Annotated in this window: 44 protein-coding genes and 11 pseudogenes (2 of these 55 cut by a window edge); 24 read left to right on the top strand and 31 right to left on the bottom strand. The window is 65.2% G+C overall.

Features of this window, described 5'->3' with window-relative positions; all coding sequences use genetic code 11:
- Positions 1–1560, bottom strand: a pseudogene (gene hutU / locus LN139_RS03685) (urocanate hydratase); its annotated part reaches 99 nt to the left of the window's first position; the annotation flags it as partial.
- Between the two features lie 189 nt (positions 1561–1749).
- Between hutU and LN139_RS03690 the strand changes: the two are divergent.
- The 8 genes and pseudogenes from LN139_RS03690 (at position 1750) to LN139_RS03725 (ending at position 10986) form a co-directional block, all read left to right on the top strand.
- Positions 1750–3875: pseudogene (locus LN139_RS03690) on the top strand (methyl-accepting chemotaxis protein).
- A gap of 186 nt (positions 3876–4061) precedes the next feature.
- Positions 4062–5506, top strand: a pseudogene (locus LN139_RS03695) (APC family permease).
- Positions 5507–5848: 342 nt separating this feature from the next.
- Positions 5849–6789, top strand: a pseudogene (locus LN139_RS03700) (helix-turn-helix domain-containing protein).
- Positions 6790–6978: 189 nt separating this feature from the next.
- Positions 6979–8118, top strand: coding sequence for a tyramine oxidase subunit B (locus tag LN139_RS03705; RefSeq protein ID WP_236358764.1), 1140 nt, complete (start codon positions 6979–6981; stop codon positions 8116–8118).
- 31 nt (positions 8119–8149) lie between these two features.
- Positions 8150–8572, top strand: a complete 423-nt coding sequence (locus LN139_RS03710; protein ID WP_236358766.1) for a RidA family protein — start codon at positions 8150–8152, stop codon at positions 8570–8572.
- Between the two features lie 54 nt (positions 8573–8626).
- Entirely contained in the window at positions 8627–9922 is a 1296-nt protein-coding gene (locus LN139_RS03715) for an NAD(P)/FAD-dependent oxidoreductase (protein ID WP_236358768.1), read from the top strand.
- Positions 9923–10192: 270 nt separating this feature from the next.
- Positions 10193–10525, top strand: coding sequence for a hypothetical protein (locus LN139_RS03720; RefSeq protein WP_236358770.1), 333 nt, complete (start codon positions 10193–10195; stop codon positions 10523–10525).
- Positions 10526–10609: 84 nt separating this feature from the next.
- Positions 10610–10986 (top strand): annotated as a pseudogene (locus LN139_RS03725) (hypothetical protein).
- A 74-nt stretch (positions 10987–11060) separates the two neighbouring features.
- Here the strand turns inward: LN139_RS03725 and LN139_RS03730 are convergent.
- Positions 11061–12020, bottom strand: a complete 960-nt coding sequence (locus tag LN139_RS03730; protein WP_236358772.1) for a LysR family transcriptional regulator — start codon at positions 12018–12020, stop codon at positions 11061–11063.
- 35 nt (positions 12021–12055) lie between these two features.
- On the opposite strand from LN139_RS03730, the gene LN139_RS03735 reads away from it, so the two are divergent.
- Positions 12056–13069: an NADP-dependent oxidoreductase gene (locus tag LN139_RS03735; RefSeq protein WP_236358774.1), complete on the top strand. Its 1014-nt coding sequence runs from the start codon at positions 12056–12058 to the stop codon at positions 13067–13069.
- Between the two features lie 49 nt (positions 13070–13118).
- Here the strand turns inward: LN139_RS03735 and LN139_RS03740 are convergent, their stop codons facing one another.
- The 12 genes from LN139_RS03740 to LN139_RS03795 all read right to left on the bottom strand — a co-directional run bounded on the left by LN139_RS03740 (position 13119) and on the right by LN139_RS03795 (position 22357).
- A complete protein-coding gene (locus LN139_RS03740; RefSeq protein WP_236358777.1) occupies positions 13119–13967 on the bottom strand; it encodes a DUF4198 domain-containing protein in 849 nt (282 codons plus the stop codon).
- Positions 13951–14274, bottom strand: a complete 324-nt coding sequence (locus tag LN139_RS03745; protein ID WP_236358779.1) for a hypothetical protein — start codon at positions 14272–14274, stop codon at positions 13951–13953. Before LN139_RS03745 ends, LN139_RS03740 begins: the two co-directional genes overlap by 17 nt.
- Positions 14271–15284: a metal ABC transporter solute-binding protein, Zn/Mn family gene (locus LN139_RS03750; protein WP_236358781.1), complete on the bottom strand. Its 1014-nt coding sequence runs from the start codon at positions 15282–15284 to the stop codon at positions 14271–14273. Before LN139_RS03750 ends, LN139_RS03745 begins: the two co-directional genes overlap by 4 nt.
- Entirely contained in the window at positions 15281–16186 is a 906-nt protein-coding gene (locus LN139_RS03755; RefSeq protein ID WP_236358783.1) for a metal ABC transporter permease, read from the bottom strand. The genes LN139_RS03750 and LN139_RS03755 overlap by 4 nt, the downstream gene beginning before the upstream one ends.
- A complete protein-coding gene (locus LN139_RS03760; protein WP_236358785.1) occupies positions 16183–16881 on the bottom strand; it encodes a metal ABC transporter ATP-binding protein in 699 nt (232 codons plus the stop codon). Before LN139_RS03760 ends, LN139_RS03755 begins: the two co-directional genes overlap by 4 nt.
- Positions 16878–17813, bottom strand: coding sequence for a metal ABC transporter solute-binding protein, Zn/Mn family (locus tag LN139_RS03765; RefSeq protein WP_236358787.1), 936 nt, complete (start codon positions 17811–17813; stop codon positions 16878–16880). The genes LN139_RS03760 and LN139_RS03765 overlap by 4 nt, the downstream gene beginning before the upstream one ends.
- Positions 17810–18529 (bottom strand): DUF6162 family protein, encoded by a 720-nt coding sequence (locus LN139_RS03770; protein ID WP_236358789.1) that lies wholly within the window; start codon positions 18527–18529, stop codon positions 17810–17812. Before LN139_RS03770 ends, LN139_RS03765 begins: the two co-directional genes overlap by 4 nt.
- Positions 18529–19017 carry a DUF6644 family protein gene (locus tag LN139_RS03775; RefSeq protein WP_236358791.1) on the bottom strand — a complete coding sequence of 163 codons (489 nt, stop codon included), beginning with the start codon at positions 19015–19017 and terminating at the stop codon, positions 18529–18531. Before LN139_RS03775 ends, LN139_RS03770 begins: the two co-directional genes overlap by 1 nt.
- A gap of 33 nt (positions 19018–19050) precedes the next feature.
- Positions 19051–19539, bottom strand: coding sequence for a DUF6644 family protein (locus tag LN139_RS03780; protein ID WP_236358793.1), 489 nt, complete (start codon positions 19537–19539; stop codon positions 19051–19053).
- 21 nt (positions 19540–19560) lie between these two features.
- Complete coding sequence (locus LN139_RS03785; RefSeq protein WP_236358795.1) at positions 19561–21075, bottom strand: alpha/beta hydrolase domain-containing protein; 1515 nt, start codon at positions 21073–21075, stop codon at positions 19561–19563.
- Positions 21076–21110: 35 nt separating this feature from the next.
- A complete protein-coding gene (locus LN139_RS03790; RefSeq protein WP_236358797.1) occupies positions 21111–21893 on the bottom strand; it encodes a hypothetical protein in 783 nt (260 codons plus the stop codon).
- Between the two features lie 71 nt (positions 21894–21964).
- Complete coding sequence (locus LN139_RS03795; protein ID WP_236358799.1) at positions 21965–22357, bottom strand: DUF6152 family protein; 393 nt, start codon at positions 22355–22357, stop codon at positions 21965–21967.
- A gap of 231 nt (positions 22358–22588) precedes the next feature.
- Here LN139_RS03795 and LN139_RS03800 point away from each other — a divergent pair, with 231 nt between their 5' ends.
- Entirely contained in the window at positions 22589–23929 is a 1341-nt protein-coding gene (locus LN139_RS03800) for an alginate export family protein (RefSeq protein ID WP_236358801.1), read from the top strand.
- A gap of 55 nt (positions 23930–23984) precedes the next feature.
- Here LN139_RS03800 and LN139_RS03805 read toward each other — a convergent pair whose 3' ends face one another.
- From LN139_RS03805 to LN139_RS03815, 3 genes and pseudogenes are all read right to left on the bottom strand, one after another.
- Positions 23985–24548, bottom strand: coding sequence for a cytochrome b (locus LN139_RS03805; RefSeq protein WP_236358803.1), 564 nt, complete (start codon positions 24546–24548; stop codon positions 23985–23987).
- A 97-nt stretch (positions 24549–24645) separates the two neighbouring features.
- Positions 24646–26099 (bottom strand): annotated as a pseudogene (locus LN139_RS03810) (aldehyde dehydrogenase family protein).
- Between the two features lie 42 nt (positions 26100–26141).
- Positions 26142–27518 carry an aspartate aminotransferase family protein gene (locus LN139_RS03815; RefSeq protein WP_236358805.1) on the bottom strand — a complete coding sequence of 459 codons (1377 nt, stop codon included), beginning with the start codon at positions 27516–27518 and terminating at the stop codon, positions 26142–26144.
- 211 nt (positions 27519–27729) lie between these two features.
- Here LN139_RS03815 and LN139_RS03820 point away from each other — a divergent pair, with 211 nt between their 5' ends.
- Positions 27730–28704: a helix-turn-helix domain-containing protein gene (locus LN139_RS03820; RefSeq protein ID WP_236358807.1), complete on the top strand. Its 975-nt coding sequence runs from the start codon at positions 27730–27732 to the stop codon at positions 28702–28704.
- 125 nt (positions 28705–28829) lie between these two features.
- On the opposite strand, the gene LN139_RS03825 is transcribed toward LN139_RS03820, so the two are convergent.
- Positions 28830–29633, bottom strand: coding sequence for an IclR family transcriptional regulator (locus LN139_RS03825; RefSeq protein ID WP_236358809.1), 804 nt, complete (start codon positions 29631–29633; stop codon positions 28830–28832).
- Between the two features lie 232 nt (positions 29634–29865).
- Here LN139_RS03825 and LN139_RS03830 point away from each other — a divergent pair, with 232 nt between their 5' ends.
- From LN139_RS03830 to LN139_RS03870, 9 genes are read left to right on the top strand one after another with little or no spacing between them, the layout of a single operon-like run.
- Positions 29866–31407 carry an acetolactate synthase large subunit gene (locus LN139_RS03830; RefSeq protein WP_236358811.1) on the top strand — a complete coding sequence of 514 codons (1542 nt, stop codon included), beginning with the start codon at positions 29866–29868 and terminating at the stop codon, positions 31405–31407.
- A gap of 10 nt (positions 31408–31417) precedes the next feature.
- Positions 31418–32908 (top strand): aldehyde dehydrogenase family protein, encoded by a 1491-nt coding sequence (locus LN139_RS03835; RefSeq protein WP_236358813.1) that lies wholly within the window; start codon positions 31418–31420, stop codon positions 32906–32908.
- Between the two features lie 26 nt (positions 32909–32934).
- Entirely contained in the window at positions 32935–33729 is a 795-nt protein-coding gene (locus LN139_RS03840; protein WP_236358815.1) for an SDR family NAD(P)-dependent oxidoreductase, read from the top strand.
- Positions 33730–33741: 12 nt separating this feature from the next.
- Positions 33742–34776 carry a WD40/YVTN/BNR-like repeat-containing protein gene (locus LN139_RS03845; RefSeq protein WP_236358817.1) on the top strand — a complete coding sequence of 345 codons (1035 nt, stop codon included), beginning with the start codon at positions 33742–33744 and terminating at the stop codon, positions 34774–34776.
- Positions 34777–34792: 16 nt separating this feature from the next.
- The gene (locus tag LN139_RS03850; protein WP_236358819.1) at positions 34793–35242 is read left to right on the top strand and encodes a VOC family protein; all 450 of its coding nucleotides are present in this window, start codon (positions 34793–34795) and stop codon (positions 35240–35242) included.
- Between the two features lie 11 nt (positions 35243–35253).
- A complete protein-coding gene (locus LN139_RS03855; protein WP_236358821.1) occupies positions 35254–35856 on the top strand; it encodes an amino acid synthesis family protein in 603 nt (200 codons plus the stop codon).
- Positions 35857–35884: 28 nt separating this feature from the next.
- The gene (locus tag LN139_RS03860) at positions 35885–36736 is read left to right on the top strand and encodes an alpha/beta fold hydrolase (protein ID WP_236358823.1); all 852 of its coding nucleotides are present in this window, start codon (positions 35885–35887) and stop codon (positions 36734–36736) included.
- 12 nt (positions 36737–36748) lie between these two features.
- On the top strand, positions 36749–38356 hold the full coding sequence (locus LN139_RS03865; RefSeq protein WP_236358825.1) for a bifunctional 3-(3-hydroxy-phenyl)propionate/3-hydroxycinnamic acid hydroxylase: 1608 nt from the start codon (positions 36749–36751) through the stop codon (positions 38354–38356).
- Entirely contained in the window at positions 38353–39129 is a 777-nt protein-coding gene (locus LN139_RS03870) for a 2-keto-4-pentenoate hydratase (RefSeq protein WP_236358827.1), read from the top strand. The genes LN139_RS03865 and LN139_RS03870 overlap by 4 nt, the downstream gene beginning before the upstream one ends.
- A 215-nt stretch (positions 39130–39344) precedes the next feature.
- On the opposite strand, the gene LN139_RS25375 is transcribed toward LN139_RS03870, so the two are convergent.
- From LN139_RS25375 to yiaY, 3 genes and pseudogenes are all read right to left on the bottom strand, one after another.
- Entirely contained in the window at positions 39345–40100 is a 756-nt protein-coding gene (locus LN139_RS25375) for a methyl-accepting chemotaxis protein (protein ID WP_442964409.1), read from the bottom strand.
- A 102-nt stretch (positions 40101–40202) separates the two neighbouring features.
- A pseudogene (locus LN139_RS25380) lies at positions 40203–41399 on the bottom strand (PDC sensor domain-containing protein); the annotation flags it as partial.
- Positions 41400–41643: 244 nt separating this feature from the next.
- Positions 41644–42792 (bottom strand): L-threonine dehydrogenase, encoded by a 1149-nt coding sequence (gene yiaY / locus LN139_RS03880; RefSeq protein WP_236358831.1) that lies wholly within the window; start codon positions 42790–42792, stop codon positions 41644–41646.
- A gap of 293 nt (positions 42793–43085) precedes the next feature.
- Between yiaY and LN139_RS03885 the strand changes: the two genes are divergently transcribed.
- The 3 genes from LN139_RS03885 to LN139_RS03895 are packed head-to-tail and all read left to right on the top strand — an operon-like array spanning position 43086 to position 45659.
- A complete protein-coding gene (locus LN139_RS03885) occupies positions 43086–43922 on the top strand; it encodes a MetQ/NlpA family ABC transporter substrate-binding protein (RefSeq protein WP_236358834.1) in 837 nt (278 codons plus the stop codon).
- Positions 43919–45013: a methionine ABC transporter ATP-binding protein gene (locus LN139_RS03890; protein ID WP_236358836.1), complete on the top strand. Its 1095-nt coding sequence runs from the start codon at positions 43919–43921 to the stop codon at positions 45011–45013. The genes LN139_RS03885 and LN139_RS03890 overlap by 4 nt, the downstream gene beginning before the upstream one ends.
- Complete coding sequence (locus LN139_RS03895; protein WP_236358838.1) at positions 45006–45659, top strand: methionine ABC transporter permease; 654 nt, start codon at positions 45006–45008, stop codon at positions 45657–45659. The genes LN139_RS03890 and LN139_RS03895 overlap by 8 nt, the downstream gene beginning before the upstream one ends.
- On the opposite strand, the gene LN139_RS03900 is transcribed toward LN139_RS03895, so the two are convergent.
- From LN139_RS03900 to LN139_RS25085, 8 genes and pseudogenes are all read right to left on the bottom strand, one after another.
- Complete coding sequence (locus LN139_RS03900) at positions 45646–46221, bottom strand: TetR/AcrR family transcriptional regulator (protein ID WP_236358840.1); 576 nt, start codon at positions 46219–46221, stop codon at positions 45646–45648. The genes LN139_RS03895 and LN139_RS03900 overlap by 14 nt on opposite strands.
- A gap of 384 nt (positions 46222–46605) precedes the next feature.
- Positions 46606–47157, bottom strand: a complete 552-nt coding sequence (locus LN139_RS03905; protein WP_236358842.1) for a sarcosine oxidase — start codon at positions 47155–47157, stop codon at positions 46606–46608.
- 2 nt (positions 47158–47159) lie between these two features.
- On the bottom strand, positions 47160–50057 hold the full coding sequence (locus tag LN139_RS03910; RefSeq protein ID WP_236358844.1) for a 2Fe-2S iron-sulfur cluster-binding protein: 2898 nt from the start codon (positions 50055–50057) through the stop codon (positions 47160–47162).
- Entirely contained in the window at positions 50054–50353 is a 300-nt protein-coding gene (locus LN139_RS03915; RefSeq protein WP_236358845.1) for a sarcosine oxidase subunit delta, read from the bottom strand. Before LN139_RS03915 ends, LN139_RS03910 begins: the two co-directional genes overlap by 4 nt.
- A 13-nt stretch (positions 50354–50366) precedes the next feature.
- Positions 50367–51604 (bottom strand): annotated as a pseudogene (locus LN139_RS03920) (FAD-dependent oxidoreductase).
- A complete protein-coding gene (folD, locus tag LN139_RS03925; protein WP_236358847.1) occupies positions 51586–52479 on the bottom strand; it encodes a bifunctional methylenetetrahydrofolate dehydrogenase/methenyltetrahydrofolate cyclohydrolase FolD in 894 nt (297 codons plus the stop codon). Before folD ends, LN139_RS03920 begins: the two are co-directional and overlap by 19 nt.
- Positions 52476–53343: pseudogene (purU, locus tag LN139_RS03930) on the bottom strand (formyltetrahydrofolate deformylase). The gene folD and the pseudogene purU overlap by 4 nt, the downstream one beginning before the upstream one ends.
- 106 nt (positions 53344–53449) lie before the next feature.
- Positions 53450–53863 carry a DUF465 domain-containing protein gene (locus LN139_RS25085; RefSeq protein WP_329611006.1) on the bottom strand — a complete coding sequence of 138 codons (414 nt, stop codon included), beginning with the start codon at positions 53861–53863 and terminating at the stop codon, positions 53450–53452.
- A gap of 153 nt (positions 53864–54016) precedes the next feature.
- Between LN139_RS25085 and LN139_RS03940 the strand changes: the two genes are divergently transcribed.
- Entirely contained in the window at positions 54017–54382 is a 366-nt protein-coding gene (locus LN139_RS03940; protein ID WP_236358849.1) for a 5-carboxymethyl-2-hydroxymuconate Delta-isomerase, read from the top strand.
- Positions 54383–54976: 594 nt separating this feature from the next.
- On the opposite strand, the pseudogene cobF reads toward LN139_RS03940, so the two are convergent.
- Both cobF and vapC read right to left on the bottom strand, forming a co-directional pair.
- Positions 54977–55707: pseudogene (cobF, locus tag LN139_RS25385) on the bottom strand (precorrin-6A synthase (deacetylating)); the annotation flags it as partial.
- A 231-nt stretch (positions 55708–55938) separates the two neighbouring features.
- A pseudogene (gene vapC, locus LN139_RS03950) lies at positions 55939–55999 on the bottom strand (type II toxin-antitoxin system tRNA(fMet)-specific endonuclease VapC) (it continues 352 nt past the right edge of the window).

Consider the following 55999-nt stretch of genomic DNA (forward strand, 5'->3'; position numbering starts at 1 on the left):
GCGGGCGATACGCTCGGCCGCCTCGTCGGAGCCGTCGCACACGATCACCATGCCTGAGTGCTGCGAGAAGCCCATGCCCACCCCGCCACCGTGGTGCAGCGACACCCAGGTCGCACCGCTGGCGGTGTTGAGCAGGGCGTTGAGCAGCGGCCAGTCGGACACCGCATCGGAGCCATCGCGCATGGCCTCGGTTTCGCGGTTGGGGCTGGCCACGGAGCCCGAATCCAGGTGGTCACGGCCAATCACGATCGGCGCGCTCAGCTCGCCGGTGCGCACCATCTCGTTGAACGCCAGGCCCAGCTTGGCGCGCAGGCCCAGGCCTACCCAGCAGATACGCGCCGGCAGGCCCTGGAAGGCGATGCGTTCGCGGGCCATGTCGAGCCAGTTGTGCAGGTGCGCGTCGTCTGGGATGAGCTCCTTGACCTTGGCGTCGGTGCGATAGATGTCCTCGGCCTCGCCAGAGAGTGCCGCCCAGCGGAACGGCCCGATGCCACGGCAGAACAGCGGCCGGATGTAGGCTGGCACAAAGCCCGGGAAGGCGAAGGCATCGGTCACGCCTTCTTCCTTGGCCATCTGGCGGATGTTGTTGCCGTAGTCGAAGGTGGGCACACCCTGGCGCTGGAAGTCGAGCATGGCGCGTACGTGCTCGGCCATCGACGCCTTGGCCGCCTTCACCACAACCGCCGGCTCGGTGAGCGCGCGGGCGCGGTATTCCTCCCAGCTCCAGCCCGCCGGCAGGTAGCCATTGAGGGGGTCGTGGGCGCTGGTCTGGTCGGTGACCATGTCCGGGCGCACGCCACGGCGCACCAGCTCCGGCAGCACCTGCGCAGCGTTGCCCAGCAGGGCGATGGACACCGCGCGGCCCTCGGCGGTGTATTTGTCGAGGCGGGCGAGGGCGTCGTCGAGGTCCTTGGCCTGCTCGTCGACGTAGCGGGTTTTCAGGCGGAAATCGATGCGGCTTTGCTGGCATTCGATGTTCAGCGAGCATGCACCGGCCAGGGTCGCGGCCAGCGGTTGCGCGCCGCCCATGCCGCCCAGGCCTGCGGTCAGCACCCAACGCCCGCGCAGGTTGCCTTCAAAGTGCTGGCGGCCTGCTTCGACGAAGGTTTCGTAGGTACCCTGGACGATGCCCTGGCTGCCGATGTAGATCCAGCTGCCGGCAGTCATCTGGCCGTACATGGCCAGGCCTTTGGCGTCCAGCTCGTTGAAATGCTCCCAGGTGGCCCAGTGAGGCACCAGGTTGGAGTTGGCGATCAGCACGCGGGGCGCGTTGCTGTGGGTTTTGAACACACCCACCGGCTTGCCCGACTGCACCAGCAGCGTTTCGTCGTCTCCCAGTGCCTTGAGGCTGGCGACGATGGCGTCGTAGCACTCCCAGTTGCGCGCAGCCCGGCCGATGCCGCCATAGACCACCAGCGCCTCGGGGTTTTCCGCGACTTCCGGGTCCAGGTTGTTCATCAGCATGCGCAGCGGCGCTTCGGTGAACCAGCTGCGGGCGTTGAGCTGCGTGCCACGGGGCGCGCGGATGGTGATCGAGCGATGGCGAGTGGAGTCGGTCATGGTGGATCCTGCGGGCAAGGGTGGTATGACGAAGCATGTATATACAAGTATAGATAGAAACACCACACCAGCAACAACAAAAAATGCGCAGCCAGCACTGAAAGCGTCGCATCCAGAACGTACCGTCGCTCACGGGAACGCAGTTATGGCCGATAGCCTTCATTACTCAATTTGTTGGAGCATGACCCGATGTCCATGCGTTCAGTCCGTACGACCATTACGCTGCTTGCAGGCAGCTGCATCCTGGCGATCATCGTCGCGCTTGTGGGTTATGCGCTGTTTGCCGGCATGCGCACCCAGGTATTGGTCGATGCGCACACCACTGAGCTGGCGGGAAAGGCAGCGCAGGCACGCCTGGATGCGCAGGCCCAGGCCATCGCCGGCACCCTGAAGCAGAAACTGGAATTGCCGCTGACCCTCGCCCGCGGCATAGCCCAGCTCAATGCCCAAAGCGATGCGTCGGCGCAGCGGCACGTGCCTCTGGACCGCGAAGCGATCTCCAACCTGCTCCAGCAGGTGCTGCTGGACAATCCCGGTTTGCTCGACGTCTATGCCGGCTGGGAACCCAATGCCTTCGACGGCCAGGACGCTCGATACGCCGGCCGCACGGAGGAAGGCTACGATGCCAGCGGCCGCTTCATGCCGTGGTGGTACCGCAAGCCCGAAGGGGGCCTGAAAGTCGAGCCGCTCGGCCCGACCATGGAAAGCCAGGCCATCCTGCCCACCGGCGTGCGCGAGGGGAATACTACCTGTGCCCTCGGCAGCGCCTTAAGCCCTGCGTCGTCGACCCCGCGCCTTACGACATGAATGGCGAAAAAGTGCTGATGTCCTCGTTCAACGTGCCGATCCTGGTGGACGGCGCGTTCAAGGGTGTGGTCGGTGCCGACATCTCCCTGGCGTTCATCCAGGCGCAACTGCAACAGGCCAACGCGCAGCTTTACCAGGGCGCCGGCAGCATGGCGCTGGTCGCAAGCCAAGGCACACTGGTGGCCTACACCCGCGACGCGGCCGTGCTGGGCAAGCCGGCCGCCCAGGTGCTCGGCGCTGCGGTCGACCGCCTGGCCAGCCTCGGTGACGGCGTGACCCGCCGCTTCGATGAGCAGCGCGGGCTCTATCAGGTCTACCTGCCGTTGCGCATCGGTGACGACGCCACCACCTGGACGCTGGTCATCCAATTGCCTCAGGCCGCAGTACTGAGCGACCTGCACAAGTTGCAAAGCGCCCTGGGCGAGCGGCGGCGTGCCGATGTCTTCGGCATGGTGTTGGTGGCCCTGGTGGTCGCCGGTGGCGGCCTGCTGCTGTTGTGGGCGTGAGCCTGCGCATCGCCCGGCCGTTGCGGCAAATGGTGGCGATGCTCGATGACATCGCCAAGGGTGACGGCGACCTGACCCAGCGCCTGGCCATCGACCGCCGTGACGAACTGGGCGCCATCGCCACAGGCTTCAATGCGTTCCTGGCGTCCCTGCAGGGCTTGATCGGCCAACTGGTGAACTCGGTGCGCGAGGTGAACGTTGCCTCCACCCACACCTCACCAGATCGCCCAGCGCACACGCGACGGAGTGCAGCACCAGTTGCAGGAGATCGACCAGGTGGCGACCGCCATGCAGGAGATGACCGCCACCGCCCAGGACGTTGCCGGCAATGCCGGCCGCGCAGCCCAGGCAGCGACCCAGGCTGACACCGCCGTCGAGCACGGCCAGCGCGTCGTGCAGCAGAACGTGCAGGGTTGCACCACGCTTGCCGAGGAAATCGAACGCGCGGTCGAGCAGGTGCGCTCGGTCGCCGAAGACAGCGAAAACATCGGCTCCATCCTCACCACCATCAACAGCATTGCCGGGCAAACCAACCTGCTGGCCCTCGATGCCGCCATCGAGGCGGCGAGGGCGGGTGAACAGGGCCGCGGTTTTGCCGTGGTTGCCGATGAGGTGAGGAGCCTGGCGATGAAGACGCAGGTTGCCACCGGCGAGATCCAGACCATGATCCAGCGCCTGCAGAACGGCACCCGCCAGACCGTCGAGCTGATGCACGACAGCCGCGCGCAGACCGCCAATCAGGTCGAGCAGACCCAGGCCGCCAGCCACGCGCTGGAGGCGATCTCCAGGGCTGTTGAGGAAATCACCGAGATGAACTTGCAGATCGCCAGCGCTGCCGAGGAGCAGAGCGCCGTTGCCGAGGACATCAATCGCAATGTCGTGAACATCGGCCAGGCGGCTCACGCTGTGCATGGCCAGGCCGATCAGGCATCTCAGGCCGGCCACCAGTTGAGCGAGCTGGCCGAGCGGCAGCGCCAGCTGGCAGCACGTTTCAAAGTGTAGGGGCCACCAGAGCGTAGCGACCGCGCCTCTCTGCTCGCTCTCTTCTCGACCATGCCGTTTTGGGCTAACGGCAAAACGATTGCGACGTCTAGCATCGTTTCGTACCGAATCATAAAAACAACAGCGTGCAGTGGCGCGATGCGCCACTTCAGACAACAGCCTGCCTCATACAACAAGGTCAAGAAGATGAGCGTTTCTCTCCCTGCGGATGGTTCCCCAGGGCTCAGGCGCGGCGCCCTGGGTCTGGGTTTCATCATTTTTTCGTGGTGTCGGCGGCCAGCCCGCTCAGCGTGATCGCCGGGGGTTTCCATCGGCATCATGCTGGGCAACGGTGCAGGCACCCGGCGCTGCTGGTGCTGACACTGGCGGTGCTGCTGATCTTCTCGGTGGGCTACACCACCATGTCGCGCTACGTCACCAACGCCGGCGGCTTTTATGCCTTCTCCTGCCGCGGGCTGGGTGGGCTGGCCGGTGGTGCCGCCGGGGTGCTGGCGATGTTCGCCTACAACATCCTGCAGGTGGGCCTGTACGGCATGTTCGGCGGCGTGGTGGCCGGTACCATGAACGCCATGGTGGGCGTGGACTGGCCCTGGTGGGTCTACTCGCTGCTGGCCATGGCCAGTGTTGCGATCCTTGGCTACCGCAACATCGACCTCTCTGCGCGGGTGCTGTCGTTCGTGGTGGTCGCCGAGTACCTGGCCATCCTGATCCTGGATGTGGCCATCCTCATCAACGGCGGTGACAGCGGCATCAACTTCTCCTCCTTCGAGGCGCGGCACGTCACCAGCGGCGCGCCGTCCATCGGCCTGCTGTTCTGCTTCGCCGCCTTCATCGGTTTCGAAGCCACCACTATCTACGGCGAAGAGGCCAAAGACCCTCAGCGCACCATCCCCATCGCCACCTACGCCTCGGTGCTGTTGATCGGCCTGTTCTACACGCTGTCGATCTGGGCGATGGTGGTGGGCGTGGGCGCCGACAAGATCGTGCCGACCCTGCAGGCACTGGCCGACCCCACCACGTTCATCTACGGCATGTCCGACCACTTCGTCGGGCCGCACCTGACCCAGGTGATTCGTGTGCTGTTCATGGTCAGCATCTACGCCGGGCTGCTGGCGTTTCACAACGCCGCAGCGCGTTATTTCTACGCCATCGCCCGTGACGGGCTGCTGCCTCGCCAGCTGGGCACCACCCACCGCGTGCACCAGAGCCCACACATGGGCTCGGCGTTGCAGAGCCTGATCGCTGCTGTGGTGGTGCTGATGTTCGCCGCCCTCGACGCTGACCCGATCCTGCAGCTGTTCGCCTGGTTCTCAAGCCTCGCCACGCTGTGCGTGATCCTGCTGATGGCGATGACGTCAGCCGCCGTGCTGATGTACTTCCATCGCCAGCCGCACCTGCCGCTCGGATTTCTTCGCAGGCGCCTGCTGCCCAGCATTGCCTGTGTTGCCCTGCTGTTCGTGCTGGGGCTGGCGGTGCTTCACTTCGACATCCTCACCGGTGCCAGCAAGGCACTTTCCTACGGCCTGTGCGCAGTGATCCCCGCCGCCTTGATCGCCGGTGTGGCGCTTGCCGCGCGGCTGCGCCGCAGCGCCCCTCAGCGCTACCAGGAACTGGGTAGCCACAAGCTCTGAAAGCTCCAAGCTCCAAGCTCCAAGCTCGGAGCTCGAGGCCCGGTGGTGCATTTGCACTGCCGGGCCTTGTTGTGTGCGCTGGGTTGTCCTAGGCGATGCTTGCGGTGAGCGTGCAGGCTTTGTGCTGTGATCGGCTGGTTCGTGGGGTGAGAAAATGAGCTTTGTGAGAGTGTTGCTGAATGTAAATAAATTGATATATTCTCGATATATGAGCTTTATGTAATTTATTTGCTGGCGCGTGGTGATCCGTTAGGTGATTTTCTCACTCCGGCTGCCCGCCCAGGTCGTGCTTCGGCAAGCGCTCACTAAAAGAAAAAGCCCATTGCTCAAAGGGATACCACCATGTTCAGCGAAACCCGATCGTTCAGCGACTCGCAACAGCACGCAGGTTCCATCCTGGGCTGGGACCAGGTCTACGACCAGCTTGGCCGAGGCGCGTTGTCCAGTGAGCTGGCGCAGGTGTGCGGGTCGCGCTTCCAGATCTTCTGCGAGGTGCTGGACAAGCGCGTGGTGCAGAACGGTTGTGCGCCCAAAGGCCGGTTGTGCATCGCCATCCCGCTGATGGCGCCGCGCCCGCCGGTGATGCAGGGGCATGAGGTGGCCTCCGGTGGCGTTGCCTTGCTGCGTGATGGCGAAGAGTTCGTGTTGCACGCCCCGGAACGCATGCAGTTTCTGGCCGCCAATCTCGACATCGTGAGCTTTGCCCGGCACGCGGCGGTGGAACTCAGCGAGCGGCAGTTGAAGCGGCTGAAAAGCGCCTCGCAAGTGCTGGTGGGCAGCGACGCACTGATGCAGCTGCGCACACGAGTTGTGCCGTTGGTACGGATGGGTGCGCAGGCCGGCACGGCGATCCCGGAGCAGTGTCTTGAAAGCGCGCTGCTGGAGGCCTTTCTCGACCTGTTCCTGGCTGCTGAAGACGAAGTGCGTTCGCGGCGCGGCAATCTGTCGGTGAGTGCTTATCTGGTCAAGCGCAGGCCAGGAGCTGCTCTTGCAGCAACCCGAGCAGCCGTTGAGCGTGCTCGACCTGTGTGGGCAATCTGCGCGTCAGCCGCCGCACCCTGCAATACAGCTTCCAGCAGATCACCGGCATGCGCCCGGTCGAATACCTGCGCACCGTGCGCCTCAACGCCGTGCGACGCGCCTTGCTGGAAAGCAGCGTGGAGGAATGCAACGTCAGCGAAGTGGCCGCGCGGTCGGGTTTTTTTCACCTGAGCCATTTCGCCGCCAATTACCGCGAACTGTTCGGCGAGGCCCCTTCGGCCACCCGGCGCAAGGCGCATTGAGGGCGCGCGCGCCAGCGGTGGATCCTCTGCGATTCGGGATAACCGCAGGCCTTGCGGCCCTTCTATGCTCCCTCTTGCCAGCCATCCCTTGGCGCACTGCAGGCAGGTGCGTTCGAGGTTCGAAGATTCGAGGGCGAAGACGCGGCCAAAGCGTCTCTGTTCTCCTGACCTTACGTAGCCAGGTTCATCATGACCCACAATACCAAGATCGACTTCATCTACCTGTCCGAACCCGACATGATCCGCGCGGGTGTGACCGACATGCTCGCCTGCGTCAACACCATGGAGGAGATGTTCGGCCTGCTGTACACCGGCGACTACCGGATGGCCGGGCCGAACAACAACTCCCACGGCGCGGCGGTCACTTTCCCGGAAAACCCGACGTTCCCCAACATGCCCCGGCACAGCGCCGACCGCCGCATGATGGCGATGCCGGCCTACCTGGGCGGGCGCTTCTGCACCGCCGGCGTGAAATGGTACGGCTCCAACATCGCCAACCGCGACAAAGGCCTGCCGCGCTCGATCCTGATGTTCACCTTGAACGACCCGGACACCGGCGCACCGCTGGCGCACATGTCGGCCAACCTGCTTTCGGCCTACCGCACCGGCGCCATCCCCGGCGTCGGCGCCCGCTACCTGGCGCGCAAGGATTCGAAAGTGGTCGGCATCCTCGGCCCAGGCGTGATGGGCAAGACCACCCTGGCCGCGTTCATGGCCGTGTGCCCGCAGATCGACACCCTGAAACTCAAAGGCCGTGGCGCCAAGAGCCTGGAAGACTTCCTCGGTTGGGTAAAAACCACCTACCCGCAGATCACCACCGTCGAAGTGGTCGACAGCGTTGAGGCCGTAGTACGCGGCTCGGACCTGGTCACCTACTGCAATTCCTGCCAGACCGGCGACGTCAGCGTTTACCCGCTGGTGGAGCGCGAGTGGATCAAGCCCGGCGCCTTCCTGGCGATGCCGGCGGCCTGCCGCATGGACGCTGCGATGGAGCAGGGCGACGTGCGCAAGGTAGTCGACAACACCGGCCTGTACCTGGCCTGGCACGAAGAGCTGCCCAAGCCTGCGCACCAGCACGTGCCGCTGCTCGGCGTGCGTTTCATGGACATGGTCGATGAAGGGACGATGACGCTGGAGCAGATCGAGGACCTGGGCAAGATCATCGCCGGCGACGCGCCGGGCCGCCAGAACGACGAGGAAATCATCGTGATGTCGGTCGGCGGCATGCCGGTCGAGGACGTCGCCTGGGGCACCGTGGTGTACCGCAACGCCGTGGAACGCAACATCGGCGTGAAACTGAACCTGTGGGAAGCGCCCGAGCTGAGCTGAGCCACCCAACTTTCAAAAAGGCATCAAGCACATGACCAACATCGTCAAAGTCAAAACCGGTTCCAAGTACGAAGAGATGGGCAGCTACTCGCGGCTGGTCGCGGTAGACAACTGGATTCACGTCTCCAACACCGCTGGCCGGCACCCGGTCACCAAGGAAATCTCCAGCGACCTGGTCGAGCAGACCCACCAGGTGTTCGCCAACATCGAAGCGGCCCTGGCCGCCGTGCAGGCCTCGCTGGCCGACGTGGTGTGTTCGCGGGTGTTCATCCAGAACCCGGCAGACGTACCCACCGTGATGGGCGTGGTCGGTGAGAAGTTTCGCGGCATCGACCCGGCCAGCACCGTCACCTGCCCGCCGCTGGGCTCGACGGTGTACCTGGTGGAACTGGAAGTCACGGCCTACCGCGGGGCCTCCAGCGCAGCGGTCACCCACATCAAGATCGGTGAGTGACTGCGCCAGGGCGGCGCCAGTGGTGCCGCCTTCATCCAACCCTGAGTGCCTGAAATGTCCCCAACCATCGACCCCGTAACCACAACTCAAACAATGCCCTCGCAAACGTCGGTGGTGATCATCGGCGGCGGCATCATCGGGCTCACGGCAGCCCTGGCCCTGAGCGAGCGCAACATTCCGGTGGTGGTGCTGGAGAAGGGCCGCATTGCGGCCGAGCAGTCTTCGCGCAACCTGGGCTGGGTACGCAAGACCAACCGCCACCTGTTCGACATTCCCCTGGCCCAGGCCGCCGACCGGCTGTGGGCCGAGATGCCCGAGCGGGTCGGTGCCGACGTCGGCTACCGCCAGGCCGGGATCATGTTCGTCGGCCGTAACGAGGCGCAGATGGCCATGCATGAAAGCTGGATCAATAGCGTGCAGGGTCTTGATCTGAACAGCCGCCTGCTCAGCCGGCGCGAAATCGAACAGATGGTGCCGGGCGGGCAAGAGGCCTGGGCGGGCGGGATCTTCACCGCCTCCGACGGCCGCGCCGAGCCGACCCTGGCCTCCAGCGCCATCGCCCGCGCGGCCATGGCCAAGGGCGCGGTCATTATCGAGAACTGCGCGGTGCGCACGCTGGTGCGTACCGGCGGCAAGGTCAGCGGCGTGTTGACCGAGCAGGGTGAAATCCGCTGCGACCAGGTGCTGCTGGCCGGTGGCTTGTGGTCGCGGCGCTTCCTGGGCAACGAAGGTGTTTCACTGCCGACGCTGCCGCTGATCTGCTCGGTGATGCGCACCCGGCCGATGGAAGGGCCCACCGAAATCGCCGTCGGCGCACCGGACTTTTCGTTTCGCAAGCATCACGATGGTGGCTTCATCGTAACCCAGCGCGGCGCACTGGATGCCTGCATCACCTGGGACCACGTGCTTCTGTCACGCCAGTACCTGCCGGCGATTCGTGCGCAACGGCACGTGATGCGGCTGTCCATCGGCAAGGAATTCTTCTCCGACCTGGCGCTGGCGCGGCGCTGGAAGCCAGGCGCGGTAACCCCGTTCGAGAAAGACCGCATCCGCGACCCGCAGGCCAACCCCAACCTCAACGAAGAGGCCCTGCGCAACCTGCGTGCAGCGTGGCCAGTATTCCAGCAAGCGCAGATCGCGCAGGCCTGGGCTGGCACCATCGACATCACCCCGGACTCCAACCCGGTCATCGGCCCTATCGCGCAGATCCCCGGCCTGACCGTGGCCACCGGCTTCTCCGGGCACGGCTTCGGCACCTCGCCAGCGGCGGGGCAACTGGCGGCCGACCTGCTGACCGGCAGCACGCCGATCGTTGACCCTGCGCCTTACAGCTTCAAGCGGTTCGCCTGATACAGGCACAGGCCCGGCCGGCACCTTCGGGTGTCGGCTTGTCCGATTACAACCACTTCCCCTCTCAGCCGGTATCCGAGCAATCAACCGGCCCTGCGATGAACATCACTCGCCGAGATCTCTATCTATGCCTTGCGCAGCCTGTAGAGGGCGGCGAACCACAGCGGGCCAAATGATGGTTATCGCTCGGCATCCCTCGTCAGGCTCTGTATGAAACTGACAGCCTGATAGAATCGGGCGAGTGATAAGTTATTCCTCCCGAGACATCGTATGAATCCAGATTTGCTTGAAGCAGAAATGCGCCGCGCGCTTTTTGGTGACACCGAGCCCGCACCGCAGGCTGCTACTGCCCCTATACCGGAACCGGTTCCTGAAGTGGTGATGGTGAAACCAGCGGTGCCGGCAGCCAAGAGAAAAGCTTCAAAGGCGTTCACTCCAAGACTGAGAGTAACGCTCCGAGTGAGCAACGAGTTTGAAGGCAAAACGTTTGAGCTGGTTCATGAAGCGGACACGCTCAGCAAGCTTTTGGCAGAGCAGGAAGCAGCGAAGATGGCCAGGGCGAAATTTCGGTACGTTGAAGTTGTTTCCGTTACTTCCATGTAGCTTACGGTTTCAGCTCGCTCATGTACCGGGCCTCATGCGTAGGCACGCTTCACAAGTCAACCGTCGTTCTCGTAAGGAATAGCAATGGAGTCGACGCTGGAAACAGTCGCTCTTTTTTGCCTCAAGCTCGCCTATGAAGCTGAGGATCAAAGCCCAATTTTGAGAGATGATCCGATGATGGGCAATTACCAACGCGATGTGTTCGAACTGTTGGTCAAACGAAGGGACGTTGAGGCGATTCAGCAGAAGGTGAACGAGTGCCTGGTCCTCGCGCTCGATGCAATGGGGGAGCTCACAAACCACTTGGGCGTGAGCTTGAGCTGCTATCGGCAGGCTTCAATGCCGCTCAAACCGTCGGCTCGATGAGCGTCCCGCTGAGTATGATCAAGGGCTATCTGCGGGAAGTGTTATCAGAGCAGTCATTGCAACCGAAGGCCGCCAATTGCCTGAAAAGACGTTGAGGTCTTGGGCTGAGGTTGTGCGCAACGTTGGAGGTAAAAGCGCCACGAGCGAAGGCTAACGATGTGCGGTGGCTTCAGAGCGTTTCGATCAACACTTCCATGAATGCACGCACAGCCGGGTTGGCACGACGACTCGCTGGCCAGATGGCGGTGATGTTGTGCCGGTCTACCGCAAAGTCGCACAGGATAGGCACTAACTCATTGCGTTCGACCCATGGAGCAACCATAAAGCTTGCTGCCATTCCAATGCCTGCGCCCGCCGCCATCGACACCAGCACGGCCTCGCTGGCGTCGACGATCAATGGTGATGAGGGCACTATCTCGATCTCTTTGTCTGCGATCCGAAACGGCCAGCGAAACAGTTGCCCCGTGCTTTGATAACGCAGATTTACCGTTTCGTGGGCCACGAGTTCATCAGGGTGACTGGGGGTTCCGCACCTTTCCAGATAGTTCGGCGAGGCATAGCAGCAGAGCCGGTAAGGCGCGAGTGGGCGGGACAGGAAGGATGAATCTGCAAGATCACCAATCCTTATCGCAAGATCGACGCCTTCTTCGACCAGGCCTATGAAATGATCGCTCAGCGTCAAGTCAACCATCATCTTCGGATGACGTTTGCGAAACTCGGTGATGGCTGGGACGATCATGTGCAGGCCAATGGGCAGTGAGGCCGCGATACGTAACGTTCCCGCCGGTTCGGAACGTGCTGACTTGGCGACCTGCTCGATTTCCTCTGCGTGACGCAGCAACTGCAGCGCGCGCTCGTGTAGTTCTCGACCTTCGGCTGTCAATGTCAGCGAACGCGTGGTGCGCGTGAAGAGCGATACGCCGAAATGATGCTCCAGCCGCCGCACACTTTTGCTTATTGCAGATGGCGACACCGCCAGCGAGCGCGCTGCGGCGGTGAAGCTGCCCAGTGAACCCGCACGGGCGAATGCGACCAAGCCTGTCAGGCTCTCGAGACCTATTTGTGACGTCATGGCAACATTGAAACGAATCGGCGCACTATTATCAACCTGTTCGAGCCCCCTTAACATTGGTCATCCCAATGACTCTCTTGAGCGAGATCGTGATGACCGACCTGATGAAAGCGGTGCAGCTGCACGAGTTCGGCGGCCCCGAAGTCCTGATCTATGAAGATGTTCCTCGGCCGGTGGCAGCGCCTGGCGAAGTTCTGGTTCGCGTAAAAGCAGCAAGTCTCAACCCGCCAGACCTTTATCTGCGAGATGGCTTTCGCTCGCTACCGCCGGAATGGCAACCGGATCCGGTTTTTCCGTTGACCCTTGGAACCGATATATCGGGTGTGGTTGCCGAAGTAGGTGATGGGGTAGTCGGGCTCAGGGTCGGTGATGAAGTGTATGCAATGGTGCGCTTCCCGGAAGAACTGATGAAGGGCAGTGGCGCTTACGCCGAATACGTCCACGTCGCTGTAGCCGAGCTGACCTTGAAACCCGGTGCCATAGATCACGTACAGGCTGCCGGCGCGCCGATGTCGGTGCTCACTGCGTGGCAGTTTCTGATAGATCCGGGTCATGACTTGCCTAATCCGTTCCAGTCGTTCCGACACTCGCCTGTCTCGCTGGAAGGCAAAACTGTTCTGGTAAATGGCGCTGGAGGTGGCGTTGGCCATCTGGCCGTACAGATTGCCAAATGGAAAGGTGCGCGTGTCATCGCAGTCGCTTCAGGGAAGCATGAAGCACTTCTTGGCGACTTGGGGGCCGACGAGTTTATCGACTATACCCAGGTTGCTGCCGAAACAGTTGCAAGCGATGTGGATGTCGTTATCGACGCCGTCGGTGGCCAGAACATGGAGCGATTTCTGAGCGTTATCAAACGGGATGGCGCGCTGTATCTGGTCAACCCACTGGGCTTCTCAGGACATGATGAAGCAGCGCGTTCGGGGATCACCGTCTCCTCGACGCAGGTGCGCTCCGATGGCGCCCAGTTGGCAGAAGCAGGACGTCTGCTCGATAACGGCATCATTCGTGTCGTGATCGACAGCGTCTTCCCGCTGGCGGACGCCTCCGATGCCCATGAGCGAGCTTCTCGGGGCAACATTCAGGGCAAGATCGTGCTTATCCCCTGAGTGGCGGCGTCCTCGCGGCATCATCGCCGAGGTTTCAAGAAGAATCTCTTTACTTCATATCCCGCGCCTGCACCCACAGGATCGCATCCTGCGACAGCGGCTTGCCATTGAAGGTCTTGGTCGAGCCGATGTTCAACGCCGCGATCCCCCACCAGCCGGCACGCGGCAGGCCGATGGTCACCACGCCCTCGTTGTCGGCATAGGTGGTCAGCGATTTGAATGCAGCCTGCGGCGCCTTGACGTAGTCATCCTTGCCGAAGGCGTTCTTCTGGATGTCCACCGAGTGGTTGATGTACTCGATCTCGACTTCGGCGTTGGGCACCGGTTTGCCGTCGGCCAGCACCATCGCCCGGTAAACGCCGCCGGTCCAGTTGGCGTAGGGCTTGCTGAGCGGCTGGATCTCCACCGGCAGGCCTTGCGGCTCTGCCCAGTCGCCCGGCACGCCGCCGGTGTTCACGATCAGCTTGGCGAACTGCTGGATGTACATGCCTTCCTCTTCCTCCAGGTACGGCTCCGGCTCCAGCACGAAAATGTGGTCGCCGAGCGGCCGCAGCAATTCCTTGGGGATTTCGGCGCGGTAGGCGGTGGCCTGGTTGTCGCGGCTTTGCCACTGCACCTTGCGCAAGTACTTGAGCAGGTCGACCTTTTCGCCACCGTGGGCACTGACCTGGCTGAACGCGCGCGGTTGGCCCATCGACATGGTCGGGCCGCCGTTGAAGGGGTGAGTGAAGACGATTGCCATGTCCAGGGCGCTGGCGCGTTCCAGTGCGGCGTTGTCGACATAGAGCATCTGGAAGTGGGCGTGAGCGGTGCCGGCGAGGCAGCCGAGGGTAGCGGCCGCCAGGGCCTGCAGCAGTTTTTTTGTTTTTGCATGGTGGGGTTCACTGTGTGATGTCAACGGACTGAAGCGTGGCCTGGTGGTTATCGCCGCCCATGAACAGCACCGAGTACTTCCCGGCCGGGGGCTTGAAGCTGAAAGTGCCGTCTTCGCCCACGGTGCCTTCGAGCAGCACCTTGTTGCTGCTGTCCTGCACCACGATGCGCCTGCCGGCGGCGGAGCTGCCGTCGGTGAAGCCGGCTTCGCATTTGACCTGGTCACTCTGTTCCAGGTAGCAGTCGAACACCGGGCCATGGGCGAAGGCGGCCTGGCCTGCGAAGGCCAGGCCAACCAGAGCGATACGAGAAAACGAGCGGAGGGCATTCATGGTTTGATCTCTGCGGTGGAAGGCGAGGGGGCCGCGAAGGCGCCCAGCAGGGCGTCGAGGTCGGCGCTCAAGAGGGCGTCGTAGGTAGCGGAGGAGCGGGCCAGCAGGCCTGGGTTGCCGGCGTCGAGCACCAGCAAGCGGGCACCGCCTTCCTCGATGGCCTTGGCGATGCGCGGCTGTGGCTGCCACTTGTGCACCACCACATGGATGTCACGCTCGCGCAGGTAGCGCGATAGGGCGGCCAGGTCCTCGTCGGTCCATTCCACGTCCTGTTTCACGAACCAGCCATCGACGTAAATGCCGAACTCGCCGAACAGGTAGATGAACTCATCGGCCAGCGACAGCACGCGCAGGTCGGGCACCGCCACCAGTTGCTTGCCGTAATTGGCCTTGAGCTGGCGCAGGCGGGTGTCGAGGGCGGTGTGGTTGCGCTGGATGCGCGCAGCGTCGGTTGGGGCCAGGCGCTCTAGGTCGGCCGCGATGATCGCCGCCATGCGCATGGCGTTGACCGGGCCGAGCCAGGCGTAGGGCGACGGGCCTGGCTCGCTTTCCCGAGGAGCGGCCCAAGGCACGTCGTTACTCGGCGCGCGAGTGGCAGCCACGCCAGGTTGGCTGACGTCCCAGGAGCGCGCGGCATCGATCTGCACGATGCGCAGGTTGTGCCGGCGCGCCGTGGCGTAGAGCGGGTCGGCGCGCCACAGGCTGCTCAGCGTCACCACGGCGGCGGCATCCTTGAACACCGCAGGGTTCAGCCGCGCCAGCGCATCGGCCTGGCTTTCCATCGGCACGGCCTCATCGGGCGGCAGCCTCAGCACCTCAAGCGCCGTGCCCTCGCTCAGCGCGGCGGTGATTGCATACAGCGCCGGCAATGCCACCAGCACCTGTTGCCGGCCGGCTTCGGCGGCCACGGCCACGCCGCTGCACACGCCGCTGCACACGCCGCTGCTCACCAGCAGGGCCAGCATCACCAGGTAACGCTGGCAGGGCCTGTACAGGCGATTGACGATCATAGGCTGGCACCTCGGAAGCGCGCCGCGCTGGCACGGATGAGTGTGGTAAGGGCGAATACGAGGGCGGCGACGATCACGATGGCGCCGCCGGTAGGCACCGGAATGAAGAACTGCATGGGCGCCAGGATGCCGACCACGCAGGAGAAGGTGGCAATGAGCACCGCACGCGTTACCAGTTGCGGCAACGAGCGGCTGATGTTGCGCGCGGCCGCCGCCGGGATCAGCAACAAGGCCTCCACCAGCACCGCGCCGATGATCTTCAGGCACGCCACCGTGACCAGCGTCACGAACACCACGAACAGGTATTCCAGGGTGCGCACCCGCACCCCGCGTGCATGGGCAAGGCTGGGGTTGAGGCTGGCCATCAGCATGCCGTTGTACAGCGGCAGCCCCAGCGCTGCGCACAGGCCGGTGACCACCAGCAGCACGTTCATGTCGGTGTGGTCCACCGCCAGGATCGAACCGAACAGCACCCCCTCCATCACATGGGTGTTGATCCTGGCCGAGACGAACAACAGCAGCGACGCCCCCACCGCCAGCGAGATCGACAGGAACACCCCGATCAGCGTGTCGTTGGCCAGCGTCGTGCGGTGCTGGGTGTACTTGAGCGTCAGCGCGAACAGCACGCAGAAGCCGAACATCGAAAAGTACGGTGAGGTGTAGGACTCGCCCAGCAACACGCCGATGGCCACCCCGGTCATGGCGGCGTTGCCCACCGACTGGCTGAAGAACGCCATGCGCTTGATCATCACCATCGAGCCGAGGGTGCCCAGCAGCGGGCCGATCAGCAGCGCGCAGAGCAGCGCGTTGATGACGAACTCGTATTCGAACGGCTGCGGCAGCACGTGGCTGGCCGCCAGGGCCTGCAGGTGATCGCGGACCCAATCGTAGAAGCTGTTCATGCCGTGGCCTCCAGCGGTTGGGTGACCTGATCGGGGGCACCGTGGTACAGCACGCGCTGGTTGATCACGGTCACGGCGCTGGCCACGCGCTTGACCTGTTCCAGGTCGTGGTTGATCCACAGCACCGTGACGCCCTCGGCGTTGAGCTCGGCCACCAGTTGCTCCACCAGCCGCACGCCCGGCTCATCGATGCCGGCAGTGGGTTCGTCGAGGATCAGCAGGCGCGGCGCCGGGCTGATCGCCTGAGCCAGCAGCACACGCTGGCGCTGGCCGCCGGAGAGGCTGCCGAACGGTTTGGGCCCGGCGCCGGCCATGCCGGTGCGCGCCAGTGCCTGGGCATTGGCGGCCTTGCTGGCCCGGTTGGCGCCCAGGAACGCCGGCTTGCGCTGGGTGAGCAGGGCCATCAGGTCGTTCACCGTCATCGGCAGGTTGCGGTCGAAATCCGGCAACTGCGGCACGTAACCCACCGGCCCTGTGGCCGGGCCCTCCAGGCGAATGCTGCCGCGGTGCGGCATCTGCCCCAGCAGCGCACGCACCAGTGAGGTCTTGCCGCCGCCGTTGGGGCCGACCAGGCAGTGCAGCGCACCGGCCTGCACGGTGAAACTGACCTGGTCGAGCACGGCGGTGCCGCCCAGTTGCAGCGATACGTTTTCGAAGACGACGGCCGGGCCTTGCATCGGTTGGGCGGCGTTCATTGCTGGGTGTACTCCACGGCCTCGGCCAGGGTTTCGAGGTTTTCACGCATGGCCACCTCGAACTCATCGGCGCTGTAGGTATCACCGGTGATGTGCGAGAGCGTGAACACCTTCACCCCGGTGGCGTCTTCGATGGGCTTGGCCAGGCCCAGCGAGAAGTTCTTCTCGGCGAACAGCACGCGCACGTTGGCTTTCTTGATCGCCTCGATGGTGTTGGCCAGCTGCCGTGCGGTGGGCGCCACGCCATGGCGCGGCTCGATGATGGTGCTCACGAACAGGCCGAACTCCTGCATCAGGTAGTCGTAGCCGGCGTGGGTGGTAGCGCATCGGAACTTGGTCAGGTCCAGCGAGGCGAAGCGGGTCATGAACTCGGCGCGCAGGGCGCGAATGCGCGCCGCATAGGCCAGGGCGTTCTGCCGGTAGGCGGCGGCGTTGGGTGGGTCCAGCTCACCCAGGCGGCGGGCGATCTCGAACACCTGCTGGATCGCGGCGGTGGTGGACACGAACGTGTGCGGGTTGACCACCTTGGCGCCGTCCTGGTCGGCACTGATGGGGATCAGCGCTACCGAAGCGTTGGCGTAGATCAGCGGCAGGCTCTCGGTGCGGCCGGCGGCCTTGACGATCTGGAAGGCCCACTCGTCGTGGCCGATGCCGTTGACCACCAGCACGTCGATGTTCATCGCCCGGGTGATGTCGTCGGGTTGCGGCTGGTAGTTGTGCGGGTTGGCGCCGGCCGGGATCAGCGGCACCACCTCGGCACGGTCGCCGACGATGTTGGCCACAAAGCTGTAGTAAGGGTGCAAGGTAACCCCGACCCTGAGCTTCTTGCCCGCCTCGGGTGCCGGCCCGGCGAGCGCGATCAACGGAATCAACAGTAACAGCGCCAGGCACAGGCGCCAGGAAAAGCGAGGGTGTTTCGCAGGGGCGTTCATGGTTGTTTTCCTTTTACGCGCTCGACTTCGCTGGCGCCGTCGTAGGGGATGACCTGGCGCCAGCCTTCGCCGACCAGCGACTCGGGCTTGACGATGTGGGGGTAGGGGGCATTGGCGTCGCGGTGTACCCAGATGGTGGCCTGGTTGGCCCACATCACCCCGGCATGGGCATGGCCGATCACCAGCAGGTAGGCGCTCTGGCCGGGCATCTGCCCACCCGAGCCGTAGTACACCGCCGCACCCTGGCCGAGGGTGGCCTTGGCCACGCTGTTGGCTGAGGCATCGCTGCCGGGCGCGGTGCCGTCCGGCAGCGTGTGCGCCTGGTGGGTGCCGGGCAGGATCAGCTCCCAGTGCACCTGGCCGTTGGCCTTCCAGAAGGTGTCGCGGTAGAACGGCGGCAGCAGCATCTTTTGCGCCTGCTCCATCGTCACCCAGCCGCCGGTGTCGTTGTTGTTCCAGATGATCTCCTCACCCGCCGGCAGCAGGGCGCCGTGGATGGCCTGGTCAACCTTGCCGAGCCCGTCGAAGGAACGCACCTGCCAGCTCAACGGCTCGGGCGGGCCGGGGTGCTCGGGCCGCAGCAGCAGGTAGCCGGCCAGCGCCGCGATCACCGCCAGGGTGGCCAGCAGCAGCCCCAGCGATTCCCAGCCGCCCGAGGCCGGCGCAACCACCCTGGCAGCGCCCTGGCCCTGAGTGCGAAGCGAGGCGCTGGCCATCAGAGGAACGCGATCCAGCGGCCCAGGAACACGATGCTCGCCCACAGCACCAGCGAACCGAACCCGGCCATGCGTGCCTGGATAGGGGGCGGCAAGGTGGTGTCCCACTCGGCGATACGGCGGAACGCACCGAGGTGGAAGACGGCCATGTTCAGGCCTGCCAGCACCAGCACGCCCATCTTGCAGAGGAAGGCAGTGTTCTGCGCGTAGGTGGTGGCATTGGCTGAGAACATCAGCGAGCCGGTGATAACGCACAACAGAAACGCCACCCAGGTGAAGGGCAGCAGGTCTTTGATCAGCCGCAGCGCCCCGCGCCGGTGCGCCGCCAGGCCCAGCAGGCGCAGGTCGACGATGGCGATGGTGCCGTAGACGACAGCGATGCCGATCACATGCACCGATTCAAGCGTAGGGAAGGCCGCGCCCGATTCGCGGATGAACGTGGCGAAACGGGTGTCCTGAAGCGCTTGCAGCAAGGGTTGGATATCCATGGCAAATACCTGAAAGCGTTTGATGGGGAAGGCTCAGATCGTGTAGGCGATCCAGCGGCCGCAGAAGATCACCACGCACCACAGGCCGATCGACAGCCAGGCTGCGGCCTTGCCCAGGCCCGGCTCTTCGTCCGCCGGCCCGGCCAGGGCCGGGCGCAACAGCGGGCGCCGCAGCAGGCGGGTAATGGCGAAGGCGCACACCACCAGGCCCATCTTTATCCAGAAGGTCGAGTTCTTGAGCACCCGGTCAGGCTCGGCGATCACCAGCACCAGGCCGGTCAGCAGCAGCACGAGCAGGGCGTTGCGCATCCACGGGTAATAGCGGCGCACCACGCTGCGCAGCGGCTCGTCGGAGGCGAACAGCCCGGCCAGGCGCAGGTCGGACACCAGCGCCGAGCCGAACAGCACGGTGATGGCGATGATGTGAACGCTCTGCACCGTCGGGATGACCCAGAGCACATCGCGAATGGCGGTGCTCATCGGTGTTGCGTAAATCCAGGAAATGATCTCTGACGCGGACATGCGTAATGCTCCCGAATGCGGTTAGAAGTCTTTTGGCGTGGCCACCGGGTGCAGCCGCGCGGCGTCTTCCGGTAACAGGTAGCCCTGCTCGACCGAAACCGCCCTGGCGGCTTCGAACTGCTGCTGGTAGTGGTCGAAATCGCCGTAGCGCTGGCGCAGCGCTTCGCGCGAGTAGGGCAGCTTGGTGTCGTACACCAGGCCGCAACCGGTCTCCTGGTCGGTCAGGTAGCTGGCACTGGGCACCTGCACCCACGGCGGGCGCACACCGCCTACGAGGTTACCGTCGGCGGGGTCGCGCACCGGCTGCCTGCCCTGGCGCTCAAGGCGCGGCGCGCGCGGCATCGGCTTGCCGTCGCGCACCCAGCGGTCCATGCCGTCGAGCAGCGCCGCCACCACCATTTGCACCGGCTCGTCGTAGAGCGTCTGGCAGCGCGGGTCATCGCCTTTGCCCACGTCGGCGGCAAAGTGCTCGGTGTGCTCGGTGCCAAGGTCGGCCAGGCGCAGGTGCGGCATGCCGGTGACTTCGTAGTAGCGCTGTTGCGGCTGGTCGGTATCGGCCGGCAATGCGATGCCTTCGAGGATGTCGTGCATCGCCTCGGACTGGCTGAACACCGTCACGAACGGCACGTTGTCGGGCATGTGCCGAGGCACCCGCAGCACCTCGCCGCCCACCTCGCCGTAGGCCATGCGGCCGGTCATGTAGGCGTCGATCAGCGGCGAGCCGTCGGGCATGCGCCACTGCTGGTGGCGGCCCTGGTCGAGGTAGTCCATCCACACCTGGGCGGTCACCGCCCAGCTGTCGACGTATACCCGCTTGACCGCAAGGCCTGCCATTGGTCCCTGTTGCGCCGGGGTCTTGAGCAGCAGCGCCAGCTGCGCGCCGATGCCCTGGGACTGCGGCACGAAGGGGTCCGGGCCATCGCCGCGGGTGAAACGCTCAGGGTCGTAGTAGCTGCCCAGCGGTGCGTAGCGGGCGTAGTCGAAGCGGCGCATGAACTCGAAGTTCACGATCTTGCCGTACTGGGCGATCTGGTCGGCTTCTTCTTGCGGGGTGGGCGAGATGAACTTGGGGTCCACCTTCGGCTGGTTCATGTTCAGCGTGTAGCCCACGTAGGCATAGCCGTGGCTGAGCAGGTAATCGCGGGTGAGGATCCAGCCGGCAGCGCGCTCGCCGAACCAGCTGAACGGCTCGATCACCACCGTGCCGTTGAAGCGCGCAGGGTCTGCCGGGCGGCGCACCAGAATGCGCGTGGTGTAAGGGGCGTCCAGCAGGTTCTGGCCCGAGGCGTTGATGGCCGGCGCCACCCCTTGCAGGTAGAACTCCTGCTCTACGTAGCCGTAGTGGGCCAGGTCGCTGTACTCGGTGCCCTGGCGCAGCGCCGACGACAGCGGCAACTGGCCTGACGCGGGCACGGCCACGGCCGTGGGCATGCGCGGTACCTGCGGGGCGGCATGCAGCGGCAGGGCCGAGCACAGCAGCGCGAAGTACAGCGTCGGGCGCAAAACGCCTTTTCTTGTTGTTGTAAGGCTTGGCATCCGATCACCTTCATGGGTTCGCAGTTACAGGTACGTCACTCGTGGCTGAGGCTCGCCTTGCCCTCGCTGTCGATCACGATCTGGTTGTTCTCGCAGACGTATTCCTGGATGGCGTAGTTGGAGCGTTTGTAGTCGAAGGTGAAGCGATAGGGCTTCTCCAGCACCACCGGGTCTTCGATCACCACCTGGTCTTCGAGGTGGTCCGGGCCTTTGAGGCGGATACGTTCGGTGATCTTCATCTGCTCGCTGTGGGGGGCGTCGTAGAAGGCCACGTCGGTGCGCACCCGCTGGGTTTCCACTACCAGCGTGTCGCCTTCCCAGTGGCCGCGGGAGTGGCCCTGGTAGGCCGGGTTGAGCTTGTTCAGCGGCGGCATCGGCTGGTCGAGGATGATCCGCCGCACCTGCTGCAGGTATTCGCCCAGCACCACGACCTGCTTGTCGTCATGGATGATCTGCAGCGGGAACAGGCCGGCCATCAAGGTCGGCATGCCCTCGGGCAGGCAGCGTGAGCTGGTGGTGGCGATGGGGGTGCCGGCTTCGTTGGCGGCGGCTTCCTTTTTCTTCAGCGCGGCGAACTGCTCGGCGTAGGGCGCCTTCAGCGGCATCGGCCCGCCGGGGAACACCGGGTCGTCGGGGTTCTCGCCGAACCAGTCGTCCGGGGTGCGTTCCCAGGTGCCGCTGATGTCGGGGCGAGCGGCAGCGCTGTGCTTGTCGCTGGGCGCCTTCGGCGCGGTGGCGGCGCTGGCTGACGAGGCAGCGGCGGCCAGGGCCACGCCCAGGCACAACGCTGCCGTACTCAAGGTGCGGATCGGTTTCATGGATACGTCTCCAGGCTGCGGGCGGTTCAGTGGCGCATGGTGCGTTGGTAAAAGCGGGCAGGCGGTGTGGCTCAACCGCCGCCGGTCAGCACCACATCACCCATCTTGATCTCCACCAGCAGCCCGCCGGGGTCACCGTTCTTCAGCGGCTTGTAGGAGACCTCGGCCTCGGCGCCTTCCTTGATCGAATCGGCGGTCCAGCCGGCGCGTTGCAGTGCGTTGACGCTGCCGGTCTCGATCTTGTAGCGCTGCTCGGGTGGGCCGGGGCTGTCGATGTAGATCGTCACGTGCGGGTTGGTCCAGGCGTAGCGCTGCACAGTGCCTTTGATGGTCAGCGTCTGGGTCTGGTCGAACAGAGCGAAGGAGTGGTGCGCCGATGCGGCGAGGGGGAGCGTGGTGCAGGCCGCAACGGCGAGCCAGCCAAGGCCTCGACGCACTGCATGGCGGGAAGACGGAAGGGTCATTACGGTGGCCTCGGTGTTCTTATGCGTTCTTATGGCCAAAGCATACGGGCAAGGCTGTTGTGGGGCGGTAGCCCGAAATGGCAATGGTTGATGTGCCAGATCGTGCGCCTGAATGAACAAAAACAGTGCGCGAAAACCCCTGCCACCGTTGCTGATTTGGGTTAGCGCATCGCTTGGCTGTGCCGGAACACTCCAGGCTGGCTCGATAACTATAAAAACAGGAGAAAACCCATGCGCAGCCCCCGCCACATCCCTTTGCTTTCGTTGGCCGCTCTGTGCTCGCTGGCATCGCAGGCACCGGCCTACACGCTCTACAGCGAGGGTGAAGGCAGCACCGTGTTCAACGCCGACCTCTGGGCCGGCTATGGCGCGTTCGGCACCCAGCAGAACTACATCGTCAGCCCCGACGCGCCCGCCGGCAAAATGCGCTGGCAGGAGGGCTTCGCCAAATATGGCTTCAGCGGGCACACCGACAAGCTTGGCGCAGGCTCGGTCTACGGCGCTTTCAACCTGATCAGCACCGGCACCTGGGGCGACGGCGATGCTGGCGGCATCACCACGGGCGACGAGCGCAGAACCTCGGTGGAGGATGCGTTCCTCGGCTGGAAGTCCGGCGACCTGTTCCCGGCGCTGGGCCAGGACGGGGTGGACTTTTCCATGGGCCGGCAACTGGTGACGGTGGGCGAGGGCTTTCTGGTCACCGACGACGGCTTCAACCCCGGCAAAGGCTTCAACCCCGCCGAAGGCATGCCCGCAGGCCATTTCGACCGTGGCGGCGCGTTCTACCTCGGCCAGCGGCTGGCGTTCGGCAACACCGCGGTGTTGAAGCTGGGCGGCAGCGACGGGCTGCACGGCAGTGTGCTGTGGCTTAAATCCGGCAACCCGGGGCAATCCAAGACCGAGGTGGCCGGCGGCACCCTGGACTACACCACCGCCTACGGCACGGTCGGGGCTACCTACCTGCACGGGCTGGACGTCGACAAACGCTACGCCTTCGCCGATCGCCTCGAACGCAAGGGCATGAACGTCTACAGCCTGCGCGGGCAAGGCAACGCCGGCATCGAGAACGCCGACTTCGCCATCGAGTTCGCCCGCCAGGAAAAGTCTTCAGGTTCGCAGCGCGCCATGTACTTCGATGCCGGCTACACCTTCACCGACGTCGCCTGGCAGCCCACCGTCAGCTACCGCTATTCGCGCTATTCCGAAGGCTGGGACTTCCTCTTCCAGGGCGGCTTTCGCAAGCGTTTCCAGGGTGAAGTGGCGGCCAACTACGCAGGCTCGGTGACCTCCAACATGTCCATCAATGACGTGCTGTTCTCGGTCAAGCCCACCGAAACCCTGACCCTCAACGCCATGGCCTTCGACTACCACCAGATGTCGCGGCGCAGCGAGCTGGACGTGAGCGCCCGTGAGGTGGACCTGTTTCTGGATTGGGCGGTGACCGACAACATCACGCTTTCGCCGCTGCTGGGCTTCTACAAGCCGGACAAGTGGCAGGGCAATGGTGGCCTGCAAAGCAACAATGCCTCGACCAACACGTACTTCCAATTCATCGTGTGGGCGACTTACTGAGGCGATCACAAAGACGGGGCGAGGGCGCAAGGCCCTCGCCGCCGGGAGAAGGGATTCAGAGCATGCGACGCAGTACGTCGTTGCGGGGATCGCGATCATCGAACCGGTGCTTCAGCGCACCGACCACGTGCAGCACCACCAGCGCCAGCAGGGTATAGGCCAGGGTCTTGTGCAGCCACTGGAACACCACGAACCAGTCATCGTTCTTGGGCAGCAGCTCAGGCAGGTTCACGCCGAAGAAGAACACCCCGTCGCTCATGGTGTAGGTGCTGGACATCGAATAGCCCATCAACGGCACGATCACCGCCAGGGCGTACATCGCCCGCTGAATCCAGCGCGACAGAAAGCGTTCGTAGGGGGCGAGGGTGAGTGGGGGCACCGGCAACTGCGGGGTTTTCATGCGCAGGATGATCTGCGTGATCACCACCAGGAAGGTCAGCACGCCGAAGCATTTGTGCCAGGGGTAATACAGCTCGTACTTGCTCGGGACTTCGTCAGCCATGCCGGTCATGTGCCAGCCTGCCCAGAGCAGGCCAAGAATGAGTACGGCGCGCACCCAGTGTAAAACGCGTAGGGATGTCGGGTAGCGATCTGTTTGTTTTTGGTCAATCGAGTTCATCTTTGGCTCTCCACTGATCTTATATGCCGCTTTCGAGATACACCGGGTTCCACCTCAGGGCACGGTCCCGAAGGTGGATGGGGTGACAGTTTCAACTTCAGCCAGGTAGCAATACGGTGATGACCTTCTCTTCGGTATAGGCCACCGCGCCACTGATCCCGCCTTCACGGCCGATGCCGCTGGTCTTGATCCCGCCCAGGGCAGGTTCGCATCCAGCGGGCTCCAGCAATTCACGCCCACAGCCCCGGCCTTGACCGCAGCGGCGACACGATGCGCTCGAACCAGGTCGGTTGTCCACACCGTAGCGGCAAGGCCGTAGGCCGAGTCGTTGGCCAGGGCGATGGCCTCTGCCTCGGTATCGAAAGCGATAATGGTGCCAACCGGGCCGAAAATCTCGTCGCGAGCGATAGCCATGTCGTTTCTGGCATTGGCAAAGATCGTCGGGCGCACGAACCAGCCTTGTTCGGGATTGGAAACGCCCCCGGCCAACAGCGTGGCGCCCTGGTCGATGCCCAATTGCACGTAACGGTTCACGCGCTCGAACTGCGCCTTCTTGGCCACCGGGCCCATCTGCACATCGGCCTCGCGCGGGTCGCCCACGTTGATGGCATTGGCCGCATCCGCCAGCGCTGCGGCGAAGCGTTCGGCAATGCCGCGCTGCACCAGGATGCGCGAGCCCGAGGCGCAGATTTGCCCCTGGTTGACGAACAGGCCCAAGGCGCAGCCGCGCAAGGCATCGTCGAAAGAAGCGTCGTCGAAGACGATCTGCGGGCTCTTGCCGCCCAGCTCCAGTGCTACACGCTTGAACAGCACGCCAGCGGTGCGCTGGATCTCGCGGCCCGCCTCGGGGCTGCCGGTGAAGCTGATCTTGGCCACGTCCGGGTGCTCGCACAGCGCGCGGCCCACTTCAGCGCCGTAGCCGGTGACCACGTTGATCACGCCATCGGGAAAGCCCGCTTCCTTGGCCAGCGCCGCCAGGTGCAGCGCCGACTGCGGGGTTTCTTCCGAGGGCTTGATCACCACGGTGCAGCCGGCCGCGAGCAGGGCAGCCAGCTTCCACACGGTAATCATCAGTGGTGAATTCCACGGCACGATGGCCCCGACCACGCCGATCGGTTCACGCACGGTGTACGAGAGGGTCTTGCTGCCGAAATAGCCACCGGTGGGGATGGTCCGGCCTTCGAGCTGGTTGGCCCAGCCCGAGGAAGCACGCAAGTTGGCCAGGACGTTGGGCAGGTCCATGCGCCGTGGCTCCATCGGCGAGCGGCCGATGGCGTTGGCGTCCATGTCGGCGAGCTGTTCGGCATCACGCTCCACCAGGTCGGCCAGCCTGAGCAACAACTGCCCGCGCTGGGCGCCGGTGAGTTGGCTCCAGGGGCCACCTTCGAGTTGGTCGTGCGCGGCTTTAACGGCGCGGTTGACGTCCTGCGCGGTGCCGCGTGCGCAGCTGCCGTAGGTTTTTTCATCGACGGGGCTGATCAGGTCGATACGGCGGCCGTCGGAGGCTTCGGCGCTGGCGCCGGCGATGAAGTGATTCAGGTGCTCGGTCATGTAGGGCTCCGCAGGGTATGGAAAGTATGTCGGGCAGGCGGCTCAGGCCTTTAGCGTCGCCAGGGCATCGCCGAAGATGTCCAGGGCCTTGAAGAACAGCGAACGCGAGATCGTGAGCGACGGCATCACGCGCATCACGTTGCCGTAGCGGCCGCAGGGGATCATCAGCACACCGTGGCTGACCAGGTAGCCCATCAGCTGGCCGATCTTTTCGCCCGGCAACGGTGCCTTGGTGACCGGGTCCTCCACCAGTTCGATGCCGATCATCAGGCCGCGGCCGCGCACTTCGCCCACCAGCGGGCTGTTGAAGCTGCGGATGCGCGCCTGGGCTTCCTCGCCCAAGGCGTGGGCGCGGTTGAGCAGGTCCAGTTCAGGGTCTTGCAGCAGGCTGATGTTGGTCAGCGCCACGGCGGATGAGAGCGAGTTGGCGGCGAAGGTGTTGGGCATCGAACCGTCGGGTATTTTCGCCGCCAGGTCCGAGCGCATGATCAGCCCGGCCATCGGCAGGTCGCTGCCGATGCCCTTGCCGAAGGTCAGCATGTCGGGCTTCACGCCGGTGTGCTCCACAGCCCACATCTTGCCGGTGCGGCCCGCGCCGGACTGCACTTCGTCGACGATCAGCAGGGCGCCACTACGGTCGCAGGCCTTGCGCAGCAGTTGCAGGAATTCAGGCGAGGGCGGCACGTAGCCGCCTTCACCCTGCACCGGCTCGACGATCACCGCCGCCACGTCGTCGGCAGCGGTGTAGGGAGTGTTGAGCAGGTAGTCGACGTATTCGCCCGCGATCTGTTCGGCGCTCTTGTGGGTGGTGTCGAACGGGAAGCGGTAGGCGTAGGGGTAGGGCGCGTGGATCACCCCGCCCATCTGTGGGCCGTAGCCTTTGCGGTAGGCGGTGCCGGTGGTGAGCGCGCCGGAGGCACTCCACACGCCGTGGTAGCCGCCATGGAAAGCGATGATCTGATGCCTGCCGGTGACGCGCCGGGCGAATTTCACTGCGGCCTCCAGCGCGTCGCTGCCGCTCTGGGTGAAGAAGGTCACGCAGTCGCCGCGCAGCCCGTCCGGCGCGATTTCGGACATCTTGGCGGCCAATTCCGTGCGCCGGGTGCTGTTGATTTCGAGCGCGTGCATCAGCACTTCGGATTGTTGGCGTATGGCTTGCACCACCTTCGGGTGGCAACGGCCGACGCTGCTCACGCCTACGCCTGCGGAAAGGTCGATGTAGGTGTTGCCGTCGACGTCCCTGAAGGTTGCGCCGAAGGCGCTGTCCATCGCCACCGGCATGCGCCCGCCACCGCGAGCCATGGACTCGGTCCGCGCCGACAGCGCCAGCGCTTCGGCGGTGCGAGGGCCAGGCACGTCGCCGCTGACCATTTTCGGTGCATCGGCGAAGTGCAGCGCTTCAAATTGGGACTCACTCATGACGACCTCATCGGGTATCGATTGTTGTGGCCCGATCATGGGCACAGCGCGCAGCCGGCCGTTAACCCGAATCGGCACGTTGAGTGGGTCCGGGGCTTTGAAATCAGTGCATTGACAATCCCGAAGGGTGCGAACATTATTCTCTCCATGTGAGACTCGTGCAAAAAAAGGCATCCGAAGAAAGTACCCTTCAACCAAGGCCTCCGAACTCATGACCAGCCCAACGATCAGCCATTTCCATGACGTCCATGCTCACGCTGCCACCGTGCTGCAGTGGAACCAGGCTTACAACCAGCTCACCGCTGGCTCCACGGAAAGCTCGCTCATGCAGATGGCGACGCCGGGGTGCCACTTGTTTGTCGAGCAGATCAACCAGCGCGTGGTGCAGCACGGCGTGGCGCCGAAGGGCAAGATGTGTTTCGCGGTGCCGATCACCGTGCCTGGCGCGGTGAGGATGCAGGGGCGGGAAGCCGATGACAGCAGCCTGTTCTTTTTGCAGGGTGGGGAAGAATTCATGTTCCACATGCCCAAGGGCATGAAGCTGTTGTCGATCACCTTCGAGCAGGAGCTGTTCGAGCGCACACTGGCGCAAACCGCCTCGCCCAGGGCCTTGCGTCAGTTGTTGCGCCAGCCCGTGATTCGCGTTGCGCCGCAGCGCCTGGCGTTGGCGCGGGAGCGTTTGCTGGGGGTGTTTTCACAGGCACTGGAGGGCGAGGGGCTCAGCGGTGCCGAAGCGCTGGCGCACGATTGCGCGCTGGAGCAGGCGATGCTCGGCGAGCTGCTGCATTTGATGACCGACCCCGGGTGCGACAAGGCCCAGCGCAACCCCAGCTCCACGCGCAGCTTCATCGTCGAGAAATGCCACCGCCTGGCAACCACCGAGAAGAGCCACGCGCCGAGTGTGGTCGAGCTGTGCGAGCGCTTGAACGTGAGCCGGCGCACGGTGCAGAACAGCTTCCAGGCCGTGGCTGAAACCACGCCCCTGAACTACATGCGCTGCGTGCGGCTCAACGGCGTGCGCCGCGCGCTGATGTCTACCCGGGCTGCCCAGCTGTCGGTAGGGGATGCGGCCGGCCAGTGGGGGTTCTATCACCTGAGCCACTTCGCCGCCGAATACCACGAATTGTTCGCCGAGCTACCGTCGCACACCCCACGCGCCACGCTCGCGAGCGCCGCTTTGGCCTGAGCGTCGCCCGTTACCCGTCGCCCGGCAAGCCGGCCTCCCACGGGGTAAGAAGTGCGCCGCTCTTGCTCCCGGTGGGAGGGCGGCTTGCCGCGCGACGGTGTCCAACAAAAGGGGCGCAGATCAATCTACAAGCCGACGCTGGCCGCCGCCACCTGCCCGGTAGCCCTTGCCCTGGGCGCCGGCGCCTTGCCGCGCCGCTGCAACCGCTCGCCGATGCGCCGGGCGGTGTCGACGATCCGCTCGGTGACCGCTTCCTGGCGCAGCAGCTGAAAGTTGGCGCTGGTGCCCACCGCCGCCACACTCCCGAGAATCTCTTCCCCCACCCCGCTGAACACCGGCGCTGCGATACCCGTCAGCCCCAGGTTGAGTTCGTCATGGGTCACGCAAAAGCCATCCTTGCGAATCTTGCGGGCGGCTTTGGAAAAACTGTCCCAGTCATGAAGGCGGCCCGGGTCGACCGCCAGGTGCTCCTCGTACAAACGCTGCAAGCGCCGGTTCTTCTGATAGGCCACCAGCACCTTCGACTGCGCCCCGCGAAAGAACGGCAACGGCTGCCCGCGGCCGAAGGCGAACTGGTAGGTGTCGGTGGGCTCGGCGATGTAGGTGTTGATCATCCGGCTGTCGTAGAAAACGCTGGCGAACACGGCCAGCCCCGTTTCGTTCGACAGCTCATGCATCAGCTCGCGCCCGGCCACCAGGATCGGGTCGTACAGCCGCATCATCCAGTCCAGCTCGATGATGCGCGGCCCCAGGCTGTAACTCCCGGCATCCACCCGCACCAGTAACCCCGCCTCGCACAGGTCCTTCACGTAGCGGTACACCGTGGCCCGTGAAAGCCCCATGCGTGTGGCGATGGAATCTGGGTCGACTTTCAGCGCGGTGGGCCCGAACAGGTCCAGCACGCTCAGCATCTTGCTCAGGCTACTCATGTTGCTCCTGGGATTGGGCGTGGGCTGGGCAGTGGGCCAGGCCCACGTCTGCAAGGGGCAAAGGATAGGGGATATGCCTTGAGAAAAACAGAAGGGTGCGGCCATTTGAAGCATTTTAAAAACTCTTAAATCTCAAAATATGAGTAAATTGCAAAAATAAATGTTGTTTGAGTGATTTTTCTATGTGATAAATCTCCCCATCTGAAGCGGCCGAACTCCGAGGGGTATAAAAATGAATGGCGCGCAATTACTGGTGAAAGCAGCGGTGGCCAGCGGTATCGAATACTGCTTCGCCAATCCGGGAACCACTGAAATCCCGCTGGTGGCGGCATTGGCCAGCGAGCCAGGGCTCAAGCCGGTGTTGTCGTTGTTCGAAGGAGTGTGCACAGGCGCCGCCGACGGCTACGGCCGTATCACCGGGCGCCCGGCCATGACCCTGACCCACCTGGGCCCAGGCTTTGCCAACGGCATCGCCAACCTGCACAACGCTCGCCGGGCCAACACGCCCATCGTCAACGTGATCGGCGACCACGCCTCCTGGCACGTGAACTACGACCCGCCCCTGGCCAGCGACATCACCGCCCTGGCTGGCGCCGTGTCGAGCTGGGTGCGCACCTCCAGGTCCACCGACGGCCTGGGCGAAGACGTACAAGCCGCCGTGCGTTCGGCCTGGCAGCCTTCGGGCCGCATCGCCAGCCTGATCCTGCCGATGGACCTGCAAGCCCGTGAAGTCACCGGCACCCCGCGCTTCAGCCCGCTGGCAGCGCCGGTTCGGCGCTTTGCCGGCGACCAGGTCGAGCAGGTGGCGTCTGCCCTGCGCGCCGGCCGCAAGCTGGTGTTCATCGTCGGTGACGAAGGCCTGAGCGAAGCCGGCCTGCAAGCGGCGGGGCGCCTGGCGCAACTGCCGGGGGTCAAACTGTTCGCCGAAACCTTCCCGCGCCTGAGCCTGCGTGGCGGCGGCCTGCCAGACCTGGACCGCCTGCCGTACTTCCCGGAAGTGGCCATCGGCATCCTCGACCAGTACGACGCCGTGGTGTGTGCCGGCGTGCCCGAACCGATCAGCTACTTCGGCTACGAAGGCATCCCCTCGCGCCTGGCTGAAACCGACCGCCTGCTGCAACTGGCAGGTGTCGGTGAGGACGTCAGCGGTGCCCTCGCGGCGCTCGCCGAAGCACTCCAGGCGCCGGCCTGCCCACCCGCGCCGATCGGCGTGGAACTGCCCGATGCCAACGAAGCCCTGTCGCCGCAATCGGTCGGGCGTGTGCTGGCTGCGGCCTTGCCACGCGACAGCATCGTCTCGGTCGAGGGCGGCACCTGCGGCTACCCGTTCTTCACCGCCTCCGCACGCGCCGAACGGCACCGGGTGATGACCAACACCGGCGGCGCCATCGGCCAGGGGATACCGGTCGGTTTCGGCGCGGCCCTGGCCGAGCGCGGCACGCCGGTGTTCTGCCTGCAATCGGACGGCAGCGCCCAATACACCATCCAGACCCTCTGGAGCATCGCCCGCGAACAACTGCCGGTGGTGATCCTGATCGCCGCCAACCACCGCTACGCGATTCTGCAGAACGAACTGCGCCGCTTCGGCGTGACCGAGTTCGGCCCGCAGGCCCTGAGCCTGACCGAACTGGACCGCCCGCGCGTGGACTGGAAAGCCCTGGCCAAAGGCTACGGCGTGCCGGCCACCACCGTGCACAGCAACGGTGACCTGCACCGCGCGCTGGCCGACGCCAAAGCATCGAACGGCCCCTTCCTGATCGAAATGGCCCTCTGAGGACAAGCACATGAGCACACTGCAACTTCTGCCCGAAGTCCGGGCGTTTCTCAGCCAGCCGGGCAAGCTGTTCATCGGCGGCAGCTGGCAGGCCGCCCGCGACGGCGGCGACTGCCCGGTGGAGAACCCGGCGGACCTTTCCATCGTCAACACCGTGGCCCGCGCCGGCGAAGCGGACGTCAACGATGCCGTAGCAGCGGCCAAGGCCGCCTTCGAAGGGCCATGGCGCCAATGCTCGGCTGTGCGCCGCAGCCTGCTGATGCTGCGCCTGGCCGAGCTGCTGGAGCAGCACAACGAAGAGCTGGCGCAGCTGATCACCCTCGAAAACGGCAAGCCCATCGCCAACGCACGGGGCGAGGCGGCCAGCGCCGCCAACATCATCCGCTACTTCGCCGGCTGGCCGACCAAGATCGAAGGCAGCACCGTGCCGGTGTCGCCGGCCAGCGGCAACCCGATGCTCAACTACACCCTGCGTGAACCGGTGGGCGTGTGCGCCCTGATCGTGCCGTGGAACTTCCCGCTGACCATGTGCGTGTGGAAGCTTGGCCCAGTGCTGGCGACCGGTTGCACGGCGATTCTCAAGCCCGCCGAGCAGACCCCGCTGGTCGCCATTCGCCTGGTGCAGTTGGTCGAAGCGGCAGGCTTCCCGGCCGGCGTGGTCAACCTGCTCACCGGCCAGGGCTCGCGCATCGGCTCGCCACTGGCGCGGCACCCGGACGTCGACAAGATCGCCTTCACCGGCTCAACCGAAGTGGGCCGCCTGATCGCCCAGGACGCCACCGGCAACATGAAGAAGGTGTCGCTCGAGCTGGGCGGCAAGTCGCCGAACATCATCCTGCCCGACGCCGACATCAAGCGCGCTGCCAAGGGCGCGGCCGACGGCATCTTCTACAACCAGGGCCAGGTCTGCACCGCCGGCTCGCGCCTGTACGTTCACGAGTCGGTGCTGGAGCCGGTGCTCGATGAACTGAGCCGCCATGCCCGTTCCCACGTGATCGGCCCGGGCCTGGACCCGGCCACCACCCTCGGCCCGGTGGTTTCGCTGCGCCAGCTCAACACCGTGCAGGGTTACCTGCGCCGCGGCGTGGAAGAGGGCGCCGAGCTGATCTGCGGCGGCCAGCGCCCCGAGCACCTTGAGCAAGGCCACTTCATCGAGCCCAGCGTGTTCCTCGATCGCCAGGAGCGTGCCTGCGTGGCCCGCGAGGAAATCTTCGGCCCGGTGCTGACTGTGATGAGCTGGTCGGAGCCCGAAGAACTGGTGGCCCGCGCCAACGACTCGCCTTACGGCCTGGCCGCAGGCCTGTGGACCAACGACCTGCGCGCTGCGCACCGCCTGGCCGCGCAACTCAAGGCCGGCTCGGTCTGGATCAACTGCTGGAACGTGGTCGACCCGGCCTCACCGTTCGGCGGCTACAAGCAATCCGGCTGGGGCCGGGAAATGGGCAAGAACGTCATCGACGCCTACACCGAGACCAAAAGCGTCTACGTCGACCTGGCCTGACCCACAACACGACACGAGGACTGAACATGGATCTGCAACTGCAAAACCGAGTGGCCATCGTTACCGGCGGCGGCATGGGGATCGGCAAGGAAGTCGCCCGCTTTTTGTCCCAGGAAGGCTGCAAGGTGGTCATCTGCGCGCGCCGCATGCCGTACCTGGAAGAAGCCGCAGCGGAAATCACCGCCGAGACCGGCAACGAAGTGCTGCCGCTGTTCTGCGACACCAATGACATGCAAGCGGTGAACACCATGGTCGAACAGGCCCATGCCCACTTCGGCCGCATCGACATCCTGGTCAACGGCGCCGCCGCCCCGTCGGGCGTGGTGCGCAACGACATCGAGCACGCCGGCGACGACGAGCTGCTGTCGGACCTCAACACCAAGGTGATCGGCTACTTCCGCTGCGCCAAGGCCGTGACCCCGCACATGAAGGCCGCAGGCTTTGGCCGCATCATCAACATCGGCGGCCTCACCGGCCGGGGCAGCAAGGTGCTCTCGGGCATGCGCAACCTGGCCATCGCCCACATGACCAAGACCCTGTCCGACCAGCTCGGCCCGGACGGCATCACCGTCAACCTGATTCACCCAGGCGTGGTCGACACCCCGCACATCCACGAGCTGTACGAGCGTGAAGGCGTGAAGCAGAACAAGACGCCGCAGCAGGTGGAGCAGGCCTACATCGACGCCACGCCCATCCGCCGCACCTTGCAGCCCATCGAAATGGGTTGGCTGATCGGCTTTCTCGCCTCGCCCAAGGCCGGTGCGGTCACCGGTGAATCCATCGGCATCGATGGCGGCCTGACTCGCGGCATCTTCATCTAAGGAGCGCACACCATGAGCAATGGAACCTTGCTGGTCGCAACCGTCGGCCAGGCCGTGATCCGCAGCGCAGACGATGGCCGCAGTTGGCACCGCCTGGGCGTGAACCAGAAGATGGAGTTCGACGCCATCACTCGTTCGCTGAGCTTCAGCCCGCAGCATCCGGCCACGATCTACGCCGGCGCCGACATCGGCCTGTGCATCAGCAGCGACACCGGCGGCACCTGGCACCAGGTGGACAGCCCGTTCAACGGCCAGACGGTGTGGAAAGTCGCCGTTGACCCGCAGGACGCCCAGCGCATCTTCGTCGGCACCGGTGCGCCTTCGCGCGCGGTGCTGTGGCGCACCCTCGACGGTGGTGCAAGCTGGTACCGCGTGCCGGTGGAAATCCCCGAGTTCTGCGACGGTGTCAGCCGCCCGCGGCTGCTGGCCTTCGCCTACGACCCGACCGACCGCGACCAGGTCTGGTTCGGCCTGGAAGAGGGCGGGCTGTTCCACAGCCGCGACGGTGGCGAGACCTTCGAGCGCATCGACGACCGCCTGCTGTGGGACTTCAATTCCGACGTGCACTGCATTCAGGTGCTGCCCAACAACGGCCAGAAAGTCATCGTGGTGGTGTGCGTCAACGCCGTGTACCGCAGCGTCGACGAGGGCCAGACCTGGACCGGCATCATCACCAAGGAAGTCTTCGGCCTGTACTACACCCGCGCCATGAGCGCGCCGCCCGGCAGCGAAAGCACCGTGCTGATCAGCATCTCCGACGGCACCCCGGGCACCACCAGCAAGGTGCTGATTTCCCGCGATGCAGCACAGAGCTGGGAAGTGCTGCCGCTGCCGCAGCAACCGAACTCGTGCATCTGGGCGATTGCCTTCAACCCGGAAAACCCGCGCCAGCTGGTGGCCGGCACCAAGTACGGCCACCTGTTCACCTCCGAAAACGGTGGCGACAGCTGGCAGAAGCACTGGCGCGAATTCAGCGAGATCGCCGACGTGGCCTGGACCCCTGCTGTGGCCACCATCAAGGCAGGGCATCAGTCGGTCATCAAGTGAACGGAGGTTCGCACCCATGAAAGTCGAAATCGTTCGTACCCACTTGTCGCTGTTCGTCACCGACCCTGAGGTGTCCGCGCGCTGGTACGCCGATGTGCTGGGCATGCACGAAAGTGCCCGGGGCGAGAGCTGGGTCATGATGGCCTTCGGTAGCAAGCACCACGACATCGCACTGATCAAGGCCGACCCTGGCGCCCACCAGGGCGGCCTGGGCCTGCAGCACTACGGGCTGGAGATCGACGGCGACATGACCACCCTGCGCCAGCTCTACGGCATGTTGCTGGCCAAGGGCGTGGAGATCGTCAAGATCACCGACCACGAGATCGGCAACGGCCTGTACTTCAACGACCCCGACGGCAACCGCATGGAGTTCTTCCTGGAAACCGAGCACGACGACGCACAGGCCAAGGCTCGGTTCAACGCCGCAGGCGCCCCCAGCCGGAACTTCAAACTGGACCCTTTGTAAGGAACGTATTGATGAAACCTACCAACTTCGCCGGCTACCACATTCGCAAATGGCACAGTTTCGTCGAGGAAACCCTGGCCAACGAATCCGGCCAGCTGGCCGATGGCGAGCCGCTGTTCAAGTACGCCATCGCGGCGGTGATCCACAACCCCTACGCCGGCAAGTTCAGCGAGAACCTCGATGAACTTGTGCAGCCTTCGCCGCAATTGGGCGAGGCCTTCGGCGAGCGCATCCGTGAGCTGGCCGGCGAGCGTTCCATCGTCAGTTACGGCAAGGCATGCCTGGTCGGCAGCCAGGGCGAATACGAACACGGCAACGCCTTCCTCACCAACCCCGCAGCAGACCCGGTGCGCGTGGCGCTCGGCGGTGGCAAGTCGTGGGTGCCGTCCACCGGCAAGCGTGGCGGCCCCGGCGCCACCATCGATGTGCCGCTGGCGCACAAGGACGCGCTGTACGTGCGCTCGCATTACGACACGATCTCGCTGTCGTTCGGCGACGGCCCGGCACCCGATGAAGTGATCGTGATCTGGGCCTTCGCCACCCGCGGCCGCCTGCGCGCGCGCCTGGGCGGCCTGGCTGCTGGCGACATCAAGGGCGACAACGGTTTGACCTGACACCCACCCGGCCTTGAGGAACCTGCCCATGTTTGCTGCAAGCTGCTTTTTCAACACCCGCTCCGGCCAGCGGCTGCATTACTTGCGCCACGGCCAGGGCCTCGGCGTGCCGGTGGTGCTGCTGCACGGCCTGCGCGCCTATGCCCAGACCTGGGACAACCTGGTGCGGGCGCTGGGCGAGGGCTACGACTGCGTCGCCCTCGACCAGCGCGGCAGGGGCTTGAGCGACTGGGCACCGAGCGACACGTACCGCACCGAGGTGTATGTCCAGGATCTGGAAGATCTGATCCAGCACCTGGGCTATGACCGCTTCGTGCTGGTCGGCCATTCCCTCGGCGGTGCCAACGCACTGGAGTACGTGCGCAACAACCCCGGGCGGGTGCGGGCGCTGGTAATCGAAGACATCGGCCCGGGTTCTTCGACGGCCGGCGACGGTGCTGCGCGGATCCGCCGGGAAATGCAGCAGACCCCGACCCACTTCGAAGACTGGGCTGCGGCCGAAGCGTTCTGGCGCACCTCGCGCTCCGGGCTTTCGGCCGAAGGCCTGGCCTCGCGGCTACGCTATTCGATGAAGGCCGTGGAGCAGGGCGTGACCTGGCGCCACGACCAGCAAGGCATCGCCCAGGCGCGGCTGAGCATCGAGCCCACCGACCTGTGGCCGGCGGTCAAGGCGCTGGATTGCCCGACGCTGTTCATTCGCGGCGGTCGCTCGGATTTTCTTCCGGCACCGCTGCTGGAGGCGATGCGCCAGGCGAATCCAAACGTCGGTACCGTGGTGGTTCCGGACGCCAGCCACTATGTGCATGACGATCAGAACGATCTGTTCAACCGCGAAGTGCTGGCCTTCTTCAAGGCCCAAGGCGTGGCCCCACAACAATAATCGGTGAGCGGTATGAAACGGCAAAGAACCCAGGTGGTCATCGTCGGCGGTGGCCCTAACGGCATCACCGCCGCCCATTACATGGGCCTGTACGGCATCGAATGCATCGTCCTCGAACAGGCCGAGGGCATCCTCCCTTACCCGCGTGCAGTGGGCATGGACGACGAAGCCCTGCGCGTGCTTCAAGGCATCGACATCGCCGACCGCGCGGTCCGCGACATGATCTGCAACGTCCCGCTGCGTTACTACAATGCCCGCGGCGTGTGCTTCGCCGAGGTCAAGCCGAGCGTGGCCCAGTACGGCTGGCCGATGCGCAACATCTTCATGCAGCAGTTGCTGGAAGAAACCCTGCGCGACGCCTTGCCGGCGCGCCAGCAGGTGGAGCTGCGCCAGGGCCATGAGATGCTCAGCCTGAGCCAGGACGCGCAGCAGGTGACCCTGCAAGTGCGCGGCCCGGATGGCGAGGTGTACGAGCTGCAGGCCGACTACCTGATCGGCGCCGACGGCGGCCGCTCCAGCGTGCGCAAGCAGCTCGGCATTCAACTGCTGGGGCTGACCCACCCACGCAAGTGGGTGGTGATCGACACCCGCAACGATTCCCTCGAAGCCCCCTTCACAGCGTTGCATGCCGACCCGCAGCGGCCGTTCGTGTGCATCTACCTGCCGTATCAGCAGCGACGCTGGGAATTCATGCTGCTCGAAGGCGAGAACGAAGAGGCGATGTGCGAAGAGGGCAATATCCGCACGCTCATCCGCGGCCACATCGGCGACGCGGTGGACGAGCTCGAGATCATTCGCATCCGCGCCTACACCCACAACTCGCGGGTGGCCGAGCGGTTCGTCGAGGGGCGGGCGGCGCTGATCGGCGATGCCGCGCACATCTCGCCGCCCTGGGCCGGGCAAGGGCTCAATTCGGGGCTGCGTGATGTGGTGAATCTGTGCTGGAAGATCGCCGCGATCCTGCAAGGCAAGGCTGCGCCGGCCATCCTGCAAAGCTACGACACCGAGCGCCGTGGCCACGCCACCGACCTGATCGCCCTGGCCGACAACATGGGCGCGGTGCTGGGCCTGACCAACCCGTTGATGGCCGGCGTACGCGACTGGTTGTTCCAGGCGGTGAACAGCGTCGACAACCTGCGCTCGCACTTGCTGGAATTCAAGTTCAAGCCCAAGGCGACCATCGTCAAGGGGCTGGTCTATCACGAACGCGCCGAGCTGCGCGAAGACGACCTGGTCGGGCAGCTGTTCATCCAGCCCGAGGTGGAAACCGCAGGCGGCCAATGCACGCGGCTGGACACCGTGCTCGGGCATTCCTATGCGGTGCTCGGCTACCGCGTGAACCCGGCCGAGGGCCTCTCGGAGCAGACCCGAGCCTACTGGGCGAACTGGGGCACGCGGTTCATCCAGGTCAACCGTTCGCGCAGCGGCCCGGCGCGCAACCAGCCGTTGCAGGCCGAGGGCGCGATCAGTGTCGAGGACGTCTACAACCGCCTGGGCGCCTGGTTCGCCGGAGTACGCGACTGCGTGGTGGTGCTGCGGCCTGACCGCTTCGTCGCTGCGATCACCACGCCCGAGCGCCTGGAATCGGTGCTGCGCAAATTGCAGGAGCAATCGTCATGAGTGCAGCACGCCCATTGCTGGACCGTTTGCAGGAAGCGGCTGCCACCGGCATCGCGCTGCCGGCCGACCAGGGCGAACCGCTGGAGGCCTGGCAGGGCCATGCGCTGCTGCTGTTGGGGCTGCAACTGCGGCTCAGCCGTGGTGAGGCATTGGCCGGCTGGAAGGTCGCCTTCGCCTCGCGCGCCGCTTATGAGCGTTTCGGCCTGAACGAGCCGGTGTATGGAGCGCTCACCGACGTGATGCAGCTGCCACCGGCCAGCACCGTTGACCTGGCGCGGTTCATCCAGCCCAAGCTTGAGGTGGAGCTGGCGTTCATCATCGGCGAGCACTTGCAGGCGGGCAGTTACAGCGACGAGCAGCTGCATGCGGTGGTGGGTGAGATGGCGCCGGCTTTCGAGGTCGCCGACTGCCGTTGGCAGGGCTGGCGCTTCGGCGCCGGCGGGTTCCTGGCCGATAACGCGGCAGCGGCGGGGTTCTGCCTTGGCCGGCGGCAACCGTTCGACGCCGCTCGGGCGGCGGCAGTGGAATACACGCTGTCGCGCGACGGCACCTCGCTTGGCCAGGGCGAGCTCGGCTCGCGGGAAGACACCCCGCTGCGCAGCCTGTGCTGGGTGCTGCGCCGGCTGCTAGAGGACGGCCAGGATCTCTATCCGGGCCAGGTGATTCTGTCCGGCGCGCTGCTGCCGCCGCTGGGCCTGGCGCCTGGGCAATACCGGCTGGAGATGCTGGGGCAGGCATTGGAACTGACCTTCAGGCCGGCCGAGCCGGCCTGACCCACAGGTGTGGCAAGCCGGCTCAGGTGGGAGGCCGGCTTGCCGGTGGCCCGTTACACGTCGCGCGGCAAGCCGCCCTCCCACCGGAAGCAAGAGCGGCGCACCTCTTACCGCGGCAAGCCGCCCTCCCACCGGAACCAATAGCGGCGCACCTCTCACCCCGTGGGAGGCCGGCTAGCCGGGCGACGTGCAAAGGGCGACGCCGGCGCTTTCGCTCACGTTCTGAACTGCCCCAACAGGCTGCTCTGCCGCTGCGCCAGCTCATCCAGCGACCGGCTCACTTCACTGGACTCATCCATGCGCGCCGTCAGCCGTTGGCTGATGCCACGGACTTCGCTCACCCGCTCGGTGATGTCATCGATCACCTGATGCTGCTGGCCGGTGGCGGCAGCGATCTGCTGGTTCATCTGGTTGATGGTATCCACCGCAGCATTGATGGTGCGCAGGCTGTCGTTGGACTGGTTGATCTGCTCCACCACCTGATTCGCCCGCTCGCGGCTGCCGGCCATACCGCCGAGCGCCTCTTGCACATGGTGGCGCAAGCGCTCGACCACCTCGCGAATCTCGGCCACCGAGCCTTGGGTATGGTCAGCCAGGTGGCGCACCTCATCAGCCACCACCGCGAACCCGCGCCCATGCTGCCCGGCATGGGCGGCTTCGATCGCGGCGTTGAGCGCCAGCAGGTTGGTTTTCTGCGCCAGCGTGCAGATCGCATCCAGCACCTGGTCGATCTGCGCACCACTGTTGGCCAGGTCTTCGATGCAGGCGAAGGTGTCGCGCAGGCCGTTGTCCAGCGCGTCGATGCTGCGCCGCGTGCTGTCGAAACTGAGCAACCCGGCGCGCGTGGCCTCTCCGGCCGTACTGGCGGCCTGCGCCGCCTGCAGCGAGTGCGCGGCCACTTCGCGGGCGCTGGCACTCATCTGCACCAGCGCCGTCACGGTGTGCTCCACCTGCTCATGCTGCTGGTGCATGCCCGCGCCCACATCACCGGTGATGCCGGCGCTGCGGCTGGCGGCCTGGCGAGTGTGGCTGGCAGCGTCCTGCGCGGTGTGGATCACTGGGTGCAGCTTCTCCAGAAAGCGGTTGAACCCATCGGCCAACCGCCTGGGTTCGCGGTCACGGGCCGGGGGCAGGCGTTGGGTCAGGTCGCCTTCGCCGGCGACCACGCTGTCCAGCGCATCGGCCACCTGCAACAGCGGCCGGGTGGCGCTGCTCACCGTCCAGCCCAGCACCAGCAAACCCGCCACGGCAAACAGCGTGCCCCAGGCCAGGCTTTGCCAGAGCGCGTTGCGGCTGGTCTGGTCGAACGCCGCCAGCAGGCTCAGCGCTGGTGCTGTCAGCAACGCTTGCGGCACGTGGATCTGCAAGCGCCACGGGCGGCCCTCCGGAGACGGGTTGAAGGCTGTGCTCACCGAGGCGAACGGGCCGGCGGGCTCGCCCTGGGTATGCGCCACTTGCAGGCCCGTTGCCGAGGCCAGGTCAATGCTCGCTTGCCCGTCGTAAAGCTGGCGGCCCAAGGCTTGAGTGAGGTGGTCAAGGGTGGCCAGGCTAATGTCCGCGCCCACCACGCCGATCACCTTGCCCTGCTCGATGATCGGCACCGAGATGCTGCTCATCAGGGTGTCCTGGCCCTCGACGTTCACCGTATAGGGCTCGACCACACAGGCCTTGGCGGTCGCCTGCGGGCAGAGGAACCAGCTGTTGTCGGGCTCTCGGTCTGAAGGCGCCTTGTTGACCAGGATGTTGTCTTCGGTAAGCCAGGCTTGTTGCAGTTGCCCGGGCTGGGCCTGGGACCAGTACAGCGCGTAGCGCCCGGCGTCGTTGCCGGCTGGCGGGGTTTGCGCCTTGAAGGCGCGGTCCTGGTTGTCCAGGGTGCCGGGCAGGTAGACCACGTAAAGGCCCAGCAGCTGGGCGCGGCGCTCGAGGGCGGCAGAGGCCTTGTCGCTTATGGCCTGGCGCAGGGCCGTCGCGCTCATCTGCCCCTGCTGGTACTGCTCCTGAAGTTGCAGCAACTGCTGCATGAACCCTTCCACGTAAGTCTGGTTGTCTTCGAAAAAACGCTGCATGCGCAGCGCGTGCAACTGGGCGCTCTCGTCAAGCCGGGCAATCGCCATGTCGGTGAACGCCGCGCTGCTGCGTGCCTTGAGTGCCTCGGCGATCTGCCGGTTCTGCACCCACGCAGCGCTCAGGATCGCGACGACAACAGCCAGCAGGCACAGCCCGCCCAGCAGAGTGATGCGCCATTTGATGCTCCAACCAGGGACGGCCATGGTGTGCTCCTGTAGTCATCGAGCGCGCAGGCAGGCTGGTCCGGGGCAAAAGCGAGAAGTGAGCAGCGCCGCGCATCGTTATTGTTGTTGGCGATGCCGGCAGGCAGGGGAAAGACGGCTCGCAGGCCGATCATAGGCGGGAGGACACGAAAGCCGTCATCCCGTATTGGCAGGGTTAAGCCGCAAGCCGCAAGCCGCAAGCCGCAAGTTGCCAGCTTGAAGCTCGAAGCTTGCAGCTAGAAGCTCAAAGCGCCCCGCGGAAGATCTCTTCGATCTCGGCCTGGGTGGCCTGGCGCGGGTTGGTGAAGCCGCAGGCGTCTTTCATGGCGTTGGCGGCCAGGGTCGGGATGTCTTCGGCCTTGGTGCCCAGCTCCTCGAGGCCGGCCGGGATGCCGATGTCCCTGGACAGCGTACGAATAGCCGCGATGGCCGCTTGCGCGCCTTGCTCATCGCTCATGCCGCTGGTGTTCACGCCCATGGCGGTGGCCACGTCCTTCAAGCGTGTGGCAGCAACGCTTGCGTTGAACGCTTCCACATGCGGCAGCAGCACCGCGTTGCACACCCCGTGCGGCAGGTCGTAGAAACCGCCCAACTGGTGAGCCATGGCGTGCACATAACCCAGGGAGGCGTTGTTGAAGGCCATGCCGGCGAGGAACTGTGCGTAGGCCATGTTCTCACGGGCGGGCATGTCCTGGCCTTGAGCGACGGCGGTGCGCAGGTTGGCCGAGATCAGCGAAACCGCTTTCAGCGCGCAGGCGTCGGTGATCGGCGTGGCGGCAGTGGACACATACGCCTCGACGGCATGGGTGAGCGCATCCATGCCGGTGGCGGCGGTCAGGCCCTTGGGCATGGCGGCCATCAGCGACGGGTCGTTGACCGACAACAGCGGGGTGACGTTGCGGTCGACGATGGCCATTTTCACGTGGCGCGCTTCGTCGGTGATGATGCAGAAGCGGGTCATCTCGCTGGCGGTGCCGGCGGTGGTGTTGATGGCGATCAGCGGCATCTGCGCCCTGGTGGAACGGTCGACGCCTTCGTACTCGCTGATGTGCCCGCCGTTGGCGGCGCACAGGGCGATGCCCTTGGCGCAGTCATGGGGCGAACCGCCGCCGAGGGAAATGATGAAGTCGGCCTTGCACTCGCCCAGTTTGGCCAGGCCAGCCTCGACGTTACCTACAGTGGGGTTGGGTTTGGCGCCGTCGAACAGGGTGGAATTGATGTCCTGCTGGGCCAGCAGGTCGGCGACCTTGGTGGCTACACCGGCTTTGGCAAGGCCTGCGTCGGTCACGATCAGGGCATGGCGAAAACCGTACTTGCGAATGGCGACCACGGCTTCGTCCAGGCTGCCGGTGCCCATCATGTTCACGGAGGGAATGAAGAAGGTGCTGCTCATGGTTGGGTTTCCTCTTGTTATTTTCAGTTGGCCCTGTTCAGGCCAAGGCAGGGTGGAACACTTGAGGGATCACCAGATGGTGCGAGCAGAGCGCGGCGAACAACATCGTACTTTCGGGCGGGGGCGGGCAGTACTTTGGCCAGGCGCACCTTTGGCGTGGCGGGCTGCAAAGCCACCATATGGTTATAAAAAAATCATATTTATGTATTTTTCGTTATTCCGTTAGGGTAGGCCCATTCTTCGACCGGGCACCCGGAGAGGCCAGCAGATCAGCCCCTTCCCGGAGTGCAACCATGGCGTTCACCACACTGCTTCGTTCTCTTACCGCCGTAGCGCTGGCCGGCTGGCTTGGCCAGGCGCACGCTGCCGAGCACATCCGCCTCGGCATCAACGACAGCCCGCAGAACGCCGCCCTCGAAGTGGCAGCCAGCAAAGCCAAAGCGCAGGGCCTGGACGTGGAGCTGATTTCGTTCTCGGACTGGAACACGCCCAACCTTGCGCTGAACAACGGCGACCTCGACCTTAACTACTTCCAGCACCAGCCGTTCCTGGAAAACGCCATCGCCCAGAACGGCTTCAAGCTGGTGCCTATCGGCGTGGGGGTCGAGAACAAGGTGGGGCTGTATTCGAAAAAGATCACTGCTTTCGATCAGCTCAAGGACGGCGCCACCGTGGCGGTGGCAGACGACCCGGTGAACCAGGGCCGGGGCCTGGCGCTGTATCAGCGCGCCGGGCTGATCACTCTGCGTGAAGGCGCGGGCCCCAAGGCCAGCCTGCAGGACATCACCGCCAACCCACGGCACCTCAAATTCATCGAATTGCCTGGGCCGCAACTGGCGCGGGTGCTCGATGACGTCGACCTGGTGCAAAGCTACCCCTCTCACCTGCTCGCCGCCGGCAGCTACGACCCGAACAAGGCGCTGCTGTTCAGCCAGGACGACGCCAACGGCCACCTCTACGCGCTGCGTTTCGTGACCACGCCCGACAAAGCCAACGACCCGGCCCTGCAGCGTTTCATCGCCATCTTCCAGAATGACCCCGACGTGCGCGCCGCCATCGCCAAAGCCTACGGCAACCCGAACCTCTACGCGCTGGCCTGGCTGCCGGCGCAGAAGGAGGCAGCGCGATGAGCCAGGTGATTTCCCTGCGCCCGGCCGTGCTGCCCAGTGTTGAACCGCCGGCCCTGCCGGCTCGCGCCGAACACATCCGCCTGCAAGGGGTGAGCAAGGCCTACGACGCCGCCGGCGGCCCGGTGGAGGCGCTGCGCGGTATCGACCTGAGCATCGGCAAGGGCGAAATCTTCGGCATCATCGGCCGCAGCGGCGCGGGCAAGTCGAGCTTGATCCGCACCCTCAACCGCCTGGAGGAAGTGAGTGCAGGGCACGTGCTGATCGACGGCCAGGACATCGGCGTGCTCGGCAGCGCGCAGCTGGTGCAGTTACGCCGGCGCATCGGCATGATCTTCCAGCACTTCAACCTGCTGGCCTCGCAAACGGTGCTGGATAACCTCGCGCTGCCTCTGAAGGCCGCGGGCGTCGGCCGCGCAGTGATCGAGCAGCTCGCCCGCGAGCTGCTCAAGCTGGTGGGGCTGGAGGGCAAGGAACACGTCTACCCCTCGCGCCTCTCCGGTGGGCAAAAACAGCGGGTGGGCATCGCCCGCGCGCTGATGCTCGAACCCAGCCTGCTGCTGTGCGACGAAGCCACCAGCGCGCTGGACCCGGAAACAACCCAGTCGATCCTGGCGCTGCTCAAGCACATCAACGCCACCCTCGGCCTGACCATCGTGCTGATCACCCACGAGATGGCGGTGATCCGCCAGGTGTGCGACCGCGTCGCGGTGCTGGAGCAGGGCCAGGTGGTGGAGCAGGGGCCGGTGTGGAAGATCTTCGGCCAGCCCGCCACCGAAACCACCCGCGCGTTGCTGGCGCCGCTGGCGACCCAGGTGCCGCCCGACATCGCCGAGCGCCTGGCCAACGACAGCGGCCAGCGCACGGTGCTTGAGCTCACCTTCGATGGCCAGACCGCGCGCGAGCCGGACCTTGCCGCCATCGCCCAGCAACTGGGCGGCAGCGTGGCGCTGCTGCACGGCAGCATCGAACGCATTCAGGGCCGCGCCCAAGGGCGGTTGTTGCTGGCGGTGGAACCAGCGCCGGGGCGGCTGGAGGTATTCTTGCGGCAACAGGGCCTGTTCAGCCAGGCGCGGGTGGCCGGCCATGTCTGAGTTCATGCTCAAGGCGCTGTACAAAGCCTTTCTCGACACCCTGACCATGGTCAGCATTTCGGCGGTTATCGTCTGGTTCGCCGGCATCGCGCTGGGCATGGTGCTGGTCACCACCGCGCGCGGCGCGATCTTCAGCGCGCCTACCCTGAATCGGGTGCTCGGCGCCGTCATCAACGGCTTTCGCGCAACGCCCTTCATCATCCTGCTGGTGGCCCTGATCCCGCTCACCCGCCTGCTGGTGGGCACCACCATCGGCGTGTGGGCGGCGGTGGTGCCGATCACCCTCAGCGCCACGCCGTTCTTCGCGCGAGTCGCGGAGGTGAGCCTGCGCGAGGTCAACCCTGGCGTGATCGAAGCGGCCCAGGCGCTGGGCTGCGAGCGCCGCCACATCCTGTTCCGGGTGCTGTTGCCCGAAGCGCTGCCGGGCATCATCGGCGGCTTCACCATCACCCTGGTGGCGATGATCGGCGCTTCGGCGATGGCCGGCGCCATTGGCGCGGGCGGATTGGGGGACCTGGCGATCCGCTACGGCTACCAGCGTTACGACACCACAGTGATGTTCAGCGTCATCGCCATTCTGATCGTGCTGGTGTGCGCGATCCAGGCGCTGGGCGACCGCTGGGTCGGCCGGCTCAAGGCGCGCTGACGGCCGGCCGGGCAGCCGCGAGCAGGGCCCTGATGGCTACCAGTGCCTGCTCCAGCGGCTGGCCCTCCACGCCGATGTCGAACAGGTTGCGCGCCCCTTCGATGACCATCAGGCATTGCAGGGCAAGCGGTTGCGGCGAGCTGAAACCGTAGCCGCCCAACAGCTGGGCGAGCAGGCCGAGCAAGGCTTGCTTGTGGTCATAGGCGGCGATGTGAATAGGATGCTGCTTGTCGATGTACACCAGCGCCGCCGTGCCGAACAGGCAGCCACGCACCGGTGCCTGGACAAAGTTATGGCTGTACCACGCCAGCAGCTGTTCCAGGTGCGCATTGACGTCGCCGGCCATGTGCCCGGCGCCGGCGCGCAATTCATTGAAGATGTTTTCGTGATATTCGCGCAGCACCGCCTCGATCAAGTCCTCCTTGGACGGGAAGTACTTGTAGAGCGTCATCTTGCTCACGCTGGCTTCCCGCAGGATCCAGTCGATACCCACAGACTGCAGGCCGTGGTGAAGGAACAGGTCCAAGGCCGTGGTGACCAATCGCTTGCGTGCAACAGACATAGGGGTTTCCAGATTTGACCGCACATTCGCTTCAGCAAATGCCTTCCTTGGCGCCAATACGCTGACGTTGGGTGATGGCTATAAGCTATGCTGAGCGAGCTGTCAATTTTTCCATTACTGCGAGCCGATATCAGTCAAGTATTCGCCTGCATCACAGCGGCGTTGGTTTGGGCTGATCTCGAAGCTCATGGGGCGATGGCGGGTAAAAACCGCCACCGCGTTATTCACGTATGGAATGTGCGACCCGGCGCCAGGCCACATGTTCCGGCCTGCCCCAGAAACTGTTTGTAGCAGGGCTTTGCTGGGGCCTGGCGCGGCTTGGAAACCCGGCGCGTCTGGTTACCCTGGCGCGTCTGCCGGAGATGCCTGGCTGGCTTGCTGCACTCAGGCCAGTGGTGCCAGCACCCCGCCGAATTCGCCTAGCGCGTCGAGCACTACATCCAGAAAGTACTCATGCGAACAGCGGTCGAATAAAAGCTCGAAACACGGTGCGCTGGCGCTGCCGCTGTTGATCACGATGGCGCTGAGCCGCGCCACCTGGGTTTGCGCGACCTGGCCGCTGGTAAAAGCCGGCGCGCGCAAATCCACTCCACAGAACTTGGCCATCACCTCGCTGATGCGCGGCCCGTGCAGTTGCAACCAGGCGTGGCTGTCGTGGCGCGGCAGCAGGTAGTTGGCCGTGGAGCCAAGCTCCCAGCGCGCCTCTTCATCAGCCAGGCGCTGGCCGTCGTCGCTGGCGGCGCCGAGCAAAAAATACTCGGTGGCCGAGAGCCGCGTGACCAGGCTGCCATCGGCCTGGCGCAGCGCCTGGTTGGGGCGCTCCGGCAGCTCGAAGCCGCAGGCGCGCAGGTGGTCGGCGCTGGCCGCGCCTCGAAAGCCCACGCGGGGCCGGTCGGTCAGGTCGAGCACGAAGTGCTCGGCAGTCAGGCGAGTCATGCTCAGAGCTCCTGGCGCTGGTTGTCGGGGTCGAAGAACGGCAGTTTCACCACACGGGCCTGCACCATCCGCCCGCCTTCCACGCGGATCGGGATCTGACCGCCGGGGCTGGCCTGGGCGGCGCTGGCGTAGGCCAGGCCGATGATCTGGCCGAGCTGGGCAGAGTATTCGCACGAGGTGACGTTGCCGCTGATGTCGGCACCTTCGAGCACCAGATGGCCCTCCAACGGCTGCTCGCTGCCGTGGGGCAGGGTGAAGCCGACCAGTTTGCGCTTGAGCGGCTGGCGCTCGAGGATTTCCACCGAGCGCTTGCCAACGAAAAACGGCTTCTTGCGGCCCAGTGCCCATTGCATGTCGATCTCGCCGGGGTGGGTCATGCCGTCGGTGTCCTGGCTGATGATCACGTGGCCCTTTTCAAGGCGCAGCAGGCGCTGGGTTTCCACACCGAAGGGGCGAATGCCGAACTCGGCGCCGGCCTCCATCAGTGCATCCCACAGGGCGCCGGCATGCCGCGCCGGCACGTGCAACTCGTAGCCCAGCTCGCCGACGAAGCCCACCCGCAACAGGCGTGCCTTGATCCCGGCCACCGTGCCCTGGCGCACGGCCAGGTACGGGAAGCCTTCGGCGCTCAGGTCAAGATCGCTGCACAGCTTGGCCAGCACCTTGCGCGCCTCGGGCCCGGCCAGGTTCACCGCTGCCAGCGCGGCGGTGACGTTGGCGATGTCCACGTCCAGGCGCCACTGCGCGTTCCACTTGAGCATCTGCTGGTAGATGCGGTCCACGCCGCTGGTGGTGGCGGTCACGTAGTAGTGGTTGTCGGCAAAGCGCGCGCACACGCCATCGTCGATCACCACGCCGTGCTCGTTGGTCATCAGCGCATAGCGCGAGCGGCCCACCGGCTGTCTGGCGAAGTTGAAGGTGTAGAGCCGCTCCAGCAGCTCGCCGGCGTCCGGGCCGCGCACATCCAGGCCGCCCAACGTCGACACGTCGATCAGCCCGACCTGCTGGCGCACGGCGCGGGCCTCGGCCTGCATGCAGGCGTCACGCTCGCCGGCGTTGCCGTAATACGCCGGCCGCTGCCAGGCGCCGGCGGGCATCATCTTCGCGCCCAGCGCCACATGGCGGTTGTGCAGGGCGGTGTGGCGGTAGGGGTCGAACGCGCGGCCGGCCACATGGGCGAGCTTTTCCGGAGAAAACGGCGGGCGTGCTGTGGTTACGCCGGTTTCGCAGACGCTGCGCTGGGTGGCCCAGGCCACCAGCCGCGCGGTGGGCAGTGCCGAATGGCGGCCTTGCGAAGGCCCCATGCCGACCGTGGAGAAACGCTTGACCAATTGCACGTCGCGGTAGCCGCTGCGGGTGGCGTTGACGATATCGCGCACTTGCAGGTCTTCATCGAAATCGACGAAATCCTTGCCCTTGGGATGCGGGAAGATCGGCCAGGGGAAGTTGCCGCTCGGCTCACTGGCAAGGTCCACCGGGGCCTGCGAGCAGGGCAGTTCCAACGCTTGCAGGGCCTGGAGGGCGGCGTTGTGGCCGTCGGCGAGCACGTTGTCGAGTTGGTGTACGCCGTTGGCGGAGCCTGCGATACGCAGGATCGGCGGCAGGCCGCTGACCGTGAAGCTGGCGCTGGCATCGTCGTAGGACAGCTTGCCGCCGGCCTGGCACAGCAATTGGTACACCGGCAGGTAGCCCGCGGACATGCACAGCAGGTCGCAATCGAGCGTTTCACCGGCTTCAGCGACCTGGCTCTGGCCTTCGATGCGGCGGATGTCCACGCCGTTTACGCGTTTGCCGCCTTTACCGTGCAGCGCTTCGTACACGGTGCTGTTGAACTTGAGGGTGATGCCGGCGCGGCTGGCTGCCTGCGCCAGTGCCGGGTCATCGGCCTGCGCGCGCATGTCCACCAGCGCGGCCACTTGCACGCCTTGCTCGTGCAGGTCGAGCGCGGCGAGGTAGCCATCGTCGTTGCCGGTGAGCACCACCGCGCGTTCGCCCGGCTTGACCGCGTACAGGCGCATCAGCCGCTGCGCGGCACTGGTGAGCATTACCCCGGGCAGGTCGTTGTTGCGGAAGATCACCGGCTGGTCGAAGGCACCGCAGGCGGCGATGCATTGCCGTGCGCGCACCTTGTACATCCGCTTGTGCTGAATCACCGGCACGTAGTTGTCGGCGAACCAGGCGTTGGCCGTGGCCTGGCTGAGCACGCGGATGTTGGCGTGGGCCTGCACCTGCGCGCTCAGTTGCTCGCGCAAGGCGCCGGCACGCTGGCCGTCGAGGCTGAAGCGGGCGTAGGTGAGCGCGCCGCCGAGCAGCGGGTTTTCATCCACCAGCAGCACCTGGGCGCCGGCGTCGGCGGCGGTGAGCGCAGCCTGCAAACCGGCGGGGCCTGCGCCGATCACCAGCAGGTCGGTGAACAGATAAGCCTTGTCGTAGTACTCGGGGGTGAACGCAAGGTCTAGCGCACCCAGCCCGGCCTTCTTGCGAATCAGCGGTTCCCAGCGCTTCCACGCGCCCTGGGGCTTGTAGAAGGCGCGGTAGTAGAAGCCCACCGGCATGAACCTGGAGAACTTGCCCAGGTAAGCGTCCTTGTCGTGCTCCAGCGTGCCGTTGCAGTTCTGCGCGCTGGCGCTCAGGCCGTCGCTCAAGGCCAGGGTGTCGGCCAGCACGTTAGGCTCGCGGGGCAGTTGCACCAGGCTGTTGGCGTCTTGCCCGGCCATCGTCAGCACCCCGCGTGGGCGGTGGTACTTGAACGAGCGCGACAGCAGTGGCTGGCCGGCGGCGTACAGCGCGCTGGCCAGGGTGTCGCCGTGCAGGCCCTGGTAGGCAACGCCTTCGAAGGTGAAACGCAGGGTTTTTTCGCGATCGATCAACACGCCCATGGGGGCAGGCAGGCGGCTCATTGGGCGGCCTCCGTGGCAGGCGCGAAGCTGACCCGCGCCTGGAACACCTCGCGTGGATCGAAGGTGCGCAGCACCTCGTCGGTGACGGTATGGCGCTCGGCCAGGAACCAGTAGCTCGACGGCGTGTGCATCCACCATTCGGTGACGATGCCGGCTTCGTTGTCGGTGTTGAACACGTAGTCGGCCCACTCGGCATCGCTGCAGGTGGCGGGGTCGGGCATGTGCCTGAACTCGCCGCCGTAGGTGAATTCACTGATGTTGCGTGGCCCGTTCAGCGGGCAGGTGAGGATCTTCATGCTGTGCTCCGCGTCAGTGGCTGGCAGCCGTGGCGCCCATCTCGTTCACCTGCACGAAGCGCGAGAAACGCTCCAGGGCGAAGGGGCGATCAGTTCGGGGGTTTTGCCGGTGGCGATCATCTCGGCCATGGTCTTGCCGACGATCGGCGTGGCCTTGAAGCCCCAGGTGCCCCAGCCGGCATCCAGGTAATAGTTCTTCACTGGCGACAGGCCCATGATCGGGCTGTAGTCGGGCGTCATGTCGGTGATCCCGGCCCACTGGCGCATCAGCTTGGCGTTGGCCAGGAACGGGAACATCTCGATGGCGTGGGCCAGCAGGCTTTCCTTCAAATCCAGCGTTGAGCGGGTGTTGTAGAGCGGGTAGGGGTCGGAGCCGCCGCCGAACACCACCTCGCCTCGGCTGGTCTGCTGCACGTAGCAGTGCAGCGCCGAAGAGCTCACCAGCGGGTCGAGGAAGGGCTTGAACGGCTGGGTGACCATCGCCTGCAACGGGTAGGTGTGGATCGGCGCGCGAATACCGGCCTTTTTCAGCAGCAGCGAGCTGGTGCCCGCCACCGCCTGCACTGCGCAGCCGCAGCGCACGGTGCCGCGGTTGGTCTTGATCGCGGTGATGGCGCCGTTTTCGATCACCAGGTCCTGCACTTCGGTGAGCGCGTGGATTTCCACCCCGCGCTTGGCCGCTTCCTTGGCATAGCCCCAGGCCACCGCGTCGTGGCGCGCGGTGCCGCCGCTCATGTGCCAGAGCCCGGCCAGCACCGGCAGGTGGCCGGGGTCAAGGTTCAGGGTGGGCACCAGTTCGCGGATCTGCTGGCGGTCGATCATCTCGGTGCGGCCGCCGAAGTGCTTGTTCACTTCGGCGCGCTGGCGGAAGGCGCGCACGGTAGCGTCGGTGTGGGCCAGGGTGAGCTGGCCGCGCTCGGAGTACATGACGTTGAAGTCGAACTCGTTGGAGAGGTTCTCGAACAGCTTCACCGACTCGATGTAGAACTTCACCCCTTCGCTGGTGAGGTAGTTGGAGCGGATCACCGCCGTGTTGCGCGCCGTGTTGCCGCCGCCGATGTAGGCCTTTTCCAGCACGGCCACGTTGGTGATGCCGTGGTACTTGGCCAGGTAATAGGCGATGCCCAGGCCGTGGCCTCCGCCGCCGATGATCACCACGTCGTAGCTGGGCTTGAGGTCCTTGGGCGGTGGCAGGTCGACCGGGCCGGGGTAGTCGCTTGCGAAGCCGTATTTCAGGAGATTGAAAGGCATGCGGCCTCCTTCGGGGCGCGGCTCTGCTGGCGCGCGGCGCGGACGGTGTTGTGCATCAGAAAGGCGATGGTCATCGGCCCGACGCCCCCAGGCACCGGGGTGATGGCGCCGGCTACAGCGCTGGCGGAGGCGAAATCCACATCGCCCACCAGCCGCGAGCGGCCGTGTTCTTCGATGCGGTTGATGCCCACGTCGACCACCACCGCGCCGGGCTTGAGCCAACTGGCGTCGACCATGCACGGGCGGCCCACGGCGGCGACCACGATGTCGGCCTGGCGGCACAGTTCGGCTGCGTCGCGGCTGCGGCTGTGCAGCACGGTCACGCTGCAATCGGCCTCGAGCAGCAGCGCCGCCATCGGCTTGCCGACGATGTTGGAGCGGCCGATCACCACCGCATGCTTGCCGCGCAGCTCGCCCAGGGCCTGGTGCAACAGGTGCAGGCAGCCAGTGGGGGTGCAGGGGGTGAGCACGTCGCGGCCTTGATGCAGGCCGCCGACGTTCTCGGCATGAAAGCCGTCTACGTCCTTGGCCGGGCTGATCGCTTGCAGCGCGCGGGTTTCCTCGATGTGCGCCGGCAGCGGCAGTTGCAGGAGGATGCCGTGCACGCCCGGGTCGCGGTTGAGGCTGTGGATCAGCCCGAGCAGTTCGGCTTCGCCAGTGCTGGCGGGCAACCGGTGCTCAAGGGAGCGGATGCCGCACTCACCAGCACGCAGCACCTTGTTGCGTACGTACACCTCGCTGGCCGGGTCCTGGCCAACCAGAATCACCGCCAGCGCCGGCTGCACGCCCGCCTGGTTCAACTGCGCCACCTCAGCGCTCACCTGCTCCAGCACCTGGGCGGCAGCGGCTTTGCCGTCTATGACCATGGCGCTCATTTGAACACCACCGTGCGGTCGTGGTTGAGGAACACCCGGTGCTGCAAGTGGAACTTCACCGCCCGCGACAGGGCGATGGTCTCGGTGTCGCGGCCGATGGCGACCAGCTCATCGGGCTGGGAGCTGTGGTCTACCCGCTGCACTTCCTGCTCGATGATCGGGCCTTCGTCGAGGTCTGAGGTGACGTAGTGCGCCGTGGCACCGATCAGCTTCACGCCGCGCTCCCAGGCCTGGTGGTACGGCTTGGCGCCCTTGAACCCCGGCAGGAACGAGTGGTGGATGTTGATCGCGCGGCCGGCCAACTGGCGGCACAGGTCATCGGAGAGGATCTGCATGTAGCGCGCCAGCACCACCAGCTCGGTGCCGGTTTCTTCCACCAACTGCATCAGTGCCGCTTCCTGGGCAGGCTTGTTGTCCTTGTTCACCGGCAGGTAAACGAAGCGGATGCCCTCGCGCTCGGCCATCGGCCGCAGGTCCAGGTGATTGGACACGATCGCGGTGATGACCATCGCCATCTCGCCCTTGCCATGCCGGTACAGCAAATCGCGCAGGCAGTGGTCGAACTTGCTCACCATCAGCATTACCCGCAGCGGCTGGCCGGAGTCGAACAGCTCCCAGCTCATGCCGAAACGCACCGCCACGTCGGTGAAGCCTGCCTTGAGCACGCCAAGGTCGCCGTGTGTGCCGCTGTTGAAGCGAAACACGGCGCGCATGAAGAAAGTGCCGTGGGCTTCGTCGTCGAACTGGGCCATTTCGCCGATGTAGCAGCCGGCCTCGGCGAGATGAAGAGGTGACGGCGGCGACGATGCCGGAGGTGGCGGGGCAACTGATCCTGAGAATGTACTCGGAGTGCGGGTGCGGCATGGGGGCTCCTCGGTCGGCGACGGGCAGGTCATCACCGGGGCGGCGTTGGGGGTAAAGAAAACGGGGCTTAGATCCCTTTGGGAATAATTTATTCCTGTGGGTGCTTTTATAGGGGAATGGCTGAAGGCTGTCCACGCCTTTTGAAATAAAATTTCCTGAGAGGAAAACATGCTGGCGCATGCCTGCCGTCGGGGGTGAACGTACAAGGGAGGGGGATCGAGCAAGGAAGGTGCCGGGGCCAGCAGCCCCGGCGGCGGAGCGGGTCAGAAGTTTTCGCAGCCCCACGGCTGCCGGGGTAGTCCAACTGCTGGCTGATGCGGTCTTTGACCAGCAAGCGTTTTTCCTTGAGCTTGCGCACCACGTCATCGGCGGCTGCCTGCTCTTCGGCCTCCACCACCTGGCCGTCGATGTCCTGGTAGTCGCTCAGCAGCCTGGCCAGCACCGGGTCATCGCCGCTGCGCTGCACCACGCTTTCCTTGCTCACTCCCAGGTCCTCGAACAGATCGTGCTTGACGGGCATGTCGTCACCTCTTTGGCTCATGGAAAATCTCAGGATAGCCCTGATTCCTGCCTTCGACCCCGCGGCGGGGCGGGTTCGTTCCCCTGCGATTGTGTATGCTTGACCGCCGGTAGCCCTGGAGCTACTTCCCCCCGCCGTGCCAAGGAGCCCCGCATGCCGCACTTGCATCTGGAATACACCGCGAACCTGCCCGACATCGCCCCGGACAAGCTGCTGCTGCGCCTGAACCATGCGCTGATGGCCAGCGGGGAGTTCGCTCACGAAGTGGACATCAAGGCCCGCGCCACGCGCCTGGAAACCTTCAGGGTAGGCACCTCGCCGGCCGAGCGCGGCTTTGTGTTCATCCGCCTGGCGATCCTCGCCGGGCGTTCGGCCGAGACCAAGAAGCGCCTGTCGGCCAGCCTGATGGAAGTGCTGGGCGAGGCCGGGCCGTGGCCGGCGGGGCTGGACGTGCAACTGGGCGTCGAGATCGCCGACATGGACCGGGACAGCTACGGCAAAGTCCGGCTAGCAGGCTGAGGGGCGCACGATGCAACGGATGTTTCTCGGGCTTGCCGGCCTGCTGCTGAGCAGCGCCGCACTGGCCTTCACCCCCGCGCCCTGACGCCCTGGCAGGCGCAGCGCGTCGACGGCATGGACGCGCTCGACCCTTCCCAGCCCTACAGCAACGATGACCTGGGCTTCACCCTGGCCAACCTGCCGGGGCCGGTCTACCAGGGCAACGGCACCGACGATGGTGTGCTGGTGCTGTTGGGCGACAACCGCACCTTGACCTTCACCGCAGCGTACGCGGTCGATGACACCTCGACCGACGAGGCGATGACCACCGAGCTCGACTACGGCACCCACAGCAAGGACGCCAGGCGCGAACCAGCTACTTTGGGCGGCGAGAAGGCCGAGCAAGCGCAATGGCGCGACGGCGACGACCTGGTGTTGCTGCTGGTGCGCTACCGCCCGGACGGCCAGGACGATGGCGTGATCTACAGCGCGATGCTGCACACCACACCGGCGCATCAGCAGGAGGATGTTCAGGCGTTCCAGGCGCTGCTCAAGGGGTTTCGACACGGTCGAGTTGCCGCACAACGGCTGATCAGGCCGAGGCTTCGCGCAGCAGGTGTCCATGATCCAGCCGTGCCGCCCACGCAGGCGCGGCGGGTGGCGGCGATGCGTGGCCCCACCTCGGCCAGCGGGCCGGCGATCAGGGCCTGCTGCGGCAAGCCCAGGTACGCCCCCAGTAAATGTGAAGCTTGGCGCGTTCAAACCCAGGAAGCTGTCCTGGGCGTCGAGCATCACCACGACGCTTTCAGCGTCTGCCGGCAGGCCCAGCGCCAGGCGGCGGCCAGTGGTCAGCAGCACGCTGCCGGCGATCTCGTTCAGGGCGACCCGGTGCGCGGCGCACAGCGCCTGCACGCTGCTGATGCCAGGTATCACTTCGTAAACCAGCGCGATGCGCCCAGCCCGGGCGATGGCCTGGGCGATGCGCAGGCTGCTGCTCCGCAGGGCCGGGTCGCCCGGACACCAGCAGCGCAGCGGTTTCGCCATCGTTCACCTGTTCGCTCAGCAACTGTTCCAGCAGGGCCTGTTCGCCGGCATCCAACTCATCGACCGAACGCCCGATAGTCCGCCTTCACCTCACGCTGAGGATGCTGCGCCTCGGCCAGCCGGTAAGTGCCTTCCGGCACATGCGCCGCCAGCAGCACCTGGCGGCTGGCGAGCAACTGCGCCTTGGCCGGGCCTTTGTCCAGCAGCAGAAACACATCGGTGCGCCGCAACGCCGCCACGGCCTGGAGTGTGAGGTGCTCAGGCGCGCCGGCACCGATGCCGATGAGCAGGAGGGTCTTCATGAGGTGGGGTGCCGTTTCGGAGTGGGCAGGTGCGAAGCTTACGCCTTGCACGCCGCCCATTGCACGGCGCCCGTTGCACGGCGCGCGGCAAGCCGCCCTCCCACTTTTGAAATGCTCAGGTGAGTGATCAATGAAGTGGAGGGCGCCGCCCTCCGACCCGGGTGCTTGGCGCAGATCACTCAGTGGGAGGGCGGCTTGCCGCGCGACGCGTTGATCGCTAGGTCGGCGAATTTAGCCAGGTTGATGAACCGTCCAATCGACCACGCGTAAACCAGGTACGCGCTTGAATTTA

It is taken from the genome of Pseudomonas sp. KNUC1026 (assembly GCF_021650705.1).
Classification (GTDB): Bacteria; Pseudomonadota; Gammaproteobacteria; order Pseudomonadales; family Pseudomonadaceae; genus Aquipseudomonas.

What these genes read in the sequence shown, in the direction of transcription:
- LN139_RS03755 (WP_236358783.1), bottom strand. Translation starts at nt 16,186, where the DNA reads ATGAACAGCTTCTACGATTGGGTCCGCGATCACCTGCAGGCCCTGGCG.
- LN139_RS03840 (WP_236358815.1), top strand. Translation starts at nt 32,935, where the DNA reads ATGGATCTGCAACTGCAAAACCGAGTGGCCATCGTTACCGGCGGCGGC.
- LN139_RS03765 (WP_236358787.1), bottom strand. Translation starts at nt 17,813, where the DNA reads ATGAACGCCCCTGCGAAACACCCTCGCTTTTCCTGGCGCCTGTGCCTG.
- LN139_RS03710 (WP_236358766.1), top strand. Translation starts at nt 8,150, where the DNA reads ATGACCAACATCGTCAAAGTCAAAACCGGTTCCAAGTACGAAGAGATG.
- LN139_RS03705 (WP_236358764.1), top strand. Translation starts at nt 6,979, where the DNA reads ATGACCCACAATACCAAGATCGACTTCATCTACCTGTCCGAACCCGAC.
- LN139_RS03835 (WP_236358813.1), top strand. Translation starts at nt 31,418, where the DNA reads ATGAGCACACTGCAACTTCTGCCCGAAGTCCGGGCGTTTCTCAGCCAG.
- LN139_RS03855 (WP_236358821.1), top strand. Translation starts at nt 35,254, where the DNA reads ATGAAACCTACCAACTTCGCCGGCTACCACATTCGCAAATGGCACAGT.
- LN139_RS03745 (WP_236358779.1), bottom strand. Translation starts at nt 14,274, where the DNA reads ATGAATGCCCTCCGCTCGTTTTCTCGTATCGCTCTGGTTGGCCTGGCC.
- LN139_RS03870 (WP_236358827.1), top strand. Translation starts at nt 38,353, where the DNA reads ATGAGTGCAGCACGCCCATTGCTGGACCGTTTGCAGGAAGCGGCTGCC.
- LN139_RS03900 (WP_236358840.1), bottom strand. Translation starts at nt 46,221, where the DNA reads ATGTCTGTTGCACGCAAGCGATTGGTCACCACGGCCTTGGACCTGTTC.
- LN139_RS03730 (WP_236358772.1), bottom strand. Translation starts at nt 12,020, where the DNA reads ATGTTAAGGGGGCTCGAACAGGTTGATAATAGTGCGCCGATTCGTTTC.
- LN139_RS03915 (WP_236358845.1), bottom strand. Translation starts at nt 50,353, where the DNA reads ATGAAGATCCTCACCTGCCCGCTGAACGGGCCACGCAACATCAGTGAA.
- LN139_RS03770 (WP_236358789.1), bottom strand. Translation starts at nt 18,529, where the DNA reads ATGGCCAGCGCCTCGCTTCGCACTCAGGGCCAGGGCGCTGCCAGGGTG.
- LN139_RS03715 (WP_236358768.1), top strand. Translation starts at nt 8,627, where the DNA reads ATGTCCCCAACCATCGACCCCGTAACCACAACTCAAACAATGCCCTCG.
- LN139_RS03905 (WP_236358842.1), bottom strand. Translation starts at nt 47,157, where the DNA reads ATGACTCGCCTGACTGCCGAGCACTTCGTGCTCGACCTGACCGACCGG.
- LN139_RS03800 (WP_236358801.1), top strand. Translation starts at nt 22,589, where the DNA reads ATGCGCAGCCCCCGCCACATCCCTTTGCTTTCGTTGGCCGCTCTGTGC.
- LN139_RS03895 (WP_236358838.1), top strand. Translation starts at nt 45,006, where the DNA reads ATGTCTGAGTTCATGCTCAAGGCGCTGTACAAAGCCTTTCTCGACACC.
- LN139_RS03885 (WP_236358834.1), top strand. Translation starts at nt 43,086, where the DNA reads ATGGCGTTCACCACACTGCTTCGTTCTCTTACCGCCGTAGCGCTGGCC.
- LN139_RS03850 (WP_236358819.1), top strand. Translation starts at nt 34,793, where the DNA reads ATGAAAGTCGAAATCGTTCGTACCCACTTGTCGCTGTTCGTCACCGAC.
- LN139_RS03825 (WP_236358809.1), bottom strand. Translation starts at nt 29,633, where the DNA reads ATGAGTAGCCTGAGCAAGATGCTGAGCGTGCTGGACCTGTTCGGGCCC.
- LN139_RS03815 (WP_236358805.1), bottom strand. Translation starts at nt 27,518, where the DNA reads ATGAGTGAGTCCCAATTTGAAGCGCTGCACTTCGCCGATGCACCGAAA.
- LN139_RS03830 (WP_236358811.1), top strand. Translation starts at nt 29,866, where the DNA reads ATGAATGGCGCGCAATTACTGGTGAAAGCAGCGGTGGCCAGCGGTATC.
- yiaY (WP_236358831.1), bottom strand. Translation starts at nt 42,792, where the DNA reads ATGAGCAGCACCTTCTTCATTCCCTCCGTGAACATGATGGGCACCGGC.
- LN139_RS25085 (WP_329611006.1), bottom strand. Translation starts at nt 53,863, where the DNA reads ATGCCCGTCAAGCACGATCTGTTCGAGGACCTGGGAGTGAGCAAGGAA.
- LN139_RS03910 (WP_236358844.1), bottom strand. Translation starts at nt 50,057, where the DNA reads ATGAGCCGCCTGCCTGCCCCCATGGGCGTGTTGATCGATCGCGAAAAA.
- LN139_RS03865 (WP_236358825.1), top strand. Translation starts at nt 36,749, where the DNA reads ATGAAACGGCAAAGAACCCAGGTGGTCATCGTCGGCGGTGGCCCTAAC.
- LN139_RS03860 (WP_236358823.1), top strand. Translation starts at nt 35,885, where the DNA reads ATGTTTGCTGCAAGCTGCTTTTTCAACACCCGCTCCGGCCAGCGGCTG.
- LN139_RS03720 (WP_236358770.1), top strand. Translation starts at nt 10,193, where the DNA reads ATGAATCCAGATTTGCTTGAAGCAGAAATGCGCCGCGCGCTTTTTGGT.
- LN139_RS03760 (WP_236358785.1), bottom strand. Translation starts at nt 16,881, where the DNA reads ATGAACGCCGCCCAACCGATGCAAGGCCCGGCCGTCGTCTTCGAAAAC.
- LN139_RS03790 (WP_236358797.1), bottom strand. Translation starts at nt 21,893, where the DNA reads ATGAAACCGATCCGCACCTTGAGTACGGCAGCGTTGTGCCTGGGCGTG.
- LN139_RS03805 (WP_236358803.1), bottom strand. Translation starts at nt 24,548, where the DNA reads ATGAACTCGATTGACCAAAAACAAACAGATCGCTACCCGACATCCCTA.
- LN139_RS03750 (WP_236358781.1), bottom strand. Translation starts at nt 15,284, where the DNA reads ATGATCGTCAATCGCCTGTACAGGCCCTGCCAGCGTTACCTGGTGATG.
- LN139_RS25375 (WP_442964409.1), bottom strand. Translation starts at nt 40,100, where the DNA reads ATGCACCAGCAGCATGAGCAGGTGGAGCACACCGTGACGGCGCTGGTG.
- LN139_RS03940 (WP_236358849.1), top strand. Translation starts at nt 54,017, where the DNA reads ATGCCGCACTTGCATCTGGAATACACCGCGAACCTGCCCGACATCGCC.
- LN139_RS03890 (WP_236358836.1), top strand. Translation starts at nt 43,919, where the DNA reads ATGAGCCAGGTGATTTCCCTGCGCCCGGCCGTGCTGCCCAGTGTTGAA.
- LN139_RS03795 (WP_236358799.1), bottom strand. Translation starts at nt 22,357, where the DNA reads ATGACCCTTCCGTCTTCCCGCCATGCAGTGCGTCGAGGCCTTGGCTGG.
- LN139_RS03820 (WP_236358807.1), top strand. Translation starts at nt 27,730, where the DNA reads ATGACCAGCCCAACGATCAGCCATTTCCATGACGTCCATGCTCACGCT.
- LN139_RS03780 (WP_236358793.1), bottom strand. Translation starts at nt 19,539, where the DNA reads ATGTCCGCGTCAGAGATCATTTCCTGGATTTACGCAACACCGATGAGC.
- LN139_RS03785 (WP_236358795.1), bottom strand. Translation starts at nt 21,075, where the DNA reads ATGCCAAGCCTTACAACAACAAGAAAAGGCGTTTTGCGCCCGACGCTG.
- LN139_RS03775 (WP_236358791.1), bottom strand. Translation starts at nt 19,017, where the DNA reads ATGGATATCCAACCCTTGCTGCAAGCGCTTCAGGACACCCGTTTCGCC.
- LN139_RS03845 (WP_236358817.1), top strand. Translation starts at nt 33,742, where the DNA reads ATGAGCAATGGAACCTTGCTGGTCGCAACCGTCGGCCAGGCCGTGATC.
- folD (WP_236358847.1), bottom strand. Translation starts at nt 52,479, where the DNA reads ATGAGCGCCATGGTCATAGACGGCAAAGCCGCTGCCGCCCAGGTGCTG.
- LN139_RS03735 (WP_236358774.1), top strand. Translation starts at nt 12,056, where the DNA reads ATGACCGACCTGATGAAAGCGGTGCAGCTGCACGAGTTCGGCGGCCCC.